Origin of the sequence: Merdimmobilis hominis, assembly GCF_900104615.1 — a bacterium.
GTDB classification, from domain to species: domain Bacteria; phylum Bacillota; class Clostridia; order Oscillospirales; family Ruminococcaceae; genus Merdimmobilis; species Merdimmobilis hominis.
Genome location: NZ_LT629939.1, coordinates 221,616 through 278,765, shown reverse-complemented (window position 1 = coordinate 278,765; position 57,150 = coordinate 221,616). Strand labels below are relative to the sequence as shown.

At 57.0% G+C, this 57,150-nt stretch carries 56 protein-coding genes (1 of these 56 cut by a window edge); 39 read left to right on the top strand and 17 right to left on the bottom strand.

Translation table 11 applies throughout. From position 1 onward, the window contains the following. Positions 1–318: the 5' end (the start) of an MATE family efflux transporter gene (locus tag BQ5353_RS01365; RefSeq protein WP_162273096.1), read on the bottom strand. 1,080 nt of this gene lie to the left of the window's left edge; 318 of the gene's 1,398 nt are visible here — the first part of the coding sequence; it begins with the start codon at positions 316–318; its stop codon lies off the left edge, out of view. Positions 319–635: 317 nt separating this feature from the next. Further along, positions 636–1,274, bottom strand: a complete 639-nt coding sequence (locus BQ5353_RS01360) for a TetR/AcrR family transcriptional regulator (RefSeq protein WP_054331065.1) — start codon at positions 1,272–1,274, stop codon at positions 636–638. 327 nt (positions 1,275–1,601) lie between these two features. Here BQ5353_RS01360 and BQ5353_RS01355 point away from each other — a divergent pair, with 327 nt between their 5' ends. Further along, a complete protein-coding gene (locus BQ5353_RS01355) occupies positions 1,602–2,657 on the top strand; it encodes an FAD-binding protein (RefSeq protein ID WP_071427152.1) in 1,056 nt (351 codons plus the stop codon). 93 nt (positions 2,658–2,750) lie between these two features. On the opposite strand, the gene BQ5353_RS01350 is transcribed toward BQ5353_RS01355, so the two are convergent. After that, complete coding sequence (locus BQ5353_RS01350; protein WP_071427151.1) at positions 2,751–5,903, bottom strand: UvrD-helicase domain-containing protein; 3,153 nt, start codon at positions 5,901–5,903, stop codon at positions 2,751–2,753. 201 nt (positions 5,904–6,104) lie between these two features. Here BQ5353_RS01350 and BQ5353_RS01345 point away from each other — a divergent pair, with 201 nt between their 5' ends. From BQ5353_RS01345 to BQ5353_RS01275, 15 genes are all read left to right on the top strand, one after another. Beyond that, on the top strand, positions 6,105–6,710 hold the full coding sequence (locus BQ5353_RS01345; RefSeq protein WP_071427150.1) for a GNAT family N-acetyltransferase: 606 nt from the start codon (positions 6,105–6,107) through the stop codon (positions 6,708–6,710). A 27-nt stretch (positions 6,711–6,737) separates the two neighbouring features. Beyond that, positions 6,738–7,553, top strand: a complete 816-nt coding sequence (locus tag BQ5353_RS01340; RefSeq protein ID WP_071427149.1) for a MerR family transcriptional regulator — start codon at positions 6,738–6,740, stop codon at positions 7,551–7,553. Positions 7,554–7,648: 95 nt separating this feature from the next. Beyond that, complete coding sequence (locus BQ5353_RS01335; RefSeq protein WP_054331068.1) at positions 7,649–8,332, top strand: DUF554 domain-containing protein; 684 nt, start codon at positions 7,649–7,651, stop codon at positions 8,330–8,332. Between the two features lie 407 nt (positions 8,333–8,739). Then, positions 8,740–9,597 (top strand): sigma-E processing peptidase SpoIIGA, encoded by an 858-nt coding sequence (locus BQ5353_RS01325; protein ID WP_054331069.1) that lies wholly within the window; start codon positions 8,740–8,742, stop codon positions 9,595–9,597. Between the two features lie 81 nt (positions 9,598–9,678). After that, positions 9,679–10,371 (top strand): RNA polymerase sporulation sigma factor SigE, encoded by a 693-nt coding sequence (gene sigE, locus BQ5353_RS01320; RefSeq protein WP_054331253.1) that lies wholly within the window; start codon positions 9,679–9,681, stop codon positions 10,369–10,371. 92 nt (positions 10,372–10,463) lie between these two features. Next, a complete protein-coding gene (gene sigG, locus BQ5353_RS01315) occupies positions 10,464–11,234 on the top strand; it encodes an RNA polymerase sporulation sigma factor SigG (RefSeq protein WP_054331070.1) in 771 nt (256 codons plus the stop codon). Between the two features lie 251 nt (positions 11,235–11,485). Further along, positions 11,486–11,623 (top strand): hypothetical protein, encoded by a 138-nt coding sequence (locus tag BQ5353_RS12855; protein WP_162273095.1) that lies wholly within the window; start codon positions 11,486–11,488, stop codon positions 11,621–11,623. Continuing rightward, positions 11,623–11,811 carry a GNAT family N-acetyltransferase gene (locus BQ5353_RS01310; RefSeq protein WP_054331071.1) on the top strand — a complete coding sequence of 63 codons (189 nt, stop codon included), beginning with the start codon at positions 11,623–11,625 and terminating at the stop codon, positions 11,809–11,811. Before BQ5353_RS12855 ends, BQ5353_RS01310 begins: the two co-directional genes overlap by 1 nt. A 168-nt stretch (positions 11,812–11,979) precedes the next feature. Further along, on the top strand, positions 11,980–12,777 hold the full coding sequence (locus BQ5353_RS01305; RefSeq protein ID WP_054331072.1) for a M55 family metallopeptidase: 798 nt from the start codon (positions 11,980–11,982) through the stop codon (positions 12,775–12,777). 48 nt (positions 12,778–12,825) lie between these two features. Next, positions 12,826–13,116 carry a YlmC/YmxH family sporulation protein gene (locus BQ5353_RS01300; protein WP_071427147.1) on the top strand — a complete coding sequence of 97 codons (291 nt, stop codon included), beginning with the start codon at positions 12,826–12,828 and terminating at the stop codon, positions 13,114–13,116. Between the two features lie 257 nt (positions 13,117–13,373). Then, positions 13,374–14,108 (top strand): 30S ribosomal protein S2, encoded by a 735-nt coding sequence (rpsB, locus tag BQ5353_RS01295; RefSeq protein ID WP_054331073.1) that lies wholly within the window; start codon positions 13,374–13,376, stop codon positions 14,106–14,108. 100 nt (positions 14,109–14,208) lie between these two features. Next, positions 14,209–15,117 carry a translation elongation factor Ts gene (gene tsf / locus BQ5353_RS01290; RefSeq protein ID WP_071427146.1) on the top strand — a complete coding sequence of 303 codons (909 nt, stop codon included), beginning with the start codon at positions 14,209–14,211 and terminating at the stop codon, positions 15,115–15,117. Positions 15,118–15,370: 253 nt separating this feature from the next. Then, complete coding sequence (locus BQ5353_RS01285; RefSeq protein WP_054331074.1) at positions 15,371–15,643, top strand: DUF1905 domain-containing protein; 273 nt, start codon at positions 15,371–15,373, stop codon at positions 15,641–15,643. A 183-nt stretch (positions 15,644–15,826) separates the two neighbouring features. Next, a complete protein-coding gene (locus BQ5353_RS01280) occupies positions 15,827–17,065 on the top strand; it encodes a redoxin family protein (protein ID WP_054331075.1) in 1,239 nt (412 codons plus the stop codon). Between the two features lie 32 nt (positions 17,066–17,097). Continuing rightward, positions 17,098–17,652: a DUF3795 domain-containing protein gene (locus tag BQ5353_RS01275; protein ID WP_071427145.1), complete on the top strand. Its 555-nt coding sequence runs from the start codon at positions 17,098–17,100 to the stop codon at positions 17,650–17,652. A 69-nt stretch (positions 17,653–17,721) separates the two neighbouring features. On the opposite strand, the gene BQ5353_RS01270 is transcribed toward BQ5353_RS01275, so the two are convergent. From BQ5353_RS01270 to BQ5353_RS01260, 3 genes are read right to left on the bottom strand one after another with little or no spacing between them, the layout of a single operon-like run. Then, positions 17,722–18,105, bottom strand: a complete 384-nt coding sequence (locus BQ5353_RS01270; protein WP_071427144.1) for a Fur family transcriptional regulator — start codon at positions 18,103–18,105, stop codon at positions 17,722–17,724. A gap of 38 nt (positions 18,106–18,143) precedes the next feature. Beyond that, positions 18,144–18,905, bottom strand: a complete 762-nt coding sequence (locus BQ5353_RS01265) for a flavin reductase (protein ID WP_071427143.1) — start codon at positions 18,903–18,905, stop codon at positions 18,144–18,146. 19 nt (positions 18,906–18,924) lie between these two features. Further along, entirely contained in the window at positions 18,925–19,668 is a 744-nt protein-coding gene (locus tag BQ5353_RS01260) for an SDR family NAD(P)-dependent oxidoreductase (RefSeq protein WP_054331078.1), read from the bottom strand. A 287-nt stretch (positions 19,669–19,955) separates the two neighbouring features. On the opposite strand from BQ5353_RS01260, the gene BQ5353_RS01255 reads away from it, so the two are divergent. The 4 genes from BQ5353_RS01255 to BQ5353_RS01240 all read left to right on the top strand — a co-directional run bounded on the left by BQ5353_RS01255 (position 19,956) and on the right by BQ5353_RS01240 (position 27,125). Beyond that, complete coding sequence (locus BQ5353_RS01255) at positions 19,956–21,515, top strand: catalase (RefSeq protein WP_231358446.1); 1,560 nt, start codon at positions 19,956–19,958, stop codon at positions 21,513–21,515. Positions 21,516–21,709: 194 nt separating this feature from the next. Continuing rightward, on the top strand, positions 21,710–24,628 hold the full coding sequence (locus BQ5353_RS01250; protein WP_071427142.1) for a PAS domain-containing protein: 2,919 nt from the start codon (positions 21,710–21,712) through the stop codon (positions 24,626–24,628). A 205-nt stretch (positions 24,629–24,833) separates the two neighbouring features. Further along, positions 24,834–26,438, top strand: coding sequence for an N-acyl-D-amino-acid deacylase family protein (locus tag BQ5353_RS01245; protein WP_054331081.1), 1,605 nt, complete (start codon positions 24,834–24,836; stop codon positions 26,436–26,438). A gap of 15 nt (positions 26,439–26,453) precedes the next feature. Beyond that, positions 26,454–27,125, top strand: coding sequence for a hypothetical protein (locus tag BQ5353_RS01240; RefSeq protein WP_071427141.1), 672 nt, complete (start codon positions 26,454–26,456; stop codon positions 27,123–27,125). A 47-nt stretch (positions 27,126–27,172) separates the two neighbouring features. Here BQ5353_RS01240 and BQ5353_RS01235 read toward each other — a convergent pair whose 3' ends face one another. The 5 genes from BQ5353_RS01235 to BQ5353_RS01215 all read right to left on the bottom strand — a co-directional run bounded on the left by BQ5353_RS01235 (position 27,173) and on the right by BQ5353_RS01215 (position 32,876). Then, a complete protein-coding gene (locus BQ5353_RS01235; protein WP_054331083.1) occupies positions 27,173–28,030 on the bottom strand; it encodes an amidohydrolase family protein in 858 nt (285 codons plus the stop codon). Between the two features lie 3 nt (positions 28,031–28,033). Further along, a complete protein-coding gene (locus tag BQ5353_RS01230; RefSeq protein ID WP_054331084.1) occupies positions 28,034–28,990 on the bottom strand; it encodes an ABC transporter permease in 957 nt (318 codons plus the stop codon). Between the two features lie 3 nt (positions 28,991–28,993). Beyond that, complete coding sequence (locus BQ5353_RS01225; protein ID WP_054331085.1) at positions 28,994–30,076, bottom strand: ABC transporter permease; 1,083 nt, start codon at positions 30,074–30,076, stop codon at positions 28,994–28,996. Further along, a complete protein-coding gene (locus BQ5353_RS01220) occupies positions 30,066–31,622 on the bottom strand; it encodes an ABC transporter ATP-binding protein (RefSeq protein WP_071427140.1) in 1,557 nt (518 codons plus the stop codon). The genes BQ5353_RS01225 and BQ5353_RS01220 overlap by 11 nt, the downstream gene beginning before the upstream one ends. Before the next feature lie 120 nt (positions 31,623–31,742). Beyond that, positions 31,743–32,876, bottom strand: coding sequence for a BMP family lipoprotein (locus BQ5353_RS01215; protein WP_071427139.1), 1,134 nt, complete (start codon positions 32,874–32,876; stop codon positions 31,743–31,745). Between the two features lie 383 nt (positions 32,877–33,259). On the opposite strand from BQ5353_RS01215, the gene BQ5353_RS01210 reads away from it, so the two are divergent. The 16 genes from BQ5353_RS01210 to BQ5353_RS01135 all read left to right on the top strand — a co-directional run bounded on the left by BQ5353_RS01210 (position 33,260) and on the right by BQ5353_RS01135 (position 48,845). Next, entirely contained in the window at positions 33,260–33,742 is a 483-nt protein-coding gene (locus tag BQ5353_RS01210; RefSeq protein ID WP_054331087.1) for an RNA polymerase sigma factor, read from the top strand. Continuing rightward, the gene (locus BQ5353_RS01205) at positions 33,739–34,269 is read left to right on the top strand and encodes a zf-HC2 domain-containing protein (RefSeq protein WP_071427138.1); all 531 of its coding nucleotides are present in this window, start codon (positions 33,739–33,741) and stop codon (positions 34,267–34,269) included. Before BQ5353_RS01210 ends, BQ5353_RS01205 begins: the two co-directional genes overlap by 4 nt. Further along, the gene (locus BQ5353_RS01200; RefSeq protein ID WP_054331089.1) at positions 34,270–35,073 is read left to right on the top strand and encodes a YfjL-like protein; all 804 of its coding nucleotides are present in this window, start codon (positions 34,270–34,272) and stop codon (positions 35,071–35,073) included. A 132-nt stretch (positions 35,074–35,205) separates the two neighbouring features. Then, positions 35,206–36,153 carry a sugar-binding transcriptional regulator gene (locus BQ5353_RS01195; protein ID WP_071427137.1) on the top strand — a complete coding sequence of 316 codons (948 nt, stop codon included), beginning with the start codon at positions 35,206–35,208 and terminating at the stop codon, positions 36,151–36,153. A 187-nt stretch (positions 36,154–36,340) separates the two neighbouring features. Then, positions 36,341–36,961 (top strand): DAK2 domain-containing protein, encoded by a 621-nt coding sequence (locus BQ5353_RS01190; protein WP_071427136.1) that lies wholly within the window; start codon positions 36,341–36,343, stop codon positions 36,959–36,961. Positions 36,962–37,031: 70 nt separating this feature from the next. Next, complete coding sequence (locus tag BQ5353_RS01185; protein WP_071427135.1) at positions 37,032–38,030, top strand: dihydroxyacetone kinase subunit DhaK; 999 nt, start codon at positions 37,032–37,034, stop codon at positions 38,028–38,030. Positions 38,031–38,056: 26 nt separating this feature from the next. Next, positions 38,057–38,941: a 3-hydroxy-5-phosphonooxypentane-2,4-dione thiolase gene (lsrF, locus tag BQ5353_RS01180; RefSeq protein WP_054331092.1), complete on the top strand. Its 885-nt coding sequence runs from the start codon at positions 38,057–38,059 to the stop codon at positions 38,939–38,941. Positions 38,942–38,963: 22 nt separating this feature from the next. Next, positions 38,964–39,284: a hypothetical protein gene (locus tag BQ5353_RS01175; RefSeq protein ID WP_071427134.1), complete on the top strand. Its 321-nt coding sequence runs from the start codon at positions 38,964–38,966 to the stop codon at positions 39,282–39,284. A gap of 281 nt (positions 39,285–39,565) precedes the next feature. Continuing rightward, positions 39,566–40,747: a toxic anion resistance protein gene (locus tag BQ5353_RS01170; protein WP_054331093.1), complete on the top strand. Its 1,182-nt coding sequence runs from the start codon at positions 39,566–39,568 to the stop codon at positions 40,745–40,747. Positions 40,748–40,873: 126 nt separating this feature from the next. After that, entirely contained in the window at positions 40,874–41,515 is a 642-nt protein-coding gene (locus BQ5353_RS01165; RefSeq protein WP_071427133.1) for a 5-bromo-4-chloroindolyl phosphate hydrolysis family protein, read from the top strand. Between the two features lie 100 nt (positions 41,516–41,615). Continuing rightward, positions 41,616–42,605 (top strand): D-isomer specific 2-hydroxyacid dehydrogenase family protein, encoded by a 990-nt coding sequence (locus BQ5353_RS01160; RefSeq protein WP_071427132.1) that lies wholly within the window; start codon positions 41,616–41,618, stop codon positions 42,603–42,605. 369 nt (positions 42,606–42,974) lie between these two features. Next, positions 42,975–43,685 carry a phosphoribosylaminoimidazolesuccinocarboxamide synthase gene (gene purC, locus BQ5353_RS01155; RefSeq protein WP_054331095.1) on the top strand — a complete coding sequence of 237 codons (711 nt, stop codon included), beginning with the start codon at positions 42,975–42,977 and terminating at the stop codon, positions 43,683–43,685. Beyond that, the gene (gene purF / locus BQ5353_RS01150) at positions 43,685–45,100 is read left to right on the top strand and encodes an amidophosphoribosyltransferase (RefSeq protein ID WP_083386314.1); all 1,416 of its coding nucleotides are present in this window, start codon (positions 43,685–43,687) and stop codon (positions 45,098–45,100) included. Before purC ends, purF begins: the two co-directional genes overlap by 1 nt. Positions 45,101–45,123: 23 nt before the next feature. Further along, positions 45,124–46,560 carry an adenylosuccinate lyase gene (gene purB, locus BQ5353_RS01145; RefSeq protein ID WP_071427130.1) on the top strand — a complete coding sequence of 479 codons (1,437 nt, stop codon included), beginning with the start codon at positions 45,124–45,126 and terminating at the stop codon, positions 46,558–46,560. Positions 46,561–46,588: 28 nt separating this feature from the next. Further along, complete coding sequence (locus tag BQ5353_RS01140; protein WP_071427129.1) at positions 46,589–47,878, top strand: adenylosuccinate synthase; 1,290 nt, start codon at positions 46,589–46,591, stop codon at positions 47,876–47,878. A 265-nt stretch (positions 47,879–48,143) separates the two neighbouring features. After that, the gene (locus tag BQ5353_RS01135) at positions 48,144–48,845 is read left to right on the top strand and encodes a gamma-glutamyl-gamma-aminobutyrate hydrolase family protein (protein WP_071427128.1); all 702 of its coding nucleotides are present in this window, start codon (positions 48,144–48,146) and stop codon (positions 48,843–48,845) included. 117 nt (positions 48,846–48,962) lie between these two features. Here BQ5353_RS01135 and BQ5353_RS01130 read toward each other — a convergent pair whose 3' ends face one another. The 6 genes from BQ5353_RS01130 to ptsP all read right to left on the bottom strand — a co-directional run bounded on the left by BQ5353_RS01130 (position 48,963) and on the right by ptsP (position 54,314). Then, positions 48,963–49,475, bottom strand: a complete 513-nt coding sequence (locus BQ5353_RS01130) for a ferritin (protein ID WP_071427127.1) — start codon at positions 49,473–49,475, stop codon at positions 48,963–48,965. A gap of 157 nt (positions 49,476–49,632) precedes the next feature. Continuing rightward, a complete protein-coding gene (locus BQ5353_RS01125) occupies positions 49,633–50,466 on the bottom strand; it encodes a M55 family metallopeptidase (protein WP_071427126.1) in 834 nt (277 codons plus the stop codon). Between the two features lie 193 nt (positions 50,467–50,659). Then, positions 50,660–51,184, bottom strand: a complete 525-nt coding sequence (locus BQ5353_RS01120; RefSeq protein WP_143117250.1) for a manganese efflux pump MntP — start codon at positions 51,182–51,184, stop codon at positions 50,660–50,662. Between the two features lie 311 nt (positions 51,185–51,495). Beyond that, positions 51,496–51,993, bottom strand: coding sequence for a GNAT family N-acetyltransferase (locus BQ5353_RS01115; protein ID WP_054331099.1), 498 nt, complete (start codon positions 51,991–51,993; stop codon positions 51,496–51,498). Between the two features lie 13 nt (positions 51,994–52,006). Further along, complete coding sequence (locus BQ5353_RS01110) at positions 52,007–52,450, bottom strand: MarR family winged helix-turn-helix transcriptional regulator (protein ID WP_071427125.1); 444 nt, start codon at positions 52,448–52,450, stop codon at positions 52,007–52,009. Between the two features lie 160 nt (positions 52,451–52,610). Then, the gene (gene ptsP / locus BQ5353_RS01105) at positions 52,611–54,314 is read right to left on the bottom strand and encodes a phosphoenolpyruvate--protein phosphotransferase (protein ID WP_071427124.1); all 1,704 of its coding nucleotides are present in this window, start codon (positions 54,312–54,314) and stop codon (positions 52,611–52,613) included. A 190-nt stretch (positions 54,315–54,504) separates the two neighbouring features. Here ptsP and BQ5353_RS01100 point away from each other — a divergent pair, with 190 nt between their 5' ends. The 3 genes from BQ5353_RS01100 to BQ5353_RS12970 form a co-directional block, all read left to right on the top strand. Then, the gene (locus BQ5353_RS01100; protein ID WP_054331102.1) at positions 54,505–55,461 is read left to right on the top strand and encodes a tRNA modification radical SAM protein MnmL/YtqA; all 957 of its coding nucleotides are present in this window, start codon (positions 54,505–54,507) and stop codon (positions 55,459–55,461) included. Next, on the top strand, positions 55,451–56,014 hold the full coding sequence (locus BQ5353_RS01095) for a tRNA 5-(aminomethyl)-2-thiouridylate-methyltransferase MnmM (RefSeq protein ID WP_083386308.1): 564 nt from the start codon (positions 55,451–55,453) through the stop codon (positions 56,012–56,014). Before BQ5353_RS01100 ends, BQ5353_RS01095 begins: the two co-directional genes overlap by 11 nt. Before the next feature lie 14 nt (positions 56,015–56,028). Continuing rightward, positions 56,029–57,150, top strand: a 1,122-nt coding sequence (locus BQ5353_RS12970) for an indolepyruvate ferredoxin oxidoreductase subunit alpha (protein ID WP_162273094.1), incomplete at its 3' end; no start/stop codon positions are given.

Sequence of the window (57,150 nt, the reverse complement as noted above, 5' to 3'; positions counted from 1 at the left end):
AAACCCAATCGAGGTGGCCAGGGTAGTGGAGACGATCGAATCCGCCTCTTCTTTTTTGCCTTCGCCCAGTTTGCGGCCAACTAGCACACAGATACCCTGGGAGAGGACCGTCTCAAAGGATTGAAGGAGTACCAGAAGCGGGCTGACAATGCCCACAGCGGCCAAAGCGGCGTTGTTGCCCAAAAAACCGATGTACATGGTGTCCACGGCGCTGTACACCGACTTGGCGATCATAGTCAAGATTGCGGGGAGGGCCAATGTCCAAAAAGCTTTGGAGATTTTCATCTCCCCCAATATGTAAGATTCCCGATTTTCCATAGTCATAACCTGCGGGCGCCGCAGGAGGAAGTATCCCGTGCCGCGCCCATATCCTTTCTTTCTAGAATGAGTGGATGTAATTGTGTTGAACATTTGTTGAACAAAAAGGCGTAAAAAAATAGCTGAAACAGCTTTTTTGAACCCGCGTACAGGCACACTGTCCCCATTGAGGTCTTAAGCCCACAAAAATACAAGGCGCGCCATGCAGGTGTTCTATGGTGCGCATCCTATTTTGTCTGTATATGCCCAGTTGATAGGGCATTGGCCAGCACTTCAGAGGCCGCTGCATATTGCCTTGCTGTAAAAAACCCCCGGCCTCAAGGGCGAGGGATTTTCCATAAGCTGACCTGATACCGAATCAGCCGCGCCCGCTTTTGGGGATCGCTCAAATGGGGGGGGACGATACCCACCAATTTGGCCATCAAGTGATTTATCATCAAGGCGATGATGGTGTCGGCGGCGCTTTCGTAATCCATTTCCCGGATTTCACCCGCTTCCGCCCGCTGTTTCAGCAGTTCAGGCAGCCAGCGGTACCGGTTTTTGAGGATGGAGTCGATCTCATCCCACGAGATAAATTCCCGGACTTCACCTTCCCGGAAGAAGATTTTGAAGATGTCCAGATTGTCTCGGAGGATTTCGGCGAAGTTGCGGTAGACCTGTTCCAATACAGTTTCCAGAGGGATGCCGTCAAAATTGTCCTCCAGACTGCGCTGGTGGATTTCCTCTAGTATCCGGCGGAAGCTCTCCTCCACAATCACCTGAAAAATCTCCTTTTTGCCGCCGGGGAAGTAGTGGTACAGAAGGCCGTCGGCAAGGCCCACACTGCGGTTGATGCTCCGCACTGGAGTGCCGGAAAAGCCCCTTTCGGCAAAGAGTTTCCGGGCGGAATCCAGCAGCTTTTGTTTGGTTTCTGCGGCCTGTTCCTGCCGCATAGTGGCTTTTTCAGCCCGTGCCAAGGGATCATCTCACTTTCATTATACGTTTGTTCAATGAATAGGATAGCACCGTTTTATCCCAGCGTCAAGGGGAAAGTTGCAAATTTTTCATCAGTGTTTTGTGCTTTCTTCCAAAAATTCCGTGAATATCCCGAAAATTTTCTGGAAAAGATGGGCTAGAATGGCGGGTTTCTTTTAAAATAGGATGTGGTTTCCGCTTGCAGCAGGATTATGGCCATTTGGAAAACTGTGCGGATACTCGACCTCACCCTGATTTCTATGGTACAATGATCGCAAAGCGATTATTGGGGAAGATTGGAAACCGTTGAACAAACAGGAGGGCATGCCATGGAGCAGTTTGACATAGTAGTAGTGGGCGGCGGCCCAGCAGGGGCGACCTTTGCCCGCATTGCCGGGGAAAACCGAAAAATCCTTCTGCTGGATCAAAACGGCCGTCCCAAGCCTTGCGGCGGCCTGCTCTCCCCAGACGCCCAAAAGGCATTGGCCCGGTTTGAAATCACATTGCCCAAGGAAATCCTGGTGGACCCGCAAATCTTCGCCGTCAAAACCATCGACCTGGCCACCTGGAAGGAGCGCCATTACCAGCGGATGTACATCAATCTGGATCGGGAGAAATTTGACCTCTGGCTTCGGTCCATTCTGCCCCCAGGGGTGGAACAGGTCTGCGGCCGGTGTTGTTCCATCCGGCGGCAGGGAGGGGGCTTCCTAGTGGGCTATTCTGCCGGGGGAAGCCTCCACACCGTGTTTGCCAAGCAGTTGGTGGGGGCAGACGGCGCGGGTTCCGTAGTGCGAAGCCAGTGCTTCGGGCCGCTGAAAACCCGGCGGTATGTGGCCATCCAGCAGTGGTTTTTGGCCAAGGATGTGGCAACCCGTCCTTTTTATTCCTGTATCTTTGACCCGGAAACTACCGACTGCTGCGCCTGGACCATCCACAAGGATGAGTACCTGATCTACGGCGGTGCCTTTGCCCCCAAAAGCTGTCGCGCTCAATTTGAACGGCAGAAAGAGAAACTGCGGCAGTATGGCTTCCCCTTTGGGGAGCCAGTCAAGACCGAAGCCTGCCTGGTGCTCCGTCCCAAAAGCCCCAAGAGCTTCTGTTGCGGCGGGGATGGGGTGTTCCTCATTGGGGAGGCAGCCGGATTTATCAGCCCCAGTTCGCTGGAAGGGATCAGCTCCGCCATCAACAGCGCCGTGGCCCTTTGTGAAAGCTTAGGGGAACCAGACCCCCATCGGGCCTACTTCCAAAAAACCCGAAGCCTGCGGTGGAAGCTGCTCCTCAAAAACATCAAGTGCCTGGGGATGTACCAGCCTTTTTTTCGCAGTCTGGTGATGGCCTCCGGGATCACCAGCATCCGGCTCTTTGGAGAGGGAAAAGCCCGCTGACCAGTTGGCGCATGAGCGGGCACCCAGAATACCGCCGTGTGCAAATCGAAAAAGCGCCTCCCCGTCTCATCGGGATGGGGAGGCGCTTCTGCTTTAAAAGAGGGTCAGCTGTTCCATATTAGCCGAGCGTTTGGGGCCGGCGTGCTCCCGATCCAACTCCCTCAGACCGTTCAGGAAAGGGGAGGGCTCCGGGGAAGTGGTGAGGATCAATTCCTCCCGCGCCCGGGTGATCCCCACAAAGAAGAGCCGCCGTTCCTCCTCTGGGTCCGTGGGATGCTGGGGGGATTCCAAGGGGAGCATCCCGGTTTTTACCCCGCAGAGGAACACCACCGGGAATTCCAATCCTTTGGCGCCGTGGAGGGTCATAAGCCGCACTGCACCGGGGGCATAAGCCTTGCCCGAAGCCCGGCAGAGGTCGCCTTCCCTTCCCAGCAGTAGGGCATCCAACAGGGAGGGCATGGTGGAGTGGAAGGAGGCGGCGTGCAGCAGCTTCTCTACTGGACGGGAGGGTTTTTCCCCACCCAGCAGCCGTTCGAACAGCTTGCGGGGCTTTTCCCGGCAAAAATGGGGGAGGGTGTCCTCCACTGCACGCAGCCACAATTCCAGGTGGCCAAAGCCGGAAAATGCTTCTTTTAGGCTGTCAAGGTCAATTGCTTTACAGCTATTAAAAACCCCTTGAACGCGGGAGATTAAGTCCGCTGGGCAATCCCAGAGTTTGGAGAGGGCCTGTTCCAGCATGGCGGTGTCGCCGGGGTCCTTCATCCAGCGAAAGAAGCTGAGTAGCCCCCGCACTTGGGGGTCACAAAGGTAATCCTCCCGGCCGTAGATGAGGCAGGGGATGCTGTCGTGGCGCAGGCATTTTTCCAGTAAGTCCAGCTGGTGGTGGGTCCGGCAGAGCACCGCAATCTCCGAAAAGGGGTGGTACTCGCTGCGGGCCGCCGCCTGGTCGGACTCCACCATATCCACGCCGCCAGCCATCCGGCTGATCTCCTTGGCGAGGAAGATCCCTTCGGCCATTTCGCTGTCCGCCTCCACCAGCCGCACCCTGGGACCGCCTTCCCGGTTGGGATGGAGCACCCGCCCCTCCCCTGGATTGGGGGCGATGGCGGAAAGGGCACAGGACAGGATTTCCGGGGTGGAGCGGTAGTTTTCAGTCAGGCGGATGGTCCTCAGCTGGGGCAGATCCTCCCGCAGGCGGTCGAAGCACCGGCCTTGGGCGCCCCGGAACCCGTAGATGGACTGGTCTGGATCGCCGATGACAAAGAGGCTTTTTCCCCCTTGGCTCCACTGGCGCACCAGCTGGTATTGTAGGTCGTTGCAGTCCTGGAACTCGTCCACCAGCAGGTGGTGGAAAGCGGGATTCCCACCAAAGTCCTCTTCCAGCGCCCGCCGGAGAAGGTCGTCAAAGTCCAGGAGGCCGGTGGCCTGCTGGCGGCGGCAGTATTCGTCAAAAACATCTTTTTCCAGATCGGAGGGGCAGCCGTTTTTAAGCTGGGAGACCTGGCGGACCAGCTTTTGCGGGGAGCCCTTGCGCCCCAGGTCGGCGAGAAGCTGCTCCCCAAGGGCCAGCGAATCCTCCTCGGTCAGCAGGCGAACTTCCCCCAAAAGCCCCCGGCAGATGGCGTGGAAGGTGCCGATGGTCAGCCCTTTGACCGCTCGTTTGCCGCCCAGTTCCTGTTCCAGCCTCTGGCGCATCTCAGCGGCTGCCTGGTTGGTGAAGGTGACGGCGGTGATCTCTTGGGGTTTGACCCCCTCTTCCCGGATGAGGTGGACCACCCGGGCCACCAAGGTCTTGGTTTTGCCGGTGCCGGGGCCGGCCACCACCGCGACGGCCGGATCGAGACTTTCCACCGCCTCCTGCTGCTGGGGGTTGAGCCCTTGGGCCAGCGGCCGGGGCGCTTCCTGGGCAGGGGGGAGGACTTTGGGGTATTTCACCTGGGGTGCCGGTTTCTTTTTGCGGATGAGAGCGGCTTCTGGCGCGCTGAAGAGGGAGACCTGGCCGCTGATGCACTCAATTTCCTCGGGGGAAAGGAGGGAGATGGAACCGTATTCCCCATCGTACCCGGCGGACCGCTCCACCTGACCGAGCCGCATCCGGCGGATGCCTTCGGCCACGCAGGGGCCTGCCGCCTGCTCGATGTCAGAGATGGGGATTTCCCGCAGGATGGCGAATTCGGGGCCCAGTTCCTCCACCAACCGGTCGCAGAGCCGCTGGGTTTTCACCCCCAGGGAGGCCCCAGTGGAGGCGGCGATCACCTCGTCCACGGGGGCGAGGCTTTCAAAGGGCTTGCGGCCCTGGGGCAGAAAACCCGCCGGCCGGTCGGCCAGTTCCTCCACCCGGTGTTCCACCCCGATGGTAATTTTCTTGCCGCAGACCGGGCATTTGCCGCCGTAAGCGATGGTCTCCTGGGGGGTGAGGCAGAGGCCGCAGCTGCGGTGGCCGTCCAGGTGGTATTTGCCTTCCTCGGGGAAGAATTCCAAGGTGCCGGCAAAGCCCTCCCCGGTCTCAATGGCCTTGGAAAGGGCTGGGTAGGTGAGGTGGCAGGTGAGAAGGTTCCCCTCCCGTCCCAGCTTTTGAGGGGAGTGGGCGTCGGAGTTGGAGAGCAGGGTGAACCGGTCCAAGGCGGAGAGACGCCAGTTCATGGGCGGGTCGGAGGAAAGGCCGGTCTCCACCCCGTGGATGTAGGGGGTCAGATCGCCGTAGCACTCCTCCACCGTGTCAAAACCGGAGAAGGCCCCGAACATGGAGAAGTGGGGGGTCCAGATGTGGGCGGGGATGAAGATGGCTTCTGGGCAGGCTTCCAGGGTGATCTCCAGGAGGTCCCGGCTGTCCAGCCCCAGGATGGGCCGCCCATCGGAGTGGATGTTGCCGATGGCCTCCAGCCGCCGGGAGAGGGTGTCCGCCGCCTCCAGGCTGGGAAGGAGGATCAGGTTGTGCACCTTGCGGGTGCGGCCGTTTTTCTTGTAGATGTTGCTGATCTCCCCGGTGACGACAAACCGGGGCGGGGGTGTTTCCCCAGCTATGGAGAGAGGCAGGCGGAATCCCTCTTTTAAGGTGTAGTAGCCATCCTCTGCCGGCGCCAGGCGCTCCTCCAGCTCCTGGCGCCAAGCGGGGTGGGTGAAGTCGCCGGTCCCCACCAGTGCAATGCCCTTGCGCCGGGCCCAGTAGTCCAGGTGGGGGAGGTCGCCGTCCCGGCTGGTAGCCCGGGAGTATTTGGAGTGGATGTGCAGGTCTGCTATGTACATAACAATCCCCCTAACAATGTCAATATGTGTCAACAAAGCCTATGATAGCATCTTTCACGGCCCCCCGCAATGTGAAGAAAGGCTTTTTCAAAGGGGAAATCCCCTTTTCCACGGCAGGGGCTGTCGACTTTTCTGCCCTCTTGTAGTACAATGTTGCCAAATAAAGGGATGCCTGAGGCATTCCCGAAAGGAGGATGCACCATGAGCGATTTTCCACAGACGGAAAACACCCCAAAACTGGAAACCAGCCGGCTGATCCTGCGGCGGTTTGCCCCAGGGGACGAGGATGCCCTGTTTGCCCTTATGAGCGATAGGGAGGTCAACACCTTCCTCCCTTGGTTCCCACTTGTGGAGAGGGCGGAGGCAGAGCGGCTTTTGGGGGAGTATCTGGAATTTTACCACAAGCCTTGGGGATACCGTTACGCCGTCTGCCGAAAAGGGCACGAACAGCCCGTCGGGTATGTCCATCTGGGGGAGGGGGAGCCCTATGATCTCGGCTATGCTATCGCCCGGGAGCATTGGGGAAACGGCATGATCGCCGAGGCCTGCCAGGCGGTGGTGGAACACCTGCGGCAGAGGGGGTCGGTCCCCTACCTAACCGCCACCCACGACCGGGAGAACCCCGCCAGCGGCAGGGTGATGCAAAAACTGGGCATGGCCTACTGCTACTCCTATCAGGAGCAGTGGCAGCCCAAGGGCTTTCCGGTGGTGTTCCGGCTGTATCAGCTCAACCTGGATGGGCGGAGTGACCGGGTCTACCGGGGCTATTGGGAACGCCATCCTATGCATTTTAAAGAGGAGCTGTGAAGGAGCTCTCCAGCGCGAGGAGGAAATATGACAAAAACTTTATTCTCCATCGGGGAGATGGCCAAGCTGTTTGCGGTCAGCGTCCCCACCCTGCGGTATTACGATCAAATCGGCCTGCTGCCGCCGGAATACACCGACCCCGCCACCGGCTACCGGTACTACTCCACCCGGCAGTTTGAACGGCTCAACACCATCAAATACCTGAGGGGCCTTTCGGTTCCCATTGGCAAAATCAAATGCGTCTGTGAAAACCGGGAACTACCTGGCCTTGTCGGCCTTTTGCGGGAACAGCAAGGGGAGATTGCCCGGCACCGTCAGGAGTTGGAATTGGCGGAACAGAAGCTGCAAAACCGCCTTGCCCAGCTGGAGGAAGCCCAGACGGGGCAAAGGGAGGTCATCGAGGAGCGCTGGTTCGGCCCCCGCCCTGTAGCGTACCTGCGCCGGGAGATCCCGTTGGATGAGGATTTGGAACTCCCCATCCGGGAGCTGGAGCGGCAGAACCGACTGGAGGCGGCCATGTTTTTGGGGAAGGTGGGGGTGGCAGTCAGCCGGGAGGATCTCCTCACCCGCCGGATGGACCGGTTTTGCGGCATCTTTGTGTTCTTGGAAGGGCGGGAGCAGGCGGAGGCGCAAACCTGCCTTGCGGCATCGGAGTATTTGGTTCTTCGGTTTGGCGGGGTTCATCAGGATGCGGCGTCCTATTACCGGCAGATGCTGGCCTATCTATCGGAGCGGGGGTACCGGTTAGCGGGGGATTCGGTGGAGATTGCCCTTATCGACGGGGGCATCACCGGGGATGAAGCCCAGTTTGTCACCGAACTACAAATCCCTTTTTCCCGGTAAGAGGTTTCCCCGGGAAATTTTTTTGCCTCTCTTGACTCTCTAGCCACTTGAGGGTTTACTCTGTTCCTATACATCAGAAAAAGGAGCGTACCGCTATGATTGGAACCATTGTCAACACCGCCACCATCCTGACCGGGAGCCTCATCGGCAGCGTAGTGAAAAAAGGCATCCGGGAGGAGTATCAGGAGGGGCTTTTTCATGCCATGGGCCTTGCCGCCGTGGGCCTGGGGATCAATTCGGTGGTGCAGAACATGCCCAAAAGCCAGTATCCGGTGCTGTTTATTGTCAGCCTGGCGGTGGGCAGCCTGGTGGGGACTATCCTCAATGTGGATGGCCGGTTCCAAAAGCTGACTGGCAAATTCGCCTCCGGCAACCTGGGGCAGGGGCTCTCCACCGCCATCCTCCTTTTCTGTATGGGGACCTTGTCCATCCTGGGACCGATGGAGAGTGCCCTCCATGGGGACAACACCTTCTTGTTCACCAACGCCACCTTGGATTTTGTCACCTCTATGGTGCTGGCCTCCACCTATGGGGTCGGCATCGCTTTGGCGGCGGTGTTCCTCTTCTGCTGGCAGGGGAGCATCTACCTGGGGGCGGGGATGCTCTCCGGGTTTCTCACTCCGGAACTGCTGACCGAAATTTCAGTGGTAGGCGGGTTCCTCATCGCCAGTTCCGGCCTATCCATCCTGAAAATCAAGGACTGCAAAACCCTCAACTTGCTGCCTGCCCTGTTGGTACCGCCCATCTTCTTCCTGGGGAAGGGGTTGCTGGGTCTATAATCGAATGACAAAAACAGCCGCACAAGCGGCTGTTTTTTATTTTTTGGCAGTTTTAAAGAGATGCGTTGCCACAGTCGCCATTCAGGTGGAATCCGCGGGTGGAAACGGCCCCTAAAAAGCTCCCCGCCAGGAGACGCGCGAAGCCCCAGGAACCCACCGGTGCAAACCTGTTGGCGCGCCGGAGAAAAGCGGCGAAGGGAGGAAAACCGCCCCGAAAGAAGGGGGATTCCACCTTTGGTTTGCCCAAAATAGAGGGTGCAGCCGGTCAAAAAAGCGGGGAATCCGCTGGGGAGGGAAAGGGGCGGCCTTGAGTTTTTTGACAGGATTTTCCCACCGGTTCCGACAGCCTCTGCCCCAGGTCCCGCCCTATAATAGGAGACAGGATTAGAAACACCAAGGAGGCCGCTATGACACAGGTCGTTTATGTGGATGTGCTGCTGGCCATCAATTTTGTGGTCAACTACTTTCTTCTTTTGGGGACTTTCCACCTGGCCCGGCAGCCGGTGGTGCGGCTCCGCCTCTTTTGGGGGGCTCTGCTGGGGGCGGGGTTTTCCCTGGGGATATTCCTCCCCCAGGAAAGCGTGCTGGGCATGGGCCTTTTCCGTTTCGTTGCAGCGGCGGCCATGGTCTTTGTGGCTTTCCCCTTTGGGGGGTGGCGAAAATTCTGCAAGGAGCTGCTGATCTTCTTTTGCAGCTCTTTTTTGTTTGCCGGGGCGATGTTGGGCCTGTGGATGGCCTTCTCCCCCCGGGGGATGATCTACAACAGCGGCGTGGTGTACTTCGACATCCGCCCGGTGACCCTCATCCTCTTTACCGGGGCCGCTTATCTGCTGCTGACGGTATTCCAGCGGATATTCCACCGGGAGCAGGCCGCAGGGGAACGGCTAGCTGCCACCCTGCGCCGGGGGGAGAATCGTTTGGTTCTGCCCGCACTCTTTGACACCGGCAACCACCTGCGGGAGCCTTTTTCCGGGCTGCCTGTGGCACTGTGCAGCCTTTCGGATGTCCTCTCCCTCCTCACGGTGGAGGAGATGGAAGCCATCCAAAAGGGGGAGGGCTATCCACCCAGCCTGCGGCTGATCCCTTACCGGGATGCCACAGGGCCAGGCCTGTTGCCGGCGGTCCGGCTGGATGGCATGGAACTGCTGCGGGAGGGGAGGCATATCCCGGCGGGGGAATGCTTCCTCGCCATTTCCAATGCCCCGGTGGGGGGAGAGGGGTACCGGTTGGTGCTGCCGCTGGAGGTCTCTCACGTGCTGCAATGATCCTTTGGGCCGAAAAGGCTACATTATAGAAGGCAGGTGCTTGCTGGTATGGCAATGGAAACAAAAACAAAGGGCCGCCGGATGCTGGGCTGGCTGCGGGGGATTGTCCTGCGGTTTTTGGCCCATCCGGTCTACTACATCAACGGGCCGGAGACCCTCCCGCCGCCGTTGACCCAGGCAGAAGAGGCGGTGATCTTTGTCAAGCTGGAGAACAACGACGAATCCGCCAAGCAGGAGCTCATTGTCCACAACCTGCGGCTGGTGGTCTACATCGCCCGGAAGTTTGAATCCACCGGCATCGGGGTGGAGGACTTGATCTCCATCGGAACCATCGGCCTGATCAAGGCAGTGAACACCTTCTGCCCCAAGCGAAATATCAAGCTGGCCACCTACGCTTCCCGCTGCATTGAGAATGAAATCCTCATGCACCTGCGCAAATGCCAGTCCCAGAAGAATGAAATTTCCATCGACGAGCCCCTCAACGTGGATTGGGACGGCAACGAGCTGCTTCTATCCGATGTGCTGGGCACCGATTCCGACAGCATCAACCGCCCCATTGAACAGGATGTGGAGCGGGGCATCCTCATGGACGCCATCAACCGGCTGGGGGATCGGGAGCGGACCATCATGCAGCTGCGGTTTGGCATCTTAGACGGCCGGGAGCGGACCCAAAAGGAGGTGGCAGACGTCATCGGCATCTCCCAATCCTACATATCCCGGCTGGAAAAGCGGATCATCAAACGGCTGAAAAAGGATTTGGAAAAATTGGTGTAAGCTGCTCAAAAATTGGAAAACACCGCCCTGCATTTCTCCCCGAGGGACTGCCCATACTGAATTCTGTAGCAATCAGAAAAGGGGATGGGCCGGTGTACATCAACAAAGTGGAAATCTGTGGGGTCAACACATCAAAATTGACGGTGTTGAAAGAAGCGGAGAAGGTAGAGCTTTTGAAGCGGGCCAAAGCGGGGGATGAAGCCGCCCGGGAAGAATTGATCCAAGGCAATCTGCGCCTGGTGCTCAGCGTGGTGCAGAAATTTACCAACCGGGGGGAGAACATGGACGATCTCTTCCAGGTGGGATGCATCGGTCTCATCAAGGCCATCGACAACTTCAACCCGGATTTGATGGTCAAGTTTTCCACCTATGGGGTGCCGATGATCATTGGGGAGATCCGCCGCTACCTGCGGGACAACAACGCCATCCGGGTCAGCCGCTCCATGCGGGACACCGCTTACCGGGCCATGCAGGTCAAAGAGGCGCTGATCGCCGAGAACAACCGGGAGCCCACTGTGGAGGAGATCGCCAAGCGGATGGACGTCCCCAAGGAGGACGTGGTCCTGGCCTTGGAGGCCATTGTGGAGCCAGTTTCCCTGTACGAGCCGGTCTATTCCGACGGCGGGGACACCATCTATGTGGTGGACCAGGTGGGGGACCCTTCCCGGGACACCGACTGGCTGGATGAACTGAGCTTCAAAGACGCCATCACCAACCTGAGCGACCGGGAAAAGCGGATCCTCTCCCTGCGGTTTCTCACCGGAAAGACCCAAGTGGAGGTAGCCAAAGAGGTGGGGATCTCCCAAGCCCAGGTCAGCCGGTTGGAAAAAGGGGCCTTGGATCGGATCAAAAAGCAGATGTGACACGGCTTGAAGCTGTGGGGCGTGGTTCCACATGGGGATATCCTAGCAGATTCCCGCCCGATCTCCCCTTTGACAACCCCCTCTTTGAATAGGATAATAACTGGGTAGACCAGTTGTTGTCCTATTTTTGCTTTTAGGAGGGGTTTTGCGATGGGACGGATTCCCGGGCTAAGGGGGAGGAGTGGGGAAACCCTTTCCCGCCTAGCATTGGAATCGGAGGCCTATTGGGTCTATAGCAGGAATATTTGACGGTGTTTGTGGAGCAATATGGGGTAACCCAGGCGCTCCTGGAAAAGTACCCTGCTTTTGTTCTGGAGCGGGAGGGGGAACTCCTGGGATTTTACGCCTTCTCGCCCAAAGAAGGGGAGCTGGAGTTTTTCTATGCCTAATGGGTCAGGGAGTTGGAAGAAAGCTCTTCGACCACTGTCTGTCCCAGTGCCGGGCGCGGGGGATTTCAAATTTCTCCTTTGTCACCAGCCCCCAAGCGGTGGGGATTTATGGGAAAGTGGGCGCCCAGGTGGTGGGGGAAGTCCCCTCCTCCATCGACGGCCGGCCCATCCCCCGGATGGACGAGTAGATAAGGGGAGGGCAGCGTCTTTGTTTGGTGATACTTTTGGGGAAAATAGGCAACAAGCACAAAAAATATAACAAATTATAGCCAAGATACAGGATGACATTCCACTGGATTTAATTTATAATAAAAATAATTTAATTATTAATTAAAACCGTGAAAGGAGTCTGTGTCATGCGCGTATTTCTCAGTGCAGATATTGAAGGCACCGCAGGGATTGCCCGTTGGGAGGAGGCACGTGCCCAAGAGTCCTGCCATCAGTATTTTAAGGAACAGATGTCCCGAGAAGTGGCGGCCGCTTGCCGTGGGGCGCTGGCTGCGGGAGCAGATGAGGTGGTTATCAAAGACGCCCACGGCCCGGCCAGCACCATCATCCCTTCCTATCTTCCCAAGAACGTCCGGATCATCCGGGGCTGGTTTGGGAGCCCTCAGCTGATGATGGATGGACTGGACAGAACTTTTGACATGGTGGTCTGCACCGGCTATCACTCCGCTGCCAGCTGGGATGGCAACCCCCTTGCGCACACCATCAACGTCTCCAAGGTAGACAGGGTGGCCATCAACGGCGAGACCTGCAGCGAGTTTATGCTCAATGCCTACACCGCTGCTTACCACAACGTTCCCGTGGTGTTCGTCAGCGGGGACAAAAACCTGTGCCAACGCTCCAGTGAGTTCATTCCCGGCCTGACCACTGTCTCCACACTGGAAGGTATTGGAAACGCTAGCCTTTCCATCCACCCCGAAACTGCGGTGGAACAGATTGAAACTGGCGTCAAGGAGGCCGTTTTAGCCCACCGGACTGAAGTGGTAAAGCTTCCCAAGCATTTCTCAGTTGATCTGCGCTTTAAGGAACAGCATTTGGCTTACCGGGCCGCCCAGTTCCCGGGAGCTTCCCTGGCGGAGGCAAAAACTGCCCACTTTGAGTCGGGGGACTACATGGAGGTTCTGCGTTTCCTCTACTTTACCATATAAGCATAACCGGCGTCATTTTCTCATATAGTACAGGGGGAGGTGGCGCTCTTGTATTGCCGAGTGACCGATTTGCGGTACAAAGATGTGGTGAATATGCGGGACGGGATGCGCCTTGGCTGCGTTTGCGATGTGGAGGTGGACACCGCCACCGCCCGGATTGTCAGCCTGGTGATCTTTGGGCGGTACCGGTGGTTTGGGCTTCTGGGCCGAGAGGATGACATCGTCATCAACTGGTGTGACATCCAGCTGATCGGGGAGGACACCATCCTGGTCAACTTTAACTGCCCATCGCCGGGGCCGCGGCCGGGGTTCCGAATGTTCGGCCGGGGAAACCGATAGCCGGCTTCCCGTGCAATGGCTTTTCGTGGCCGGCGCACAACCGGAATAGGGACAACCCATATTCCAGAACACCCCTTAGGCAATCTGGGCCGAGAAGAGGGGAAAAGTTAAAAAAGTGCTTGTCAAGTGCATTTTGTTGTGCTATAATAATCCGGAAAAACGCATGCGGCATAATTGCCCTGGTTTGTGGTGTCCAAAAACGGATTGCCAGGCAAGGCGCATGCCGCAGAGGTCACAACCATAAGGAGGATTTATCAATGAGCGTAGTATCCATGAAACAACTTCTCGAAGCAGGCGTGCACTTCGGTCACCAGACCAGAAGATGGAACCCCAAGATGGCCCAGTACATCTTTACCGAGCGCAACGGCATCTACATCATCGACCTGCAGAAAACCGTCAAAAAGCTGGAAGAGGCTTACATGTTCGTCCGTGACGTTGCTGCCAACGGCGACACTGTGCTGTTTGTCGGAACCAAGAAACAGGCTGGCGATTCCGTTCGTGAAGAGGCTGAGCGCGCTGGCGTCCACTATGTCAACGCCAGATGGCTGGGCGGCATGATGACCAACTTCAAAACCATCCGCCGCCGGATTGAACGCCTGAACCAGCTCCAGAAAATGGAGGAGGACGGCACCTTTGACCGCCTGCCCAAGAAGGAAGTCATCAAGCTCAGACTGGAAATCGAGAAACTGGAAAAATTCATGGGCGGTATCCGGACCATGAACAAACTGCCTGGCGCACTGTTCGTTGTCGACCCCAGAAAAGAGAAGATCGCTGTTTCTGAGGCGAAGAAACTGGGCATCCCGGTTGTCGCCATTGTGGACACCAACTGCGACCCCGATGAAGTCGACTATGTCATCCCTGGCAACGACGATGCCATCCGCGCTGTGAAGCTGATTGCTCAGACCATGGCCGATGCGATCATCGAGGGCAGACAGGGCGTGCAGGAAGCAGCCGAGGATGCAGCAGAAGAAGCTGTCGCCGACGCTGAATAATCCCACTTCGCAAGAAGGATGCCCGGGCAGTTTTGTTCGGGCATCTTTGCAATATTCCTGTAAAATTACCTGAATTTTAAATATTATTGGAGGAATCAACATGGCTTTTACAGCGAAAGACGTACAGACCCTGCGCGAGAGAACCGGCTGCGGCATGATGGACTGCAAAAAGGCGCTGACCGAAACCGACGGCGATATGGAGAAAGCAATTGAGGTTCTGCGTGAGAAAGGCCTGGCTGCCGCTGCGAAAAAAGCGGGCCGCATCGCTGCTGAGGGCGTAGTTTACGCCTATGTGGACGAGGCCAAGAAAATCGGCGTTGTCATCGAAGTCAACTCCGAGACCGACTTCGTCGCCAAAAACGACAGCTTCATCGCTTTTGTGGACACCTGCGCCAAAACCATTGCCGAGCAGAACCCCGCTACCGTTGAGGCCCTGCTGGACTGCAAAGCGGCTGGCTCTAACGAGACCGTTGCCGACATGCTGCGGGAGAAGATCCTCACCATCGGTGAAAATATGAAGATCCGCCGGTTTGCCCGCTACGAAGGCGAGGTCGTCACCTATATCCACGGCGGCGGCAGAATCGGCGTCATGGTTGGCTTCGAGACCGACTTGGCCGACAAAGCGGAGTTCAAGGATTACGCCAAAGACATCGCCATGCAGGTTGCCGCTTCCGCTCCCACTTACCTGGACAAAGCTTCTGTCCCCTCTGAGACCATTGAGAAGGAGAAGGAGATCCTCACCGTCCAGGCCATCAACGAGGGCAAACCCGCCAACATCGCTGAGAAGATGGTCATGGGCCGTATCAGCAAGTACTACAAAGAGGTCTGCCTGCTGGAGCAGCCCTTCATCAAAGACGGGGATCTGTCTGTGACCCAGTACACCGAGAAGGTGGCCAAAGAGCTGGGCGGCAGCATCAAAGTCACCGGCTTTGTCCGTTATGAGAAGGGCGAGGGCTTGGAGAAAAAAGAGGATAACTTCGCGGATGAAGTTGCCAGCATGATCAAATAAGTTCTCCACAGAAATAAAAGATGGGGAAGCACCGGAATCTGTCATAGAATCCGGTGCTTTTTCTCTTCTGCTGGAAAAACGGCTGCGGGAAGATCCATTCGGTTTTTCTACTGCATTCACAGAACCTGCCTCTCTTACAGATACCTCCTGTGACGGGCGTTGACTGTTTTTGCCGGGATAGGGAATTCTATCAAAGGCGGGCCTATAGCCGGAAAGTGGCAGCGGCCCTTATATTTTAGCAGGGGGTATTGGCATGAACGAGAAAAAATACCAATTTACAGCGGTAATTCAAAAGGTGCCGGAAATTGATGGGGCCTATATCGAATTTCCCTATGATGTGAGAGTGGAATTCGGCAAAGGCCGGGTCAAAGTCCAGGTGGTCTTTGATGGCACAACCCTTTATGATGGCAGCCTTGTGCGGATGAAAACCCCAGGGCATATTTTGGGGGTGCGCAAAGACATCCGGGCCAAATTGGGCAAACAGCCGGGGGATTTGGTGGATGTCCTCCTGTGGGAGCGGCCTTGAGGGCTAAGCCCTGTAAAAAGATATCAAATCCCATAAAATACCATCTAGCGGTTTGGTCATTCTATGGGTGGCAATCCGGCGGAAAATAATGTACACTAAATAAGTAGAAAAATGTGCTGCCCAACTGATTGGGAAAAAGGCCGGCCGGTTTCTATCGCAACCCCCCTTAAGGAGGAATGGTTTATGAATTGGACAGAAAATATATCGGTGCTTACGGTGTTCCTTCAAGGGCTGCTCAGCTTTTTTTCCCCCTGCGTGCTGCCCCTTTTGCCGCTGTACATCGGCTATCTTTCCGGCGGTGCGCAGACGGTAGGGGAGGACGGCACAGTCGCATATCAGCGGGGAAAGGTGCTGACCAATACCTTTTTCTTTGTCCTGGGCATCAGCGGGACCTTTTTTCTGCTGGGACTAGGTGCCACTGCTATGGGCGAGTTTTTCAGCGGCCACCGGGTGGCGCTCACCCGGCTTGGCGGCGCTATTGTCTTGGTGTTCGGGCTGTTCCAGCTGGGGGTATTCCGCTCCTTCACCCTGAGCCGGGAGCGGAGGCTGCCCTTCCGGTTGGATCAACTGGCTATGAATCCCCTCACCGCCCTGGTCATGGGGTTCACTTTCAGCTTTTCTTGGACACCTTGTGTAGGGCCGGCATTGACAAGTGTTTTGCTGATGGTGTCTTCCGCTGCCTCCCGCGGGGAGGGAATCCTTCTCATCGGGGTGTATACCCTTGGTTTTGTCCTGCCCTTTTTGGCTGTGGGGTGGTTTACTTCTGCCCTCCTATCCTTTTTTAAAAAACACCAGAGGGTGGTCCGCTTCACCGCCAAAGCGGGCGGCATACTGCTGATCATCGTGGGTGTGATGATGCTGACGGGAATATACGGGGCAGGGGGGAACCTTGGCGGTGCCACTTCAGGAAATTCCCAGGGGGAGGAAAAAGCCAAAACGGAGGCCCCGGATTTCACCTTGGTGGACCAGTATGGGAATACCCACACCTTGTCCGAGTACCGGGGCAAGACGGTGATCCTCAATTTTTGGGCGACCTGGTGCCCCTACTGCGTCCAAGAGATGCCGGACTTGAAGGAAATCTATCGTGTTTATGGTTCCAATGAAGAGGATTTGGTGGTCTTGGGGGTCGCAAATCCCAAGACCGATGAATACGCCTTCGCCAACGACCAATCCCTGGAGTTCGTTGAAAACTTTCTGGAGAAGGGCGGATATGAATACCCAGTGGTAATGGATGTATCCGGTGAGGTGTTTGCCGCCTACGGTGTCACCAGCCTTCCCACTTCCATTTTTATCGACGACCAGGGGTATATCCACCGGGCGGTGCGGGGAGCGGTGTCCCGCTCCAGCCTATACACTTTGACAGAAGATGCATTGAAGGCCGCGGTGCCCAAGTTCCCGGAGGGGGAGAGCCGCCAGGGCTAGGACACTGCATGAGATTGTGAGGAAAAGCCGAGATGAAAAACTACCGAAGATCTGACCCGCGGTTCTCCCTGTGTGGGCTGAACTGCGGCTTGTTCCCCATTCACCACATGGAGGACGGTTGTCCAGGCTGCGGAGGAGGGGAGGGCCATCAGCCTTGCGCCGTCATCCGGTGCAGCCAGCAGCACAGTGGGGTGGAATACTGCTTTTTGTGTGAGGAATACCCCTGCCAGCGCCTGCAGGACAGTTTGGAATTCGATTCGTTCCTGACCCATCAGCACATGCTTCGGGATTTGGACCGGGCCCAAAAAATGGGGATGGAAACCTATCTCGAAGAGCTGGGGGAGAAGACCGCCATTTTAGAAAAACTCCTTGCGGGGTACAACGACGGACGGCGCAAATCCTTCTTCTGCTTGGCGGTCAACCTGTTGGAGCTTTCCGACTGCCAGGAGGTTTGGGAGGAGATTTCCAGCCAGACCACTGGCGCCCAATCCCCCAAGGAACGGGCCGCTTTGGCGGTGAGGCTGTTTCGGGAGCGGGCTGATGAGCGGGGCGTGGAGTTGAAGCTGCACAAGAAGCCCAAGAAGTAAAGCGGATATTCTTTTAAATTAGATACATAAAAAGCTGCCCATCCCTCTATGGGATGGGCAGCTTTTTGGTTACTGTTTTCCTTCCTCATCCAGCTCCTTGCGGCACTGGGGGCAGAGGATGTTGATCTTCAAATCATAGGATAAGACCGGGGTGCCGGTGTCCTCCTCCAGCTTTTGGAGAAGCCCCTGTAGCTGGACGTCCAGCAGCTTACCGCAGCGTTGGCAGAGCATGTGGTCATGGGGAAGAAGGGCACGGTCAAACCGGTCCGGTTCCCCAGCCAGCTGCACCCGGCGGATCTCCTCGTCCTTCACCATTAGATTGAGGTTGCGGTACACGGTGCCGATGGCGATGGAAGGCATTTCCTGTTTGGCCAAAAAGTAGATTTGATCGGCGGTTAGATGGTCGTCGGCTTCCTGAATAATTCGATGGATGAGTTGGCGGTGTTTGGTCATGGAATTGCCCTCCTTTCAGCACAGCTTTGGGGGATGTGTCAGCTGATTTGTTTAAAATTCTCCCTGCCCACGCCGCAGACTGGGCAGGTGAAGCCGGCGGGGAGCTCCTCCCCTTCATAGACGTAGCCGCAGACCTGGCACATAAATTTCGAGAGGGGTTTGCGGGGTTTGAAATTCTCCCTGCTCACGCCGCAGACCGGGCAGGTGAAGCCGGTGGGGAGATCTTCCCCCTCGTAGACGTACCCGCACACCTGACAGACAAAACCGCCGGAGGATGCCTTGGGTTTGGATTCCTCTTCTGGGGGTTGGTAGGTGGGGGCATTTTTGGGGCTCTTGCCTTTGAGCACGGCATGGTAATAGGCATAAGTCATAGCAGGGGCAGTCCGCTCGTAGACCTCGGCGGCGATGACCTCCCCCAGAAAAACGGTGTGAGTAGAGGTCTCCATTGTGCTGATCACCTTGCAGACCATATAGCCCATGCTGGCTTTCACCACTGGGATGCCTTCCGCCAATTCATAATCTACCCCGGCAAATTTATCCTTGTCCTTGCCGGACTGAAAGCCGAAAGCGCCGATCAAGACGGGATCGGTGTTTTCCGGCAGGATGGAGACGGCGAACTTGCCGGTTTTGGCGATGCAGCCATTGGTGAAATTGTCATGGTTGACGCTGACCGCCAAGGTAGCGGGGGAAGAGGTGATCTGCATCACACTGTTGGTGATACAACCAGTGGGGCGCTGGCCATCCAAGGTGGTGGTGATATACACGCCATAGGATAGATCTCGAAAAATTTTCGTATCCATGGTCAAATCTCCCTTTCCATTAGCTGATGGTAGCCCCATCTACCGACAGTACCGCGCCGGTGATGTAGCTGGCCATATCACTTGCCAAAAACAGGAATGCATTGGCAATATCCTCAGGTTCGCCCATCCGGCCCAAAGGGATGGTAGAGGCAATGCGCTGGACCATCTCCTCCGGGAGCGCGGCGACCATATCGGTGCGGATGACGCCGGGGGCTACTGCGTTGACCCGGATGTTGTCTTTGCCCAGCTCCCGAGCAAGGGATTTGGTCAATCCGTTGACGGCAAATTTGGAAGCGGGATAGCCGCAGCCAGCGGGTTGGCCATAAAGGCTGACCATAGAGCTGGTGTTGAGGATTACTCCACCGCCTTGTTCCTTCATAATTTTCGCGGCAGATTGGGTGCAGCGGAACACGGCGTTGACATTTAGGTTTATAATCTTCTCAAAATCGGCGGGATCGTAGTTGTAGAGGGAATCCCGCTGAGAGATTCCCGCGTTGTTGACCAAAATATCCAGGTGGCCAAAAGCTTCTTTTACCTGTTGGAAAGCGGCTTCCACAGCGGCGGTATCCGACAGGTCCGGGGCAATGCCCATAATCTGGGCGTCTGGGTAGCGTTCCCGCAGCTGGGCAACTGCTTTATCGGCGGTTTCCTGCCGGGAGCCGGCCAGAGCCACAGCAGCGTGATTCTCCAAAAATTTTTCCACGGTGGCAAGACCAATGCCACGGGTTCCTCCTGTTACAATGGCTACCTTACCTTTTAACATATGCATTCCTCCTGCTTTTTATATTTCTTAGTTTGACAGGAAAAGACCGCTTTATGAAAACCCTTTCCAGTTTGCAAGACAAATCTACGAGAATCATTCTTAATTTTATTAAACCACAGCGGCAAGGGAATGTCAACCTTTTTTGTATATTTTATTTTCCATTTTATCCGTTGAGGGACAAAGGTGTCCGGCAAAAAGGGTATGGCAGACAAAAAAGCCGCATAAAATGGAAGGAATTCGAAAAATTGGTCTCACCACAAGCGTGTGGAAACAAAGGAGGTTCAGCTGTGGAACAAAGCGGTTGGTTTAAATTGGAAAACAACGGGCAGGCCAAAGCCCCAGCCCCCAAGGCACAGTCCGCCGAGGTGCGCAAAGAGCCGGCGCCCAAAACCATTATGGAGGAAAAATATTATCCCATGCAGGGAAAGGGGCTTGCCACAAAAATCCCCCAGCCGGCGGCGCCTCTGCCCTCTATTGTGCAGAGCCGGGGCCGGGAATCCCAGACCGATCCCTATGGGGATGCGCCCCAGGAACTCCACTCCCAGACGGTTGGCCCCACCGGCCCGGTGTTGCTGCAAGACACGGTACTTCATGAAACACTGGAACAGTTCGTACACAGCCGCCCCCGGGACCGGGTGGTCCACACCAAGGGTTATGGGGCGACTGGGTATTTCCGCCCCTACCGGTCGATGGCGGAATACACCAAGCTGTGCTTTTTACAGAACCCGGAGGAAAAAACCCCGGTTGCCACCCGTTTTTCCCTGGCGGTGAGCAACAAAGGCACCCCGGATACCTCCCGGAATGTGCGGGGGTTTTCCACCAAGTTCTATACCAGCTGCGGGGTGTTTGACCTGCTCTGCAACCACATCCCTGTGTTTCTGGTGCGGGATGCCATTCGGTTCCCCGAGGCGATCCGTGCCCTTTCCGCCTCGCCGGTCAACGGCCTCATCGACCCCAACCGGTTTTGGGAGTTTGTGGCCCGAACCCCGGAATCCACCCATTTCATCACCTGGTTGTACTCCGATATGGGTACGGTAAAGAGCCTGCGGCATATCCGTGGCAGCAGCGTCAACACCTATGTGTGGTGCAATGAGGCGGGGGAGCGGCGGTTTGTCAAATACCACTGGATTCCCATGGCTGGGGAGGAATTCATCAACCAGGAAGAAGCGATGAAACTGGCTGGGGAGAATCCGGATATCGCAGGGCAGGACCTGTATGATGCCATTGCCAAGGGGCAGCCGGTGGAATATGAACTTCGGGTACAGCTTCTTCTGCCGGAAGAGGCGGAGTCCCTGTCCTTCGATCCGCTGGATGACACCAAGATCTGGCCAGAGGACAAAATCCCCCTGGTGCCGGTGGGGCGGCTCACCCTGGACCGCAATCCAGAGAATTTCCTCCATCAGGTGGAGGAACTGGCCTTTGCACCCACCAATCTGCTGGAAGGGGCGGAACTCTCGGCGGATAAGATGCTCCAGGGCCGCTCCTTTATCTACAAAGATGCCCAGCGGTTCCGCTTGGGGCCGGACTTTGGGGAGATCCCAGTCAACCGCTCCCGGGGAACTGGGCGGCCTCAGCCCACCTTGTCCAGTGGGAAGGGGATACGCCTCTCCGGGGACATTGTGCGGGAGGAAATCCCCAGGGCAGACGACTTTACCCAGGCAGGAGAGCGATACCGCAGCCTTACCCCTGAGGGGAGGGAGCACCTGGTGGAAAACATCGCTGCCCAGTTGGTTTCCGTCCAGGAACGGATCCGGGACATGGTATTGGGGTATTTCTCCAAAGCGGATTCCGACTTTGCCAAAGCGGTGGCAAAGGAGATGGAAGAGGGAGGGAAAAGACAGAATTAATAGGCGGTGGAGCCAGGGCAGTTGCCTCCGGCTCCATTTCTTTTTGTAATACGGACGGTGTTATCGGCTTGACAAACGCTGCGTGTCAGGGTACGATTATTCCATATCGTCCCTCTTGTTTGGGCTGCTGGCTGGTTGAGTCCGGGCATTCTGCCACAGGGGGGTGCAAGTCCACTGGGAGAGGAGGAAGATCCATGCCAAACACCCCAAAGGAAACCATAAAGGGTTTTTTTGAGGCTTATTTGGGACAGAGGGATCTAGCCAAAACACTGTCCTACCTGCTGCCGGAAGTGCAGTGGGTGGGTACGGGTAAACATGAAATTGTCCGTACTATCGGGGAGGCCGAAGAGGCGCTGAAGGCAGAATTTGCTGCTGAACCCCTGGGTTACACCCTTCGCTTTTGGGGGGAGAAAGAGACCTGCTTAGGCGGTGGATTTGCCATGTATTTCACCCATCTGGCCGTCTCCCGTGGGGAGGATGAGGGCAAGCCGGTCACCTTGGAAATCCGGGTGACCGCCGTCTGCCGGGAGGGGAAGATTGCCTCCATCCATGCCTCGGTGCCCACCTTTCTCCAGGAGGAAGAGGAGTACTTCCCCATGCGGTTTGGGGAGCGCACCTATTCGGAGCTGACCAAGGCGGTTCGCGCCAATGCGGCACAACTGCTGTATCGATGTATCCCCGGTGGGATTGTAGGCGGCTACATGGAAGAGGGACGCCCCCTGTATTACATCAATGAGGAGATGCTCTCCTACCTGGGGTTCACCTGCGATGAATTTTTACAGGCAACTGGCGGCTTACTAGTCAACTGTATCCACCCGCAGGATCGGGAAAAGGTGAAGGAACGGATCACCGCAATGCTTGATTCCGGTGATTTTTATGAGGTGGATTACCGGATGCTCTGCAAAGGCGGCCAGTATATTTGGATCCATGACATTGGGAAAAGGGTCCAGGCGGAGGATGGCCGGCCGGTGGCCCTCAGCGTCTGCTATGACATTAGTGACCAAGTCCGGCTGCATCAGGAGATGGAGCAGGCCGCCGTAGAACTACAGGGGAAAAACAGGGAGCTAAAGGAATTGGCCAACAACATCCCCGGCGGTGTGGTGAAATGCATTTTCGGCGGGGATCTGCGGACCATTTACCTATCCGAAGGGTTTTGCCGGATGCTGGGCTACTCCGCCCAGGAGATCGCCTTGGGCGGGAGTTTCTATGATTTTCTGTGGGAGGAGGACCGCACCCGGGTTCAGTCAGAGCTGGAGCGTGCGGCGGAAGACATCTGCGCCAAAGGGAGCAGCCTTTCTTTGGAGTACCGTCTCCGCACCAAAGGGGGCTCCCACATCTGGGTGCAGGAGACCAAGCGGGCCATTTTGGAGGACGGAGTACTGTATGGGTACAGTGTGCTGATGGATATCACCGCCCGCCATGAAATGGAACAAAAGCTGAAGGTCAGCGAAAAACGGCTGAGCATCGCGCTGGATCAGACCACCAACCTGGTATTTGATTACCACATCCCCACCAAGCAGATCTCCTTTACCGAAGGGCGGTACCAGATGGATTACAGCACTCTGGAAAACGTCCCGGACAGTGTGATCCAGGAAGGGCGGATCGCCCCGGAATCCCTAAAGGATTGCCGGGAGATGTTTGAGGACATCCAGCGGGGGGAAAAGGCCGCTTCCAGCGAAGTGCTGATGCGCTATACAGGCGAAGGGCCGTTTGTCTGGGTCAGAATTTCTTTGACTACCATCCATTGGGAGGATGGCCGGCCGGTGACCGCTGTTGGGGTGATGGAGGATATCACTGCCCGCAAAGAGGCGGAGCGTTCCTTCCTCAAAGAAGAACAGTACCGGCAGGCGATGCTCTCCTCCATGGACGCCTATGGGGAGATCAACCTGACTAAGAACCGGTTTGAAAAAATCTCCGGCTTGTGGGAGACCTACCTCGCCGTGAAAGGAACTTCCACCTACCAGGAGATTGCGGAGGCAAACAGCCGGCGGTTTGTCCATTTTGAGGACTGGGACAATTATGTCTCTGTGGTCTGCCGGGAGAATTTGCTCCGGTCCTACGCCGCTGGGAATCGGGAAATCCATTGCCAGCACCGCCGTCTCAATAGGGACAACCAGATGGTCTGGATGTTGCTGACCATCCACCTGCTGGCCGACCCGGATTCAGGAGACGTCAAGGCCCTGGCCTACTTGAAGGACATCAACCGGGAAAAACAGCGGGAACTGGAACTCCAATACCAGGCCAAAAAAGACCCCCTTACCCAGCTGTATAACAAAGGCACCGCTGAGGCGTTAATCCGCAACATCCTCCAAGAGCAGAAGGGGAGTCACACCTTCTTCATCCTGGATCTGGATCATTTTAAAGAGATCAACGACACCTATGGCCATATGTTTGGGGATATTGTGCTTTCCCAAGCGGGCAAAGTGCTGTCACAGCTGTTCCGTTCCAGCGACATAGTGGGCCGTCTGGGCGGGGATGAATTCCTGGTGTTTATGCGCAATGTTCCCTCTCAGGAGCTGGTTTTGCGCAAAGCAAAGGAGATGTGCAACGCCGTCTCCAAGCTGTTTGAACAGGATAAGGGGGTCTTTTGTAGCGTGGGCGTGTCCTGCTGCCCGGAGGACGGCAGAAGCTATGAGGAGCTATACCGCCGGGCGGACAAAGCTCTTTACGCCGCCAAAAACAATGGCCGCAACCAGTTTGTCCTTTACCGGGAGGTAGAGCACGGTTCCCAGGAGGGTTCTTTCCAGCTCACCAACATCGATCAAGAGGAGCCGGGGAACGCCTCCGGCCTGTCGGCAGTGCTGGAGCGCCGGTATCTGTCGGAACAGCTTCTCGACCAGTTGGACGCCATTGTCTACGTCAGTGACCCGGAGACCTATGAGCTCTACTATGTCAACCGGGCGATGTACTCCAGTTCTGGCTACGCCGAAGCAAGTGCTATGAGGCCATTATGGGCCGTTCGGAGCCCTGCCCCTTCCGCACCAACGACTGGCTGGGATCTGACAAATTCTACATTTGGCGGCATTACAATGAAGTCCTCCGCCGGGAGTATATCCTCAAGGACAAATTCATCCTCTGGAATGGCAAAAAGGCCCGGATGGAGATCGCCATAGACCCCAATACGTTGGTGGAATAAACAACATCCCCAGAGCGAAGGGAAAGGTCCCTTTCTCCGGGGATTTGTTCCGCTGGGGAGCCCGCCATTGCGCCTGCCATGCGGAAGGTATATAATGAGGGTATGTTGACTTTTATGTCTGCTGGCGCAATCTATTTTTATGCGCTGACGCAGGAACGACAACAACAGGAGGAAAAATCCATATGTATGATGTTTTGATTCAAAACGGCACCCTAGTGGACGGAACGGGGGCGCCCTGCCGCAAAGGGGACATCGCGATAAAAGATGGAAAGATCGCCGCCGTAGGGGAGAACCTCCCTGGGGAGGCTGCCCGGGTGATTGACGCCGCAGGCAAGGTGGTGTCCCCGGGGTTTATTGATTTCCACAACCATTCGGACGCGGGGATTCTCCTGGGCCTGGATGCCCATAACTACTTGGAACAGGGGGTGACCACCCAGGTCACCGGCCTCTGCGGCACCGGCGCAGCTCCCTGTTACCCCGGCATGGTGGATGAAAACAAGGTGGGACTCTCCCAAGAGGAGTGCCAGAAATGGGACGCCATCTGCGACAGCATCCCTTCCTTTTTGGATCATGTCTCCCAGATGGAGCTGGGGGCCAACATGGCCTTTTTCATCCCGCAGGGCAACATCCGGGGCCGGGTGATGGGGTTTGACCCCTCCGTCCCCACAGAGGAGCAGCTGGAGGAGATGAAAGCCTTAGTCCGGGAGGCGATGGAGGCAGGGTGCATCGGCTTCACCACCGGCCTGGTGTATGCCCCCTCGGTCTACGCCGGGGAGGAGGAGCTGGTGGAACTGGCCAAGGTAGTGGGGGAATACGGCGGCTGCTACGATTCCCACATCCGCGGCGAGGGGGCCAACGTGGTCGAAGCGGTAGAGGAGGCCATTCGGGTCGGGGAAAAGGCCGGCATCCCAGTGGTGATCTCCCATGTCAAGGTGATCGGAGCGGAAAATGAGGGGCTTTCCCAAGAGATCATCCGGGTGATGGAGGAAGCCAATGCCCGCGGGGTGAAGGTCCGGGCGGACCAGTACCCCTACTTGGCGGGGAGTGCCCCCTTTATCAGCTGCATCCCCCCAAAGTTCCATGTGGACGGGGACGATAAGCTGACAGAGTCCCTCAAAGATCCAAAAGTCCGCCAGGCGATCACCCATTCAGTTCTCCACGAAAGGGAGGAGTTTGAAAGCCATTGGGTCTCCGCCGGGTTTGAAGGCTGTTTGATGGTGGGCTGTGCCAAAACTCCCCAATATATTGGGAAAACCATCGCCCAGATCGCAAAGGAGGAGGGGAAAGACCCCTTTGACGCCTCCTATGACCTGCTGATCGCCAACGACGGCGTGGCCCAGGGCATCTACTTCTGCCAGAACGAATCAGATATGCTCCGTCTGTTGGCTCATCCATATGTCATGGGCGGCAGCGATTGGTCCAACTTCACCTCCCGCCACGACCCGGAGCAGGTGGGCGGCGCCCATCCCAGGGGGTACTCCACTTTTATCAACCGCCTTGCCCTGATCCGCGACCACCGGCTGATGACCTTGGAGGAATCCATCCACCGGATCACCGGCTTGCCTGCTGAGATGAGCGGCATCCAAGGAATTGGCGTTCTGCGAGAGGGCGCCCGGGGCGACGTCTGCATCTTTGACTACGATGAGCTTCGCGCCCAGAGCGACTATGTCCACCCCTTCCGGCCCAACCTGGGGCTGGATTATGTGTTGGTGGGCGGCAAGCCCGCGGTGGAGCAGGGCCGGTACACTGGAGTGAAAAACGGCCGGGTGCTGCGCCGCGGCCGCTAATGGGGAGGCCGATTTATGTACCATCAGCCCTTCCGCCATGTGTGGAGGCCCGGCCCTGCGACATCTTACTGTGTGGAAAAGGGATTCTCCACCACCTTTGGGGAACAGTGTGACGGGTACGCCCGTGCGGAAAACGGGCTGCGCACCCTGTTGGGCGGGCCTTGGCCCCAGCCCTTCCCCGGCCGCAAGCGGTATAACCTTTTAAAAGCCATCACCTTTGAAGTGGAAGAAAACCTTCTGCAAATCTTGGAGGACAGCGGCCTTCCCAAACCCACTAAAGTGGATCGAAGCCAGTTGAAAAGGCTGGAACCGGCCTACCGCCTCACCGGATATCGGGCCGTCTATACCATGACGGGGGAGGAGTTCTGCCCTTTTGCAGGGCTCTTAGATGGGGAGCTCCCCTGGTTTTTGGAGGGGGCGAAGGTCTTTGCCTCCAACTCTGCACATCGGGAGCGGGCCACCCAGGAGAATTTGATCCTGGCGGTGGCGGGTTTGCGTTGCCTCCTGTACGCCCAGTATGGGCCGGAGGTGGACTTGGCGATTGCCCCCAGGGACAAGGAGAAGCAGGGGATGGGCTACTTCAAGGCCCAAAGCCTGTTCCAGGTTATCCCGCCGGAGTGGGAGGAGGCAGAACAGTATGCCTTCGACCCCAGGGGAGAGCTCACCTTTGAAAACTACCCTTTTTAAAACGGAAAACCCCCTCGCTTCCAACGAAGCGAGGGGGTTTAAAAATATTACAGCTTCAAAATCCGCTTGGCATTTTCAGACAGCAGCTGTTCCAGCACATCTTCCCGGAAGGGGAGGGCCCGGAACTGCTCCATGCTCTGGATCATGGAGCGGATGGGATAACCAGTGGCAAACAACATCCGGTACTTGAGGAAGTAGTTGGCCGCTTTCACATACTCATCCGCAAAGGGCATGTTGGGGATGTAGCAGTAAAAATCGGGGAACAGGTAGACATTGGGGCAGATCAACGCCATGCCCAGCGCCTCCTGGACAAAAGGCCAGCAGCCGTGGTCCACAGTGAAGATCACATCAGGGTAGCGGTTGGCGATCCGCTGGATGTGAACCGGGTGGGCATAGCTCATATCCGGCCCCACAAAGATGCTGTCGGTCAGCGAGACGATCAGGCCCAGTTCCTGGCACTTGTCATAGATGGGGGTGAGGCACTCATCGTCGGTGTAGAGGCCAAAATACCCCGGCTCAATGGAAACGCCTTTGAAGCCGAACTCCTTGGCGGTGCGCTCAATCTCCCGGACGGCAGCGGGGATATCGGAAAGGTCGATGCCGGCAAAGCCCAGCAGCTTATTGGGGTATTTTGCGACCAGTTCAGCGATCTCATCGTTGGGGACATACCCTTCGGTGGGGGTCTGGCGGCCGTGGATTACCGCCAGGTCGATGCCAGCTTTCTCCATCTCCTGGAAGTAGAGATCCATATCGCAGGTGCGGGCCGATTCCATCTCGCCGCTGTTCATGTTGAGGGCGGGAACCAACTCGGGGCTCTCAAAATCCTCATCCACCTTGCGGGGGAAGAGGGCAGTGTTGGTGGCAAAGCTCTTGTACGGGGGACGAGAGCGAAAATCAATGACCACAGGTTAACCCTCCTTGACAGTGTTGGATTGGCGCATCTTTTGGATGCGCTTTTTCTCCGCCTCCTGACGGCGGATGGAGTAGAGCACCAGGCCCACGATGGTGGCCAGGTAGGGAATCATCAGCAGCAGTTCCGAAGGGATGCTAAAGGATTGCAGCACATTGGCCAGAGCATCTGCTACGCCGAAGATCGCCGCCGCAAAGGCCGCGCCAAAAGGATGGCCGCCTCCCATGGATTCCGCTGCGATGCCAATGAAGCCGCGGCCCGCCATCATATCCCGCACAAAGCGGCTGGCATAGGACATGGACATGAACATTCCGCCAAAGGAGGCGAACATGCCGGAGAGGGCCAGGGCGATCAGCTTGATCCGGTTGGAATTTTCCCCTACGGATTCCGCCGCCATAGAGTATTCGCCCACCGCCCGAATCCGAAGGCCCAGAGGGGTCTTATACAGGAGCACATACATGACGATGACGCTGACAATGGCCAGGTAGGTAAAAAAGCTGTGGCCAGAGAGGATCTCCCCCAGAATGGGGATGTCCTTTATGATGGGGATGTTGATGTTGGGCACCGTAAGGCTGGCCAGGCTGGCGGTGGAGCCCTTGTCGCCGGTGATGGCGAACATGGCGAAGACGGTGCCGCCGTTGGCGATCAAGTTGATGGCGATACCGGTCAGCCAGATGTCGGTGTCCATGATGATGTGGAAGTACCCCAGAAAGAGGCCGATGCCCACCCCGGCCAGCATCCCGATGAGGACGGCCAGCCAGACGTTTTTCAGGTAAGCGCTGGCCACGACGCCCGCCAGGGCGGAAACCAGCATGGTGCCTTCAATGGTGATGTTGCGCACCCCCGCCTTCTTGGCGATGAGGCAGGCCATAGAGGCGAAGATGATGGGTGTGGTGACCCGGATGATGGTGGCTACAAACCCAGCTGAGAAAATGACGCTCCAGAAACCGTTCATCTCTTATGCCTCGCTTTCTGCCGGCTGCGCTGCGGCGGCTTTGATGTTTTTCACGATCAGTTTCTGCTGGGTGCCAGCCAGGAAGCCTTTGGCTGCGATGAGCAGGATCATAAATGCCTGGATGACCACCACCAGCTCGCTGGCCACATCGCTGGTGCGGTTCATGATGTCGGCGCCGGTTTTGATGTAGGCGATGAACAGCGCCGCAATGGGCACAAACTTGGGTTTAAACCCGGCGATGGTGGCAATCAGGATGCCGTCCCATCCAAAGCCGGGGAGAGCCATCCACTGGAAGCGGTTGTGCCGCCCCAGGATCTCCGCCGCACCTCCCACGCCGCTGAGGAAGCCGCCCAAAAAGGAGCTGAGCATGCACATGGCGAAGATGTTGACCCCGGAGTATTTGGCAAACTTCATGTTGGATCCGATGAGCCGCATTTTGTAGCCGATGTGGGTCTTGTCCATCAGGACATAAACCAAAACCATGGCCACAATGGCTAAGATCAGGGCGCTTGTCACTTTGGTGCCCTTAAAGAGGGTCCCCAGTACCGCCCCGGAGGGGATGGCATAGGAGGCGGTCATGCCTACATCGGGGTCGCGGATGACATAGTTTAAGATGTACAGCCCCAAGTAGAGGAGCACGTAGTTTAGCATTAAAGAGCCTACAAACAGGTCGGCGTCAAACTTCAGCTTTAAATACATGGGGATCATGGCGACAACGCCGCAGACCGCGCCTGCCATCAGGAAGGAGGAGAGCTTTGCAGGCATCCCGGTAAAGCCGGAGGAGATGGCCACCCAGGCCGCCAACAAGCCGCCGAAGAAGACCGATCCCTCACCGATGACGCTGCTCATGCCCACCGAGAACATGACGCATACCCCCAATGCGGTAAAGCAGACCGGGATGAAGTACTCGATCAGGTTGCCGAACCGGCGCACCGTGCTGAAGGGGCCGGTCAGGAAGGATTTGATGGCGGCCAGAGGCTCCTTGCTCACCATCATGATAAACAGGAAGGCCAAAACCATGGCAATGAGGATGGCCAGCATGGTTTTGATCACCCCGAAGAATTGCAGCAGCTTTTTATTGCTCATAACAAACCTCCCGGATCTCGTCTTCGGTCTGGCGCTGAACGCCCAGCATGTATTGGCCCAACTCCGCCTCAGTGAGGGTGGAGGCATCCTCGAAGTAGGCGACGATCTCGCCGTCGTACATCACGATCATAGAATCGGAAAGCTCCATGATCTCATTGAGGTCGGCGGAGACCAGCAGCACAGCCACGCCGCTGTCCCGCAGCTCCACCAGCTTTTCGTGAATGGCCTTGGCGGTGCCCACATCGATGCCCCGGGTGGGCTGGTCGGCGATGACCAGAGAGAGGTCGCCAGTCAGTTCCCGGGCCACAACCACCTTCTGCATATTGCCGCCGGAGAGCATCCTGACCAACACATTCTCGTCAGCGCATTTGATCTCAAAATCCCGGATGAGCCGGGTGCAGTAGTCCTTGATCTTTTTGGCGCTCAAAAAGGGGCCGTTGCTGACAGTGGGGCTGTCGCTCTTGTCGGAGATCAGGTTTTCCGCGATGGTGGAATCCCCGGCCGCGCCGTAGGTCAGCCGGTCCTGAGGGATATGGCCCACCTTGGCGTCCCGGATCTGCCGCACGGTAAAATGGCTGGAGTCCTTGCCGCCAATTTTGATGGTCCCGTCCTCGATTGGGCGAAGGCCGGTAATAATCTCAATCAATTCCCGCTGGCCGTTTCCTTCTACCCCGGCAATGCCCAGAATCTCCCCGCCCCGGGCAGAGAAGTTGACGTTTTTCAGCATCATTTTCTCTTGTGCGTATCCGTAGGAGAGGTTTTTCACCTCCAGCACAGGGGCTCCAGGGTGCTTGGGTGCTTTGTCGATTTTGGAGACCACGTCCCGCCCAACCATCAGCCGGGAGATGTCCTCCACCGAGACTTCGTCTACATTATAGACGCCCATGGACCGGCCGCTGCGCAGAATGGTGATCCGGTCGCACAGCTCTTTAATCTCCCGGATTTTATGGGAGATAAAGATCACCGTGTGCCCCTGTTCCCGCAGCAGTTTGAGCTGTTTGAACAGCTCGCTGGTCTCCTGGGGGGTGAGGACGGCAGTGGGCTCGTCCAGGATGAGAATGTTCGCCCCACGGTATAGGGCTTTGAGGATTTCCACACGCTGCTTCATCCCCACTGCCAGGTCGGAGACCCGGGCGCGGGCGTCGATGGGCAGGTTGTATTTTTGGGAAATGGCTTCGGTCTCGGCCACCGCCTTTTCCATGTCCAGAAACATGCCTTTTCGGGGCTCGCTGCGCAGGACCATATTCTCCGCCACCGAGAGGGATGGGACCAGCATAAAGTGCTGGTGCACCATGCCGATGCCCAGTTTGAGGGCATCGGTGGGGGAATTGATCTCCACCTTTTGGCCGCGGCAGTAGATTTCCCCTTCATCGGGGTGTTCAATGCCGAAGATCATCTTCATCAGGGTGGATTTGCCCGCGCCGTTTTCCCCCATCAGCGCGTGGATCTCGCCGGCATTCACCGAGAAATCCACCTTGTCGTTGGCCAATATGCCGTTGCCGTAGATTTTTGTGATGCCCTTCATGGACAGTACAGGTTCGCTCACAGAAATGACCCATCCTTTCCTAGGTGGTTGAATTCGATGGAATAGAAACCGAAAAACGGTTTTCAGCAGCCTTTGCCTAGCTGCATGAAAACCGTTTGTGCCTTGGTGCAGGGGAAAGAATTAGGCATTTTTGAATGCATTGAGCTCATCCTGGCTCATACCATAGGCGGATTTGACCACGATTTTGCCGGAGACGATATCGGCTTTGATCTCATCCAGTTTGGTGCGAACCTCTTCGGGGACGAGTTTCTCATAGTATTCATTCTCGGCCAGACCGACGCAGTTTTCCGCAATGCCGACGGTCTCATGTTTGCCGAAGATGTTCTCTCCCTCCATGATGCGCAGGAAAGCTCCCTCAATGGAGTTGCCGACGAATTTCAGCACAGAAGTGGGCATGTATTCGCAGATTTCGGGGTTGGTTTCCTTATAGGAGATGCTGCGGTCCACGTCGCAACCCAAGTACATTTTCTGGGCGGCCAAACCGGCTTCAAAGGCGCCGGGATAAGCCTGGCCAGCGGCGGGGAACACCAGGGAAGCACCCTGCTGGTACTGGGTGTTGGCGATCTCTTTGCACTTGGCAACGTCGTTCCAGCTGCCTACAAAAGCGGAGTAGACTTCGATGTCAGGGTTGATATAGCGGGCGCCGTCGATGTAGCCAACCAGGAAGTCGTTGATAGCGGGGATCTCCATGCCGCCGATGAAGCCGATTTTACCGGTATCGCTCATCTGGGCGGCCATAGCGCCGGCCAGGAAGGAAGCCTCGTTCTGTTTGAACAGGCAGGAGTACACGTTGGGGTACTGGTCCTCGCTCTCCCGGACGATTTCAGCGTCGTAGACGATGAATTTCTGATCGGGGAACTCGTTGCTGGCCTCCATGACAGGTTCGACCATCTGGGCGGTGCCACAGACGATATAATCCCAACCTTCTTCGCAGGCGTCCAGGGTAGTGGGCAGGTATTTGGGAACGTCGGCAGCGGAGTTGCCCATCTCGACGATCTTGATTTCTGCGCCGTACTCATCGCGCATTTTTTCAACGGCAGCAGCTGCGGCGTCGTGGTTGCCGCCGTCGCCGCGGGTGTTGCTGATCAAATGCAGGATTTTTACACCGGCGAAGGATTTTTCACCGTCGGCCTCAGAGGAAGTGGAAGAGCCGGATTCGGGAGCGCTCCCAGAACTGCTGGTTCCACCGCCGCCGCAGGCGGTCAGGGAGAAGGCCAGGCTAAGGGAAAGAACTAATGCCAAAAGTTTCTTCATATTAGATCCTCCTAAAAGATAATGCTCACCGGCGCGTGGCAAATCCGCGCAGATGAACAGTTTGAACACAGCTAGGTCAGCCTGCTATGTTCTGGCGTTTTTATAGTAGCATTTTGTGTCGGCAAAGTAAAGATTTTGCAAAACTTATTGGAAAAATCCAGTGATTTTTCAGGATGTGTCGAAAAAAATACAGGGCTTTTCCCACAATTGTTGGTGATAATCCCTATTTCATCCGGGCAGGCGGATAGGATTTTGTCAAACTTTTGATGAACATTTCATCAAACGGGTTTTTTTCTGGTATAGTGATAAGAAGGGAATTTTGATACAAACCTGTAACAAAGTGGACCATTCTGCGACTCATTGGATGAAAGGAGGGGGAGGCCATGGTGGAGGAACTGTACCGCACCTATAAACAAGATGTCTACGGCTATCTACTCAGTTTGACCCGGGATCCCTCCTTGGCGGAGGATTTGCTATCGGAGACCTTCTTAAAGGCGATTCAAAGCCTCCCAAAGTTCCGAGGGGACTCCACCTCAAAGACCTGGCTACTGGGCATTGCCCGGAACGTGTGGCTCCAGGAGCTGCGCCGCCGCCGTAAGACGGTGGAGTACAGCGACCTTTTGGAGGTGTATGTAGGGGAGGGGATGATCGATCATTTCCTCACCCGGGAAGCAGTGGCCCGCGTGGGGGAACTGCTCCGGGAAAAGGAAGAGCGAGCCCGACGGGTGGTGGCCCTGCGGGTGGACGGCACCCCTTACCAGGAGATCGCCAGGGAGCTGGGCATCACCGAAAACTCGGCGCGGGTCATCGATTTCCGCACCAAAAAATGGCTGAAACAAACCTTGGAAAAGGAGGGGCTGCTATGAAAAAACAAGACGTTCCCTGCGGGGTGTGCCTCGACTTGATCCCCTTGGTGCGGGATGGAGTGGCCAGCGAGGAGAGCATACAGCTGGTGTTGGATCACACCGCCGTCTGCCCCAGCTGCCGGGAAGCCCTGGGGGAGGAATTCCGCCAGGAGGTGGACGACAGCAAGGTTTTGGCTTCCATCCGCCGAAAGCTGGCCCACATGGGGATGATGCTCCTGGCGGCTGGGGTCATTCTGGGGGTGGTGATCACCGAGTCATCGGCCATGTTCCACAACTTTCTGCTGATGCCTGCCGCGGGGGCGATGGGGTATCTCCTTCTGAAAAAAAGATGGCGCCTGGTGCCGGCGGGGGTGGGCCTCTTGACCTATCTGTGGCAGGTGGGGAGCGCCCTGGGACAGGGTGCTGGATGGGGGGCAAACCTCCTGGTGCCGCCCCTGTTTTTCGCCGTTATCTATATGGCGCTGACCGCCTTGGGCGCGCTGATCGCCGCCCTTTTCACCTTTGCCTTTCAAAGGGGGGAATCATAAATGAAGCCGCAAAAGCTCAGGAGAATCCTCGCCGGGGGGCTGGGGCTTCTGCTTGTCGTCCTGCTGCTTTTCCTGTGGAATGGCACGGCGGGGAACCCCATTTCCGCGTTGATCGCCACCCGAAACATCACAGCTTATGTAAAGGAGACCTACCCTGGCGCGAATTTTTCCGTGGAAAACGCCCATTACAATTTTAAAACGGGGGGATACAGCTGCTTTGTCACCTCGCCCATCAGCGAGGACACCGCTTTTTCCATCGACTACGGTGGGGGGAAAATCTGGGACCGCTATGAATCGGAGGTGGGGAACCGGTTTTCCACCTACCGCCGCCTGGATGGGGAGCTGGACGGCCTAGTGGAGAAGATCGTCCAGGAACAGTTCCCCCATAAGGTCAACCTGGTCATCGGCACCTTGGAAGCAGGGGAGGATATGTCCAATGACCTTACCTTGGATATGCCTTTTGACCGGTACCATCTGCCGTTGCCGGTGGAGGTCACCCTTTGGGTGGACACCGAGGATATCTCCTATGACCAGGCCGCCCGCCTGCTTTTGGAACTGGACGGCATCTTTCAAAGGGAGAAGCTGGCGGTGGCTCGGTACTCCATCCGCCTGTCGGATGTGGTGGAATATGATAAAAATGGCAATCCGGTCTATGACCACCAGCGGGAGGAAGTCAACATTTATGACTTCCCAGCTGCCCGCCTTGCTGCGGAGAACCTTCCCCAGGTGCTGGAAGAGCACCGGATCCAGTGGGAGAAGGAGGCCGATGCCTGGAAGGAAGAGTCCCCTGAGAATCGGGAATGAGACATGAAAAAAGCCCCGGGCCCTTTGGCAGGGCCTGGGGCTTTTGGGTTGCATGCCAAGGGCCTTTGTGATACAGTGAAATTATAGATTTCTAGAAAAAACGACAACACTACGACCCAATAAGGAAGAACAATGAGTAACAGCGCAAAAAAATTGGAAAAACTGGTCCGCATCGCCCAGCTGTATTACCAAGAGGAAAAAACGCAAAGCGAAATTGCCAAGATCTACGGGGTCTCCCGACCCTTGGTGAGCCGGATGCTCCGGGAGGCCAAGGAGCTGGGAATTGTAGAAATCCGCATCCGCCCCCCGCGGGAGCGAGACAGCCAAGTCCTCAGCCGGGCCAAAGCCGCCTTTGGAATTCAGGGCGGGGCATTGGTAGGGGATTCGGCCAATGACAACATGGTGAACCGGGAGCTGGCCGAAGCCGCCATCCACTACCTTTGTGAGCTGGAGGGGGCCAACTTCGGCATTGGCTGGGGGACGGTGATAGGGGAGTTCATCACCGCGCTGGAGGAAAAATCCCCCCGGCAGTCCACTTTGAAAACGGTCTGTCCCTTGGTGGGAAACAGCGGCATTTCCAACCGGAATTACCACCCCAATGAGAATGTGCGTATCTTTGCCCAGCAGACCTTTGCAGAGCCTTATTACCTGCACACCCCCGCCTTTGCCGAGTCCCAGCAGGACATGGAATTGATCCATCAGATGGAGCACTACAAGGCGGTATACCATCAATGGGAGCAGCTGGATGTGGCCTTGGTCAACATCGGCAACTACCCATCGGTGCCGGACTTTGCCGCCGCCGCCCGCTATGGTGAGATGCTGAGCACCCGCCGTCCCGCCGGCCGGCTGCTGGCCTATTTCTACGACGACGAGGGAAAAATCCTCCGGTCGGACACCGATTATGCCATCCAGATTCCCACCGGCGTGTTGGCCCGGTGTCCCAACGTCATTGGCATCTGCTCGGCCAACGTCACCCCCCGCACCCTGTTGGGGGCGCTGCGCACCGGGCTTATCACTCATCTCATCGCCCGGGAATGGCTGGTACAGGAGGCGCTGGAGCGATGCGGAGGTTCCATTTAAATTTGTTACATATGTAACACCGAGTTCCCCACAAAGGGGAACTCGGTGTTTTTTGTTGTCTTTCTCTCTAAAAACAAACGATACAGTTGCAAATTTTTATAGAAAATCCAGCTTTTGATTGACATCAGTGCTTGAAAACGATATCATCAAGTTACAGAGGTTACAACAGATGTTTGGAGGTGTTCCAATGGTTTTGGATAAACAAAGTTTGAAAGCTATGTTTCTAGGCGCGGCCAGGGTTTGGCAGGAGAACGCCGCACACCTCAGTGAGATCGACTCCCGGTTCGGGGACGGCGACCACGGTGTGACCATCGGCAAAATCGCCGCCCTGCTGGAGCAGGAGGCCGCCGGCTGGGGGGATGCCAGCATCCACGATTTCATTGAAGATCTAGGCATGGGCATCATGGGGGTCAATGGCGGCAGCGCCGGCCCCTTGTACGGCACCCTGATCGGCGGCTTGGCCGAGCCCTTGGGGGAGGAGGCGCAGATTGACGGCGCCCTTCTCAAAAAGATGCTGGCGGGCAGCCTCTCTAGTATGGAGGATATCACCACCGCCAAGGTAGGGGACAAAACCATGATGGATGCCCTCATCCCAGCAGTGGAGGCCGCTTTGGCCGCCCCTGACGAGGTGAAGGCAGTCCTGGATGCCGCTGCCTTAGCAGCGGCCGACGGGGCCAAGGCCAGCGAGGGGTTTGTCTCTAAATTTGGGAGGGCCCGCAGCTACAAGGAGCAGACCATCGGCACCCCCGATGCGGGCGCGGTGAGCACCGCCCTGTTTTTTGCCGGGATGGCGTCCGCCATTCGGTAAATCTACGGCAATCCTGCGGAGGAATCCGCTTTTCATCGAAATAGGACAACAGAAGTGGAGGAACAATGCCATGAAAATGAAAAAGTTTATCAACGACCCAGCTGATTTGACCAAGGAACTGCTGGAGGGTTTTGCCGCTGCCAACCGGGATCTGGTCACCCTTGCGCCCCAGAATACTGTGATCAACAACAAGTTGGAGAGCGCCGACCGGGTCACCATCGTCACCCAAGGGGGATCCGGCCATGAACCCGCCATCAGCGGCTTTGTCGGCGAGGGCATGGTGGATATCTCGGTGGTAGGCGACGTCTTTGCTGCGCCCGGCCCCAAGGCCTGCGTGGACGCCATTAAGATGGCGGACAAGGGCAAAGGCGTTTTGTACATCGTCCTCAACCACGCCGGGGATATGCTCACCGGCAACCTGACCATGAAACAGTGCAAAAAAGAGGGCCTCAACGTGATCAAGGTGGTCACCCAGGAGGATGTGGCCAACGCCCCTCGGGAGAACAGCGATGACCGCCGCGGTCTGGTGGGCTGCATCCCCACCTATAAAATCGCCGGGGCCGCTGCCGCCGAGGGCAAGAGCCTGGAAGAGGTGGCGGCTGTGACCCAGCGCTTTGCCGACAATATGGCCACCCTGGCTGTGGCTGTCCGCGGGGCGACCCATCCCTCCACCGGCAGCATGCTGGCCGACTTGGGCGAGGATGAGATGGAGATCGGCATGGGCCAGCACGGCGAGGGAGGCGGCGGCCGCCAGGCAATGAAATCCGCCGATGAGACAGCGGTCATCATGGTGGATGCCCTGCTCAAAGACCTCTCCATCCAAGAGGGGGAGAAGGTCATGCTGATCCTCAACGGCACTGGGGCCACCACTTTGATGGAGCTGTTCATCCTCTACCGCAAATGCGAATCCTATCTGAAGGAAAAGAACATCGAGATTGTCGCCAACTACGTGGGCGAGCTGCTGACCGTCCAGGAGCAGGCCGGTTTCCAGATGTTCATGGCCCGGATGGACGATGAACTCCTCCATTACTGGAACGCCCCCTGCAACACCCCTTATCTGAAAAAGTAATCCCGTTTGATAAAAGGAGAACCAACATGGCTGACAACCAGGGCAACAAAGTTGCCAAAGATTATCACCTGGATGTAAAACCCGCCCAGGAGGGCTTTTACCTCAAGGGCCTCAACCACTGTGATTGGGGGATGAAAAACCGGCTTTCCCGCATCTTCAACCCCAAGTCGGGCAACACGGTGATGCTGGCCTTTGACCACGGCTACATCATGGGTTCCACCGCCGGGCTGGAGCGGCTGGACGTCACCATCCCCCCGTTGATGGACGATGTGGATGTGCTGATGGCCACCCGCGGCGCGCTGCGCAGCTGTATCCCTCCCACTACCGACAAGGCCCTCTGCCTGCGGGTCACCTACGACTCCTCGGTAGTCAAAGAGGAGATGAGCGCCGGCGGAGGCTTTTCCTGCGACATTGAAAACGCCATCCGCATGAACGCCGCCTGCATGGCGGTGCAGACCTTCATCGGCGCCCCGGGGGAGAGCAACTCCCTGGAGCTCCTCTCCCGCACAGTGGACGCCGGAACCAAGTACGGTATCCCCACCCTGGGGGTGGTAGCGGTGGGCAAGCAGATGGCCCGGGATACCCGGTTCTTCCTCCTGGCCACCCGCATCCTGGCCGAGACCGGCGCCAGTTTCGTCAAAACCTATTACTGTGAGGATTTTGAAAAGGTGGCTGCCGCCTGCCCGGTGCCCCTTGTCATCGCCGGAGGCAAGAAGATCCCCGAGGACGAGGCCCTGACCATGGCTTACCGCGCCATCAGCGAAGGGGCCCACGGGGTGGACATGGGCCGGAACATCTTCCAGTCGGAGAACCCGCTGGCCATGACCAAAGCCATCGCCAAGGTGGTCCACGAAGGCTATACCGATAAACTGGCCTACGAATATTTCCTCGACCTGAAGAACAGCAAGTAATCTTGTGAAAGGAGCGATCCCCATGTCTGCAACCTATATGCACATCGGCATCCCGGTGACCAACAAAAAACCCGGCATGACCTACAACGAGGCCATGAAATTCTGGGTTAGCAACGTGGATGATTACGATTACAAAATCGAGTACCTGAAATTTGAGGAGGGAACCCCTTTCCCGGAGATCATGCACAAAAATCCCCATGTGGCTTATAAGGTGGACGACATGAAGCCCTATTTGGACGCCGCCGACCGGATCATCTTCGGGCCGCAGGAAATCGGCCCTGGGGTGCGCATCGCCTTTGTGATTCAGGACGACGCCATCATCGAGCTGTACGAGGAGAAATAGCGGGATTCTTTCCCCTGTAAAAGTACCTGCCCAGCGCCGGATGTGCCTGCATCCGGCGCTTTTTTATAGGGACATTCCCTGGGAGAGCGGAACCGTCAGACCCCTCAGATTCCCAGGGGGCTTTTGCCATCCGCCGGGAGAAGTTTTGTTGCGCTGGATTGGGAAACCGTGTATAATGAAAGACAAATATGGCTGAATCTGACAGGCCCAGGAAGCTGCCTGTTGTTTGGAACGACCAACTTTGTCCCACAGGGGACGGGGATATTAAAGGAGGAGACCACATGCCCAACGAGAAGAACCCCATCGAATTAGAGCTGGGGGAAGCCGCCCCCGTGCTGACCTTGGAACCCTATGAGGAGAGTTCCCTGGCGCTGAAGCCTGCGGCGGAGGAAGCCTTGGCCACCGCCCCGGAGGAGAACCCGGACTATCTCAGCGAAAGTTCCCTTTCCCCGGAGGAGAGGCAGATGGTCAGCGATTTTGCCGAGAAGATCGACGTGAATAACTCCACCATCGTCCTGCAATACGGAGCAGCCTGCCAGAAGAAGATCGCCGCCTTCTCAGAAAGCGCCCTTCAGAGTGTGCGGACCAAAGACCTGGGCGAGGTGGGGGATGCGATCACCGATCTGGTGGTGGAGCTCAAGAGCTTCTCCCTGGAAGAAGAGGAGAAAGGCGGGTTCTTTGGCCTCTTTAAAAAAGCCACCAACCAGGTGGAGAAGATGAAAGCCCGCTATGACAAAGCGGAACTCAATGTGGAGAAAATCGCCGGGGTGCTGGACGGCCATCAGGTGCAGCTGATGAAGGACATTGCTATGCTGGATAAGCTGTATGCCCTCAATTTGACCTATTTTAAAGAGCTGACCATGTACATCCTCGCCGGCAAAAAGCGGCTGGCCGATGTCCGCTCCACCACTTTGGAAGAGCTGAAAGCCAAAGCCCAGCGATCCGGCTTGGCGGAGGACGCCCAGGCGGCCAATGACTTTGCCGCCATGTGCGACCGGTTTGAGAAGAAACTCCACGACCTGGAGCTGACCCGGATGGTATCCATCCAGATGGCGCCCCAGATCCGCATGGTGCAGAACAACGACGCCTTGATGGCGGAGAAGATCCAGTCCACATTGGTCAACACCATCCCCTTGTGGAAAAACCAGATGGTGCTGGCTTTGGGCATCGCCCACTCCCGGGAGGCGATGGAGGCCCAACGGGCAGTCACCGATATGACCAATGAACTCCTCAAGAAGAATGCGGACACCCTTAAAATGGGCACAGTGGAAGCGGCCAAGGAGAGCGAGCGGGGCATCGTGGACCTGGAGACTCTCAAATACACCAACCAACAGCTGATCTCCACCCTGGACGAGGTAGTCAAAATCCAGGAGGACGGCCGTGCTAAACGCCGCGCTGCCGAAGCGGAGTTGGGCCGCATCGAAGGCGAGCTGAAGCAGAAGCTACTGGATATCCGGGGATAGAAGGGGAGAATTGCTGTGCGGGGAAATCCCGCACCCAAGGGCTTCCTCTGGCAGGAGGAACCTGGTTTGCCATCCTCCCTGCGCTTCCACATATCATATCCACTTGAAACGATAGGAGTTTCCTGTATGAATCTAAACCGTTACCTCCTCCCCGGCGTGTTGGGCATCCTGTCCGGCGCAGTGGTGTGGCTGTTTGCAGAAAATTGGCCCTTGGGCCTCCTGGCTGGAGCAGCCGTGTTTGGGCTGATGTGGGTGGTGTTCCGCCCCCGCAAAACCGAGATGGAGGCCCCTGCTTCTAAGGAGCGGGCCGCCATGCTCCAGCAGGTCCTCGCCGAGGGCAACCAATACCTAGACGCTATTTGGAAGGTGGAACTGCGCATCCACGACCCTGGCATCAAGGACGAGGCGGTGGCCATTTGTAAAACGGCTAAAAAAATCCTGGACGCCCTGGGGGAGCAGCCAGAAAACATCCCCGGGGTACAGCGGTTTTTCCACTACTATCTGCCCACCTTCCAGGCAATCCTGGAAAAATATGAGCGGATTGAGCGCAGCGGCACTATGACTGACCAGCGGGACAAGGTGGAAAAGCATCTCAAAGAGATCAAATCCGCCATGGAAAAACAGCATGCCAACCTCTATGAGGACGATATGCTGGATCTCTCGGTGGAGATGGAGGTCATGACCAGTTCCTGCAAGCAGGACGGCCTATTGACCGATGCGGATTTTGTCATCCAAAACGGGGAGAATAAAATCAATCTCACCCTGTGAGGGGGAAAACCGGGCGGGAGACCGTCCGGTTTTTGTTGCGTATGCCTAGAAAAACCGATATACTGGAATTACAATTAGACAATCAAAGGGGGATATTTGTATGAAACTCGCCGCTTATTCCTGCCGCCCATATGAAACAGCGGCATTTGACTGGTATGAAAAGGAGCTGGGCTGCACCGTCATCCGCTGCACCGAAACCCTGTCTCTGGAAAATGCAGAGCTTTCCAAAGGGTGCGAAGGGGTTTCCATCTCCGGCTCTGGCAGACTGGACCGGGAGCTGATGGAAGCCCTTGCCGGCAACGGGGTGAAGTTTATCGCCTGCCGCAGCATCGGCTACAACCACATTGACCTGAACGCCGCCAAGGAGCTGGGCATCCGGGTCAGTAAAGGGGCCTATGCCCCCAACGGGGTGGCCGACTTTGCAGTGCTGCTCATGCTTATGTGCCTGCGCCACGCCAAACAGGCCATCGCCCGGGAAGGGGTCAACGACTACACCATCGACGGGCTCCAGGGGCGGGAGCTGCGCTGCTTGACAGTGGGTATTGTGGGCACTGGGCACATCGGACGGACGGTGGCGAAAAATCTCACCGGGTTTGGGTGCAAGATCCTGGCTTATGACCCCTATCCAAGCGAGGAGCTGGAGGGGATTGCCCAGTATGTCTCTTTGGAGGAGATTTTTGCAGAAAGCGACATTCTCTCCTTCCACGTGCCTCTCAATGAGGAGAGCCGCCATATGGTGAACCGGGAGAGCCTCAAAAAAATGAAGGACGGGGTGGTCCTCATCAACACCGCCCGCGGGGAACTGATGGACACCCAGGCCCTGATCGAAGGGGTGGAATTGGGGAAAATCGGCGCTTTGGGACTGGATGTCATCGAAGGGGAAGGGGGAATCTACTTCCAGGACCACCGGTGCAGCATCCTGCAAAACCAGGCTATGGCCTATCTGCGCCAGTTCCCCAATGTGACCATGACCCATCACATCGCCTTTTACACCGACCAGGCAGGGGATGACATGGTGCGCAACGCCCTCACTAGCCTCAAACAGTTCGAGGAGGGGGGCGTCTGCCCGTTGGAAGTCACCGCCGAGTAGATCTTTTTTGGAAATGAAATTCCAACTGTTTCCACTTGCAGAAAGAGGGTTTGGTAGAAAAATACAAAAAATTCCTTTAAAATCCTTTTCCATCTATGGAACCCACTGAACCTGCGGCAAACTATTCAAAAAAGATTGATTTCTTGCCCCATATCCACTAAAATAAACCCTGTGATCCAAGCGGGCGTTTGGATCGGCTTTTTGGGAGATACAGCAAGAAGGAGGTTGTGCTTTATGCAAAAGTGCTGCAAATATGCGCTGCGCAAAATCGCATGGACCCCGTATACCCCAAAAGCAGATTTCTAAAAAACAAGGCCGAGGTGCAACTGCACCTCGGCCCTTTTCATTTTGAACAGGGGGTACTTTGCAATGGAAAAACGGGAGCAGCTCTACGAGGGCAAAGCCAAAAAAGTGTTCAAAACCGATGATGAGAATCTCTATCTGGTGCAGTACAAAGACGATGCCACCGCCTTCAACGGCCTGAAAAAAGGGACGATCCAAGGCAAAGGGGTCATCAACAACAAGGTGACCAACTTCTTGATGCAGATGCTGGAGGCCAAGGGCATTCCGACCCACTATGTGCAGCAGCTCTCCGACCGGGAGACCTTGGTGAAAAAAGTGGAGATCATCCCGGTGGAGGTGGTAGTGCGCAATATCGCCGCCGGTGGCCTGGCCAAGCGGATGGGCCTTCCCGAAGGGACCCCTATGGCTTCCACCGTGCTGGAGTACAGTTATAAAAACGACCAACTGGGCGACCCTATGATCAACGAGACCCATGTCTATGCCATGGGATTGGCTACCCCGGAGGAGATGAAGGCAATCCAATCCTATGCCCTTCAGATCAATGACATCCTGCGGGGGTATTTGAAGGAAGCGGATATCGACCTCATCGATTTTAAGCTGGAATTTGGCCGCACTCCCGATGGAGCCGTGATCCTGGCCGATGAGATCAGCCCCGACACCTGCCGCTTTTGGGACAGCACAACAGGGGAAAAACTGGATAAAGACCGGTTCCGCCGGGATTTGGGCAATGCGGAAGGCGCATACCAAGAGGTTATGAAGCGCCTGATGGGGGAATAATGATGGAGTGGCAGTCGGAACTCCATGAGGAGTGCGGAGTATTCGGGATCTACAGCCCTGACGGGGTGGATGTGGTCTCGGCCAGTTACCACGGCCTCTATGCCTTGCAGCACCGGGGCCAGGAGAGCTGCGGAATCGCGGTCAACGACCGGGGGGTGATCTCCTGTTACAAGAATTTGGGCCTGGTTGGTGAGGTGTTCCAACCATCCCTGCTGAAGTCGATGAAGCGGGGGCAGATTGCCATTGGTCATTGCCGTTATGCCACCACAGGCAGTCAGGTGCTGGAAAATGCCCAGCCGCTGCTCATCCGCCATCGCAAGGGGAATATGGCTCTGGCCCACAACGGCAACCTGACCAACGCCACCGAGCTGCGGGAGGAGTTTGAGCTTCAAGGGGACATTTTCTACGGCACCTCGGACACAGAGGTCATCGCCCACGCCATCACCCGGGCCCGCCTGACCGCGCCCAGCATCGAAGCGGCGGTGGAGGCCGCCATGCACCGGCTGTCTGGGGCCTATTCCCTGGTGATCACCAGCCCCCGCAAGCTGATTGCCGCCCGGGACCCTATGGGGTTCCGCCCCCTCTGCATGGGCCGGCTGGGGGAGAGCGTTCTCTTCGCCAGCGAGAGCTGTGCCCTGGATGCGGTGGGCGCTGTCTTTGTCCGGGACATTGAACCCGGTGAGATCGTAGTCGCCAGCCAGGAGGGGATTACCAGTCACAAATCCCACTGCGGCAGACGGGGTTCCCAGTGCATTTTTGAATACATCTATTTTGCCCGGCCGGATTCGGTCATCGACGGGTGCAGTGTCCATGAGGCCCGTTTAAGGGCGGGGGTGTTGCTGGCCCGGCGGCACCCTGTCCGCGCTGATGTGGTGGTGGGCGTCCCCGATTCCGGGCTGGACGCCGCATTGGGGTATTCCCAGGAGAGCGGCATCCCCTATGGGGTCGGGTTTGTGAAAAACCGGTACATCGGCCGCACTTTCATCGCCCCAGGGCAGAAACAGCGGGAAAATGCGGTGCGGATCAAGCTCAACCCCATGGCCAGCACCGTCCAAGGGAAGCGTGTGGTGCTTATCGACGACTCCATTGTCCGGGGAACTACCAGCCGGCAGATTGTCAAACTGCTGCGGGATGCCGGGGCCAAGGAGATCCACCTGCGCCTCTCCTCGCCGCCCTTCCTCTATCCCTGCTATTTTGGGGTGGACGTGGATTCCAGAGAAAACCTCATCGCCTGCCGCCACTCGGTGGAGGAGATCGCCGGGATCATCGGGGTGGACAGCTTGGGATATTTGGGGGTGGAGGACCTGCCCAACCTGGTCCCCCACTTCACCCACAGTATCTGCGATGCCTGTTTTACCGGCAACTATCCGGTGCCGCCGCCTGCGGTGGGGGATAAATGCCGGTTTGAAGCTTAACAACAAGGAAAGGACGTGGGTTTATGGAACAACATGACCGGTACATCAGCCCTTTTGAGACCCGGTACGCCAGCCGGGAGATGCAGTATATCTTCTCAGAGGACAATAAATTCAAGACCTGGCGCCGGCTGTGGATTGCCCTCGCCAAGGCGGAGAAGGCCCAGGGCCTGCCCATCACTGAGGAGCAGATCGCCCAGTTGGAAGCCCACAAGGACGACATCAACTATGAAGTTGCCATCGCCCGGGAAAAAGAAACCCGCCATGATGTGATGAGCCATGTCTACGCCTATGGGGTCCAATGCCCTGAGGCAAAAGGGATCATCCACCTGGGGGCCACCAGCTGTTATGTGGGGGACAACACCGATATTCTGATCATGCGGGAGGGCCTCCAGCTGGTGCGGCGCAAGCTTTTGAGCGTCATCGCCTTGCTGGCGGCTTTTGCCAGAAAATACAAAGATATGCCCGCCCTGGCTTACACCCACCTTCAGCCCGCCCAGCTGACCACAGTGGGCAAGCGGGCCACCCTGTGGGTGAACGAGCTTTATATGGACTACCAGGAGGTGGAGCACCGCCTAGACAACCTGGCCCTGCGGGGCATCAAGGGGACCACCGGCACCCAGGCCAGCTTTGTGGAACTGTTTGACGGGGATTCGGTCAAAATCAAGGCCATGGAGCAGGCCATCGCCGCGGAACTGGGCTTTGACAAGGTGATCCCCGTCTGTGGGCAGACCTACAGCCGCAAGGTGGATTCCATGGTTTTAAACACCCTCTCCGGCATCGCCCAAAGCGCCATGAAATTTTCTGGTGACATGCGGATCCTGCAAAACTTCAAAGAGATGGAGGAGCCCTTTGAAGCCCACCAGATCGGTTCCTCCGCCATGCCCTACAAGCGCAATCCCATGCGGTGCGAACGGATTACCGCCCTGGCCCGCTATGTGATGATAGACGCCCTCAACCCCGCTTTTACCGCAGGCACCCAGTGGTTTGAGCGCACTTTGGACGACAGCGCCAACAAGCGCATCGCAGTGGCGGAAGCGTTCCTGGCCACCGACGCCATCCTGGGGATTCTCCTGAACGTCTGCGACGGCCTTGTGGTGTACGACAAGGTGATCCGCGCCCGAGTGATGAGCGAACTGCCTTTTATGGCCACCGAAAACATCATGATGAGCGCAGTCAAAAAAGGTGGAGACCGGCAGGAACTCCACGAAAAGCTGCGGCAGCATTCCATTGAGGCAGCCCGGGTGGTCAAGGAGGATGGAGGGAAAAACGACCTGATCGAACGGATCTGCGCCGACCCCAGCTTCGGCCTTCACCAGGAGGAAGTCGAAGGGATTCTCGACCCTCAAAACTTCATTGGCAGGGCTGGGGAGCAGGTGGAGGAGTTCCTCACCGGATGTATTGACCCCCTGCTGGAAGAGCACAAAGACTTGCTTGGCGAACGGGTTCAACTGACCGTTTAACATCGAGATTTGAAAAGGAGGCGTTCTTATGCCTGGATATGTTGTCGTCGGAACCCAGTGGGGGGACGAGGGAAAAGGAAAGATTGTCGATGTCCTCAGCCAGCGGGCGGACTGTATCGTTCGCTTCCAAGGGGGGAATAACGCTGGCCACACCGTGGTGGCGGGCGGACAGAAAAATGTGCTCCACCTGCTGCCCTCCGGGGTGCTCAACCCCAATGCCAAATGCATCATCGGCCCCGGGGTGGTGGTGGACCCCTTTGTCCTGTTGGAGGAGATGGATGTCCTTGCCTCCAAGGGAATTTGTACCGACCACATTTTTATCAGCGACCGGGCCCACCTGCTGCTGCCCTACCATGTGCGGCTGGACTGTTTGCAGGAAGCCCGGGATGACACCCGGAAAATTGGCACCACCAAACGGGGCATCGGCCCCTGTTATGCGGATAAATACACCCGCACCGGCCTGCGGGTCTGCGATTTGGAGGACTGGGAAGCATTCTCCCAAAAACTGAAACATGTGGTCGAGCTGAAAAATGAGATGATCACCAAGGTTTACGGCGGCGAGCCCTTCGACGCTGGGGAGCTGCTGGAAAAGCTGAAGCCAGCCCGGGAGCGGATTCTGCCCAGGATCATCGAATCGGTGACCGAAGTGAATGAGGCGCTGGACCAGGATAAAACGGTGATCTTTGAAGGTGCTCAGGCGGCGATGCTGGACATCAACTACGGCACATACCCCTATGTGACCTCCTCTTCGCCTACAGCGGCGGGGGTATGTACCGGCGCTGGGGTCGCCCCCCAGAAATTAGACCACATCATCGGGGTGGTGAAAGCTTATTCCACTCGGGTGGGGGAGGGTCCCTTTGTCACCGAGCTTCTGGATGAAACCGGTTCCCTCATCCGGGAGCGGGGTGGGGAGTACGGCGCCACCACCGGTAGGCCCCGCCGCTGCGGTTGGCTGGATATGAACGTGGTCCACCATGCGGCGGTGATCAACGGCCTCACCGATTTGGTGGTCACCAAGCTGGATATCCTCTCCGGCCTGCCGGAGGTGAAAATCTGCACAGGGTATGAGGTGGATGGAACGGTGGTGCGCCACATCCCTGCGGCGGTTGAGAAGGTCGCCCGAGCGAAACCTGTTTATGAGGTGCTCCCCGGCTGGAAGGAGGACATCTCCCGCATCAGCCGGTTTGAGGACTTGCCCGCCAACTGCCAGTCGTATTTGAAACGGATGGAGGAGTTGGCCGGGGTGCGGATTTCTATGGTGTCGGTGGGCCCGGATCGGGAGAACAACATCCCTCTATACGACATCATGGAAGAATAAGAATCTCTTTCGGGGTTGGATGAACGCCATCCGGCCCCTTTTTCTACCCTTCTATAGTTTTTACACCGGACAGGATCCAATTCTTTTTCAAAAATTCATCTATTTGGGTGGGTTTTGTGTTACAATGATCGCAAAGCGATCATTGGGGAAGAGCCCCTCGTGAAACGCCGCGGGCAAATCCTTTGGCGGAGGATGCTTCTCAAATCCAAAGCAGTATCGCCGGAAGGGCCAGTGTGCCCAGAAACAATCCGAAAGGGATGATTGGATGAAACAGCCAACTATTGCAGTTCTGCCACTGGGAGGAAAACTTTACCAACGTTATATGGAGCATATGTACCTTTCCTCGTTGCGCCGGACGGGTGCTCAGGTGGTGGTTCTGCCCCCAGTGGTGAGCCAGGGGGAACTGGAGTGGATCGCCCGGGCCTACGACGGGTTTTTGTTCACCGGCGGGGCGGATGTGGAACCAGCCCTTTATGGAGAGGAGCGGATCCCTCAATGCGGCCCCATCGATTCGGTGCGGGACGCTATGGAACTCCCACTCTTTCGGTTGGCACTTCGGGAAGAGAAGCCTATTTTAGCCATCTGCCGGGGATTTCAGGTGATGAATGTGGTCTTCGGCGGGAGCCTTTTCCAGGATATCCCTACCCAGCGGCCCGGTTCCCTGGATCACTCACAAGTGGAGAAACTTCACGGCCTCGCCCACAGTGTCCGGGTGGAGTCCGGCACCCGGTTGCACCGGGCAGTGCGGGCAAATGCGCTGCGGGTCAACACCTTGCATCACCAGGGGATTGACCGCCTTGGCGGAGGGCTAGTGGTCTCCGCCCGCAGTGAAGACGGCCTGATTGAGGGGATTGAATCGTTGGATCACCGCTATGTAGTTGGGGTGCAGTGGCACCCGGAACTGCTCTCCGGCCTGCGTCCACAGCACCAGCGCATCTTCGATGAGTTTGCGGCCCACTGCCAGTAAGCTCTGGCATCCAGCTTGGGCAAATAAAAGAAAGCGGACGCCTCCTCTGCCGCAGCGCAAAGGGTAATCCCATGCGCGGGAGGGGAGGCGTCCGCTTTCTTGCTGGAAATAGGGAAGTTAAGCCTGTAAAGTTGCTTGGACATAGGTGCGGGCGCCCAGCTCCTGATCCAGGGAGTAGAGGCCCTTGGGGTCCCGGCCGAATAGTTCAAACCGCTGGATCAGATCTTCAACGGTTTTTTCTTCTTCGCCCTGTTCTTTCACAAACCAGTCCAAGAACTGCATGGTGCGGAAATCCTTGGCCTGGTAGGCGGCAGCGTAAATTTCATGGATGGAGCGGGTTACATACTGCTCGTGTTCCAGGGAAGCCTTCAAAGGGTCTAGGAAGTCTTTAAAATCCCCTTCAGGGTTTTTGATGGCGCCCATCTTCATCTTGGCGTTGTTATCCAGCAGGTAGGTGCGGATCAGCATGGCGTGGTCCCGTTCCTCCTGGGCCTGGACAAAAAACCAATTGGCAAAGCCGTTTAGGCTGGCCTCCTCGTAATAGTTTGCCATGGAGAGATAAAGGTAAGCGGAGAACAGCTCCTTGCCGAACTGGTCGTCTAATAGGGTGACAATGGTTGGATCCAACATAAATTGCAGCCTCCTTTTTCTGGTGGAATGTCCGGCGGGGACATCCCATAAATGGGGTAAATGGTTCCATCCCTACTGTTCCCCAACTGGAAAAAAGTATGCGGATTCCAAATAGGGAAAGGGGACCCACCGTTCAAAAATAGCGGCTTTTTGTTGCCTATTCCACCACATCCAGCAGGCGGTACAGCAACACCTCTTGAAGCTTAAATACGGTCTCAGGGTCGCCGGTGAAGGAGACGGAGCGGGGATTGAGCCTCTTGACACCAGGGATGAGCACAGCAGCGTCAGCGGAATTGGAATCCTTATAATCCACTTCCATAGTCAGCTCTTCCATGTTGTCCAGGCGCAGGGGCTTAATCTCATCCCGGCGGGCCAGAGCAGCCATGACGCCGTCATAGATTTTCTTGCGGGCAACGGTGGGGTGAATCGACACGGCAGAGTAGCGGGTGATGCCCTCTTTCACCACAACAGTCTCCATGTTGGGAACAAAGGCTTTGCATTCCTCAGCCAGAGCAACGTCGCCGATGCAGCAGACCAGAGGCACCCCATAGAAACCGGCCACCAGAGCGTCAGCAACGGTCTCGGTGTTCATGGTTACTCCGTTGAAGCGCAGGTTGTAAATTTTAAAGCCGTTGAAGCAGTGGTCATACACGCCGCCCACATGTTGTCCGGCGCCGGCATGGCCGAAGGAGATGTAAGCATCAAAGGTGCTGTCAATGCCTTCCATCTGTAAAGAGTTGCGCATGGAGCCGGAAATGAGCTTGCAGCGGGGGTCCATGTCTTCTAAAATTAGGTTTTCCATGTCGCCATGGCCATCACAGACATAGACTTCATCGTAACCCGAGTCAAAGCAGGCGCGAATAGCGGCGTTGACATCCTCAGCTAAGCGTTTGCGGGCAATGGTGTAGTCAGGCTTAGATCTCCAGGACTGCAGCCGAGAGACGTTGCCCTCCATCCCTTCAATATCAGCAGAGATAAATGCTTTTTTCATGTTACAACCTCCTGTTTTTTGGCAAAAGCCCCCTTGCATTACTATTTATAGTATAACATCTAATATATTCCTTTTCAATTGGCAGAAAGAGATCCCGTCCAGAAAATAAGTTCAGACATTTGTGGAATTTTAAGCGGGTGCGCTTAAAATTGCCTGGTTGGGTAAGGCGGAATTGTTATTTTTGAAGATGAAGTTACACAATGCCCAGGTGCTCCATCAAGATTTTGCCCCCCATCAGCACCAGGATCACCCCGCCGAACAGTTCGGCCCGGGTGCTGTACTTGGCTCCGAACAGGTTGCCGATCTTCACCCCAGCGGCGGAGAATAAGAAGGTGGTGATGCCGATCAAGGTCACCGAGGGAAGGATATCTACCTCCAAAAAGGCGAGTGTCACTCCAATGGCCAAGGCGTCGATGGAGGTGGCGATGGCCATGGGCAGCATCGCCCGCCAGCCAAAGGAGGAATCCATCCGTTCGCATTCCTCGCACCCGCTGGAGGCTTCTTTGATCATGTTGCCGCCGATGAGCCCTAACAGGATAAAGGCGATCCAATGATCCACACTGGTGATCATTTGAGAAAAATGGGTGGCAAGGGAATAACCGGCCAGCGGCATCATCGCCTGGAATCCGCCGAAATACAAACCGGTGATGGCGCTCTCCCGCGCACCTGCTTTGCGCACCGAAAGCCCCTTGCAGATGGAGACGGCGAAGGCGTCCATGGAGAGGCCCACCGCCAGCAGAATCAATTCCTAAAAACTCATATGTTTTCCCCTTTCCTGGTTGAATGCGCGTCCTGAAACACAAAAAAAGAGACCTGCCCCGCTGTTTAGCGGGGACAAGTCTCGTTGTTTCAAACACAGCCAGGCCCAAAGCAGGGCCAGTTTGTTGACTGGGTTACGCAATTTTGCGCCAACTACTCCCTTATCTTAGCCCATTCTAACATTAATTTTCCAATTATGCAAGGGTTCGAGGCAGTAAAATTGGGGGAAACATAGGGCCGATGACACAAATATGGGCAAAAAAGGCAGGGCTAAACCCGCTTTTCATAACAATTGAAAAGATGTGGGTTCTCAAAAAGGGAAATCTGCCCAACCAGCTCATAGCCCAATTTGCAGAACAAGGCGTTCATCTTGGCGTTAACGGAGTTGGTGTCGGTGCGCACGGCGACGGCACCGGCATCCCGCGCCGTCTGCTCGGCAAAGGCGAGAAGCTTGGTCCCGATCCCCTTGCGCCGGTATAGTGGGTTGACCGCCATCCGATGGGCGACCAAGACAGGGCCTTGGTACTTCCAGGGCATGGGGGAGTACTCTTGGGGTTCTACGCTATTGATGCAGACAAACCCAGCCAGGGAGCCGTCTTCCGCCACATCCACATAGAGGTCGCCGTTTTCCACATCCTTTTCAAAATCGCAGGCCAGGGGGTAACGGTCGTTCCACTGGGTGTTGCCGTAGCTTTTCATCTCTTCAATGGTGGCGCGGATGATCTCCATAATGGGTTCCACGTCTTGTTTTACTGCTTTTCGGATCATAGGGGATGCCTCCTTAAGGGTGTTTCAGCCTCTGCCATTCTTCGTCGCTGTTCTCCCGCATCCGGCGTATCAAGTCCAGCACAAGGGATTCTTCCTCCGGGGAGAACCCGGCAAAGCAGGTTTCAATATTGTGGTTTTCTAGGTCGAGGATCGTCTGGTACAGCCGAAGAGCCTCCCCTGTGGGGAACAGGCGGAACCCCCGCTTGTCCCGGGGATCGGGCTCTTTGGCGACAAGGCCGATCTCGACCAGCTTTTGCACCGCCTTGGTTGTGGTGGTTTTGTCCATCCGCAGCACGGCGGCTAGTTGGGTGGGGGTGATACCGGGGGATTCACAGATCCGGGTGAGGAAGGGGAATTGCCCCCGCTGCAATCCGTAGGTGCGAAGCGCGGCATCGTTGATGCTGTGGATGGAGCGGGAAAGGGCGCCAATTTCCCGCAGGATCTCGCTTTTGAGCATGGATATCAGCCTCCAATTAGTTGAAATTTCAACTAATTTTAGTATACCAGAGCTTTGCCAAAAGTCAAGGGAATACGGATCGAATTTTACAAAAAAAAGCAAGCAGCCGCGGGCAAAACAAAATCCCCCGCTCCGAATGGACAGGAGCGGGGGCGTCGGTTTATCGGGCGGGGACGGTCTGTCCTTTTTCCATCTGGAGAAGGCGGACCACTTCCCCGGCGGTGGAACAGGCGAGGGCTTGGCGGGCGATCCTGCGGCAGACGCCGGTATCCAGCCTAGAGATCCCCTCTTTTAAGGCGGGGATGGCTGCGGGAGTCACCACAAAGTTGGTCAGGCCCATCCCCAGGAGGAGAGGGGTAGCCAGCGGATCTTTTGCCATCTCCCCGCAGAGGGAGCAGGGAATCCCCTCTTCAGCGGCGCGGTCCAGCACCATCTGAATCACCCGCAGAACCGCGGGGTGGAGGTAGCTCCCCAGCTGGGGAAGGCATTCCCCATTGCGGTCGGCGGCCAGCAGGTATTGGGCCAAATCGTTGCTGCCGATGCTGAAAAAATCGCAGTGGGGAGCCAGTAGGTCGCACAGGAGGGCGGCGGATGGGACCTCCACCATAATGCCCTCCCGGATGGCAGGATCAAAGGGGAGCCCCTCCTGGGCCAGCTGTTTTTTAGCGGTGTCCATCCATTGCTTGGCGGCCTGAAGCTCTTCCAAAGAGGTGATCATAGGGTACATGACCTGGATGTCCGCCTGGGCGCTGGCCCGAAGGATGGCCCGCAGCTGGCACAAGAGGATTTCAGGTTGGCGCAGGGTGAGCCGGATGCCCCGCGTCCCAAGAAATGGGTTCTCCTCTTTGGGGATGGGAATGCAGGGGGAGGGCTTATCCCCGCCGATGTCCAGGGTGCGGATGGTGAATCTCTGTCCCCCTAGCTGCCGGGCGATCTCTAGGTAATATTGAAGCTGTTCCTCCTCGCCGGGAAGGGATTCCCGGTTGTGGAAGAGGAATTCGGTGCGCAATAGGCCCACCGCGTCAGCGGCGTACTCCACCGATTTTTGTGCGGTTCGGCTGTCGGAGATGCTGCTCTCCACCCGGATGGGAAGCCCATCCGCTGTAACGGAGGGGAGGAGGGCCTGCTGGGCCAGCTGGCGGACGCGTTCCCCTTCCTCTTTGACTAGGCGGGCCAGTTCGGTTTTCCGCCGATGGGTGAGTCCGCATTCCACCTTGCCAGATGCTCCATCCAAAAAGAGGGGCTCCCCGGATTTGGCCGCCTCCACAGCGTGGGGGCAGCCCACCACAGCGGGAATTCCCAAGCTGCAGGCCAGAATGGCGATGTGGGAGGTCAGGGTTCCCCCGGCGAGGACAATCCCTTTGATGCAGGCGAGGTCGGCGGTTGCCAGGTCAGCGGGGGAAAGCTGGTGGGCGACCAGAACCACCTCCCGCTCCAGACCAGCCAGGGAGGGGAGCTCCTCCTGGCACAGGAGGGAGATCAGCCGGCTGCACACATCTTTTAGATCCTCCGCCCGCTGGCGGATGTAGTCGGAATTTACCTGGGCCAGCATCTGGCATAGGATGTGGCAGGCTTTTTCCACTGCGGCGGCGGGGTCCAATCCCTGGATCAGCCCCTGGTTGACCCGTTCTTCCAGCAGGACGTCTGATACCATCTCCCGGTGGCAGAGGAGAACCTCCGCCTCAGCCCGGCGGCCAGCACCGGTCAGGGCGGCAATGGATTGGTCATACTGCCGTTTTAGCTGCTCACGGGCCTCCTCAAAACTGCGGGAGGAAGCCCTTCCCACAGGCCCCCGTTTGGATGTCAGGCAGAAAGCCGGGGCCAAAGCCAGACCAGAGGATGCGCCGATTCCGGTAAATACCACAAGAATCCCCCCTTTCATTTCTTATATTATAATACATTTGACGAAGAAAGGGTAGAGGCAAGGCCGCCTTTTCCCAAATTATCCATTGGAAAATGAAATGGGAAGGGGAACTTCCAGGCGAAATCCCCTCCCTTGCAAAATAGGTGGGAATGCACTACAATTTGTAGGAAGAGAAAAGGAGGGAGACAGCTTGCAGAATCCTTTTGCTTACAGCGACGACAACAAGCGCTACCACACGCTGCATTACCACCTCCGCCACCGGTACGGCGGGCGGGTGTTTAAAGTGCCCCTCAACGCCGGGTTCACCTGCCCCAACATGGATGGGACCAAAGGGGTGGGGGGCTGCACCTACTGCTCCAGCCAAGGGAGCGGGGATTTTGCCGGTGACCCCTCCCACAGCCTGGCACGGCAATTTGAGGAGCAGAAGGCCATTCTCCATCAAAAGTGGCCGAAAGCCCAGTACATCCCCTATTTTCAGGCCCGGACAAACACCTATGCCCCGGTGGAGATTCTGCGGGAGCGGTTTGAGCCGGTGCTGAAGTTCCCAGGGGTGGTGGGCCTTGCCATCGCGACCCGGGCGGACTGCCTCCCCGATGAGGTCTGCGGCTATCTGGAAGACCTCTCCCGCCGCACCGATCTGACGGTGGAGCTGGGCCTCCAATCCTTTTCAGACGAGACGGGGGAACGGATCAACCGGGGCCACACCACGGCGGAGTTTTTGGAGGGGTTTTGGAAGCTGCACCAAAGGGGCATCCCGGTCTGTGTCCACATCATCAACGGTCTCCCCGGCGAGAGCTTGGACGAGATGCGAAAGACGGCGGAACAGCTGGCCCGCCTGCCCATCCAGGGAATCAAGATCCACCTGCTCCATGTGCTGGAAGGCACCGTTCTCGCAGATCAATACCGGGCGGGGGAATTCCCGCTGCTCACCCGGGAGGAATATGTCTCGGTGGTCTGCGACCAGCTGGAGCTTCTGCCGCCCCAGGTGGTAATCCAGCGGCTCACCGGCGACGGGGACCGGGAAAAGCTGATCGGCCCCTTGTGGAGCGTCCGCAAGCGGGAGGTGCTCAACGAGATTGACAAGGAACTTGCCCGGCGGGACAGCTGGCAGGGGAAAAAATACCGGGAGGAAGAACATGGATTATAGCATGACTTCAATATTAGATGTGGCCAAGCAGTTCATCACCCAATTGGTCCCGCGGGACGGGGTGGCGGTGGACTTCACCATGGGCAACGGCCACGATACCTTTTTCCTCTCCCAATGGCTGGAAGAGGGGCATGTTTACGCCTTTGACATCCAAGAGGAGGCGGTAAAGAGCACCCGAAAACATCTAAAAGAGTGGGGTGCCCGGGAGAATTACACCCTCATCCACGCCTGCCACAGCCGGGTGAAGGAATTTGTGACGGGCCCCATCGATGGGGGGATGTTCAACCTGGGGTACCTGCCCCACAGCGACAAGGCGGTGACCACCCGCCATGAGACCAGCCTTTCCGCCATCCAGACAGCGACTGAGATGCTCAAACCGGGCGGCGTCCTGGTGGTGGCAGTTTACCCCGGCCATGGGGAGGGCGCCTTGGAGGGGGAGCTGGTTCAGAGGCTTGCCGCGGGCCTGGACAGCAGGCGGTTTGACAGCTTTTTCTACCGGCTGCTCAACCAGCCCTCCGCCCCGTTTTTGGTGGCCATACAGCGCAAGAAATAAGGGGGATGATCTCGGTGAAAGAATGGAAATCCGGGCGGGAAGCTCTCGCCCAAGCAGCGAAGGGCCAGGTGTGTTTTGTTTTTGGGGAGAGGCGTCAGGAGACTGCCTCCCTTTTGGATTTGCTTGAGGAACCCGGTTGCTCCCGCCCTGAGGAGGCCATTGACCGGGCCTTTGGCACATCTATCGCCGGAGCGAGGGCTCTCTGCGTTTTGTCGGCGTCCTCCGCCGGCGTTTTGAGCCGGATCAGCGATCTGGGCTGTGGTGGAGGGATCCTCTTTCTTTTGGTGGGGCAAGAGGATGCGCCGCCCGCAGACCTGCGTCCTTTGGCGCAGCAGCTGGAGCTCCCCTTGTTGACCCCCGCTGTGCCCCAGGACTGCGCCAGTCTCCTGGGGGAAGGCTTTGCCCTCTCCGGGAAGATCGCCGCGCCGGTGCTGGCCGAAGTGGGCCCATGGCTGCTGGATGCCGCCAGCATGGTGGAGTTTCCACAAGGGCAGAGCGCCTCTCTCCTGGATTACCAGCGGGAGAGCGGCCGGTTTGTCCGGCTTCCCGGGGCGGAAAAACAGAAAATACAGTTGGCAGAACGGCGGAAGGCGCTGCTCTCCTGGCTGGAAGTTTCCCCTTGTGTCACTAGAAAAGGGGAGGGGGAGACCGGCCTGATCGTCACCGGCGGAATGGCCCACAGCGTCCCTCAGATGGAGCGTCTCGCAGTCCTCCAGCTGGGGATGGGCTGGCCGGTAAACCTGGAGGAGATCCGCCGGTTCTCCCAATCGGTGGAGCATCTTTACCTCCTGGAAAAAGGCCGGTACCTCGCCCCCATCCTGGCCGAGGCGGGAATCCCAGTGGAACCCGGCCTCCCCTGGGCGCCCGAAGAGACCATTTCCCCGGATCTGCCCGCCCGGCCGCCCCAGCTCTGCCCGGGATGCCCCTGGCGCGGGGTGCTTTACACCTTAAAAAAGGAAAAAGCCTCTGTGTTTGTGGAAAGCGGCTGCCTCAGCTTGGGGGCTGGCCTGCTGATGAAAGGGGTGGACGGCTGCGGCGCCGGTTCGCCCCTTGCCCTGGCCATGGGGTTTGCCGCCTCCCGGCCGGGGAAGGCGGGAAAAACTGCGGCTCTTCTCACCGCACAAGGGTGGGAGGGG

Bases quoted from the DNA above. Each gene is read 5' to 3' on its own strand.
- BQ5353_RS01110 (WP_071427125.1), bottom strand. From the start codon at position 52,450: ATGCTCAAAAGCGAGATCCTGCGGGAAATTGGCGCCCTTTCCCGCTCC.
- BQ5353_RS01280 (WP_054331075.1), top strand. From the start codon at position 15,827: ATGAATTGGACAGAAAATATATCGGTGCTTACGGTGTTCCTTCAAGGG.
- BQ5353_RS01195 (WP_071427137.1), top strand. From the start codon at position 35,206: ATGAGTAACAGCGCAAAAAAATTGGAAAAACTGGTCCGCATCGCCCAG.
- BQ5353_RS01140 (WP_071427129.1), top strand. From the start codon at position 46,589: ATGCCTGGATATGTTGTCGTCGGAACCCAGTGGGGGGACGAGGGAAAA.
- BQ5353_RS01275 (WP_071427145.1), top strand. From the start codon at position 17,098: ATGAAAAACTACCGAAGATCTGACCCGCGGTTCTCCCTGTGTGGGCTG.
- BQ5353_RS01135 (WP_071427128.1), top strand. From the start codon at position 48,144: ATGAAACAGCCAACTATTGCAGTTCTGCCACTGGGAGGAAAACTTTAC.
- BQ5353_RS01260 (WP_054331078.1), bottom strand. From the start codon at position 19,668: ATGTTAAAAGGTAAGGTAGCCATTGTAACAGGAGGAACCCGTGGCATT.
- lsrF (WP_054331092.1), top strand. From the start codon at position 38,057: ATGGCTGACAACCAGGGCAACAAAGTTGCCAAAGATTATCACCTGGAT.
- BQ5353_RS01305 (WP_054331072.1), top strand. From the start codon at position 11,980: ATGCGCGTATTTCTCAGTGCAGATATTGAAGGCACCGCAGGGATTGCC.
- BQ5353_RS01285 (WP_054331074.1), top strand. From the start codon at position 15,371: ATGAACGAGAAAAAATACCAATTTACAGCGGTAATTCAAAAGGTGCCG.
- BQ5353_RS01265 (WP_071427143.1), bottom strand. From the start codon at position 18,905: ATGGATACGAAAATTTTTCGAGATCTATCCTATGGCGTGTATATCACC.
- BQ5353_RS01170 (WP_054331093.1), top strand. From the start codon at position 39,566: ATGCCCAACGAGAAGAACCCCATCGAATTAGAGCTGGGGGAAGCCGCC.
- BQ5353_RS01215 (WP_071427139.1), bottom strand. From the start codon at position 32,876: ATGAAGAAACTTTTGGCATTAGTTCTTTCCCTTAGCCTGGCCTTCTCC.
- BQ5353_RS01350 (WP_071427151.1), bottom strand. From the start codon at position 5,903: ATGTACATAGCAGACCTGCACATCCACTCCAAATACTCCCGGGCTACC.
- BQ5353_RS01230 (WP_054331084.1), bottom strand. From the start codon at position 28,990: ATGAACGGTTTCTGGAGCGTCATTTTCTCAGCTGGGTTTGTAGCCACC.
- BQ5353_RS01200 (WP_054331089.1), top strand. From the start codon at position 34,270: ATGAAGCCGCAAAAGCTCAGGAGAATCCTCGCCGGGGGGCTGGGGCTT.
- BQ5353_RS01165 (WP_071427133.1), top strand. From the start codon at position 40,874: ATGAATCTAAACCGTTACCTCCTCCCCGGCGTGTTGGGCATCCTGTCC.
- BQ5353_RS01095 (WP_083386308.1), top strand. From the start codon at position 55,451: ATGGATTATAGCATGACTTCAATATTAGATGTGGCCAAGCAGTTCATC.
- BQ5353_RS01125 (WP_071427126.1), bottom strand. From the start codon at position 50,466: ATGAAAAAAGCATTTATCTCTGCTGATATTGAAGGGATGGAGGGCAAC.
- BQ5353_RS01225 (WP_054331085.1), bottom strand. From the start codon at position 30,076: ATGAGCAATAAAAAGCTGCTGCAATTCTTCGGGGTGATCAAAACCATG.
- BQ5353_RS01340 (WP_071427149.1), top strand. From the start codon at position 6,738: ATGACAAAAACTTTATTCTCCATCGGGGAGATGGCCAAGCTGTTTGCG.
- BQ5353_RS01160 (WP_071427132.1), top strand. From the start codon at position 41,616: ATGAAACTCGCCGCTTATTCCTGCCGCCCATATGAAACAGCGGCATTT.
- BQ5353_RS01115 (WP_054331099.1), bottom strand. From the start codon at position 51,993: ATGATCCGAAAAGCAGTAAAACAAGACGTGGAACCCATTATGGAGATC.
- BQ5353_RS01250 (WP_071427142.1), top strand. From the start codon at position 21,710: ATGCCAAACACCCCAAAGGAAACCATAAAGGGTTTTTTTGAGGCTTAT.
- BQ5353_RS01245 (WP_054331081.1), top strand. From the start codon at position 24,834: ATGTATGATGTTTTGATTCAAAACGGCACCCTAGTGGACGGAACGGGG.
- tsf (WP_071427146.1), top strand. From the start codon at position 14,209: ATGGCTTTTACAGCGAAAGACGTACAGACCCTGCGCGAGAGAACCGGC.
- BQ5353_RS01325 (WP_054331069.1), top strand. From the start codon at position 8,740: ATGACACAGGTCGTTTATGTGGATGTGCTGCTGGCCATCAATTTTGTG.
- BQ5353_RS01210 (WP_054331087.1), top strand. From the start codon at position 33,260: ATGGTGGAGGAACTGTACCGCACCTATAAACAAGATGTCTACGGCTAT.
- BQ5353_RS01120 (WP_143117250.1), bottom strand. From the start codon at position 51,184: ATGGACGCCTTCGCCGTCTCCATCTGCAAGGGGCTTTCGGTGCGCAAA.
- BQ5353_RS01130 (WP_071427127.1), bottom strand. From the start codon at position 49,475: ATGTTGGATCCAACCATTGTCACCCTATTAGACGACCAGTTCGGCAAG.
- BQ5353_RS01185 (WP_071427135.1), top strand. From the start codon at position 37,032: ATGAAAATGAAAAAGTTTATCAACGACCCAGCTGATTTGACCAAGGAA.
- BQ5353_RS01270 (WP_071427144.1), bottom strand. From the start codon at position 18,105: ATGACCAAACACCGCCAACTCATCCATCGAATTATTCAGGAAGCCGAC.
- BQ5353_RS01310 (WP_054331071.1), top strand. From the start codon at position 11,623: ATGGGTCAGGGAGTTGGAAGAAAGCTCTTCGACCACTGTCTGTCCCAG.
- BQ5353_RS01205 (WP_071427138.1), top strand. From the start codon at position 33,739: ATGAAAAAACAAGACGTTCCCTGCGGGGTGTGCCTCGACTTGATCCCC.
- purB (WP_071427130.1), top strand. From the start codon at position 45,124: ATGGAACAACATGACCGGTACATCAGCCCTTTTGAGACCCGGTACGCC.
- rpsB (WP_054331073.1), top strand. From the start codon at position 13,374: ATGAGCGTAGTATCCATGAAACAACTTCTCGAAGCAGGCGTGCACTTC.
- BQ5353_RS01175 (WP_071427134.1), top strand. From the start codon at position 38,964: ATGTCTGCAACCTATATGCACATCGGCATCCCGGTGACCAACAAAAAA.
- BQ5353_RS01240 (WP_071427141.1), top strand. From the start codon at position 26,454: ATGTACCATCAGCCCTTCCGCCATGTGTGGAGGCCCGGCCCTGCGACA.
- BQ5353_RS01335 (WP_054331068.1), top strand. From the start codon at position 7,649: ATGATTGGAACCATTGTCAACACCGCCACCATCCTGACCGGGAGCCTC.
- BQ5353_RS01355 (WP_071427152.1), top strand. From the start codon at position 1,602: ATGGAGCAGTTTGACATAGTAGTAGTGGGCGGCGGCCCAGCAGGGGCG.
- purF (WP_083386314.1), top strand. From the start codon at position 43,685: ATGATGGAGTGGCAGTCGGAACTCCATGAGGAGTGCGGAGTATTCGGG.
- BQ5353_RS01345 (WP_071427150.1), top strand. From the start codon at position 6,105: ATGAGCGATTTTCCACAGACGGAAAACACCCCAAAACTGGAAACCAGC.
- sigE (WP_054331253.1), top strand. From the start codon at position 9,679: ATGCTGGGCTGGCTGCGGGGGATTGTCCTGCGGTTTTTGGCCCATCCG.
- purC (WP_054331095.1), top strand. From the start codon at position 42,975: ATGGAAAAACGGGAGCAGCTCTACGAGGGCAAAGCCAAAAAAGTGTTC.
- BQ5353_RS01190 (WP_071427136.1), top strand. From the start codon at position 36,341: ATGGTTTTGGATAAACAAAGTTTGAAAGCTATGTTTCTAGGCGCGGCC.